The organism is Parashewanella sp. 2210YD4-3 (genome assembly GCF_056591735.1).
The window spans coordinates 345,802-403,472 of record NZ_JBWQOG010000003.1; the positions used below are offsets into that span (position 1 = coordinate 345,802).

Here is a 57,671-nt window from a genome sequence, read left to right on the forward strand (position 1 = left end):
GCTTTAGATGAACTCACCTCCAATCGAATTGTGTATGGCGAACACCACCTTACCTTGACTCTATTGGCTGATTCACCCAATCAGCTTGAAAACCATCTGGCGAGTATCAAATCTCAACTGGCAGATTTATCCATCATTCCTGTTCGTGAAGACACTGCATTGGCTGCCGCTTATTGGTCACAGCTACCAGCGAATCATAAATATCGACCTCGACCTGCTCCAATCTCTTCTCGAAACTTTGCCGGGTTTTGTAGTTTTCATAACTACCCTTTAGGTAAGATTGATGGCAACCAATGGGGCGCAGCGGTAACGGTTTTTCAAACCGCCGCTGGTTCGCCTTATTACTTCAACTTTCATGAACAGAATTCCACCGAGTATCGGCAACAAAGTGCTACGTCCCAACACTTAGACATTGACCAAGAGGAGGATAAGCACTCTGAACCTAACAGGGATGCCACTCTCAAGGATGAGCACCATGCTTTAGGTAATACGCTCATTATCGGTGCATCTGGCTCTGGTAAAACAGTACTGCAAGGCTTTTTGATTTCACAAAGTAAGAAGTACAAACCCACACAAATTATTTTTGATAAAGACAGAGGCTTAGAGGTTTACGTTCGAGCATGCCGTGGTTTGTACCTGCCATTGAAAATGGGTAAACCTACGGGTTTTAATCCATTTCAAATTGATGATACTGCTGAAAACCGCCTGTTCTTAACGGCTTTGGTTGCCAAACTAATTGGTGGCTCTCTTACTCACACAGAGCAACAGCAAGTTGCCGAAGCGGTCAATGGCGTAATGGCATTATTCAAACCACTTAGAAGATTAAGCCGTTGTTTAGAATTTCTAGATCCTGTTGATGGCGATGGTTGCCATGCTCGCCTTAAGCAATGGTGCCAAGGAGGTGAACTAGCTTGGGTACTTGATAATCCGGCAGATGAACTTAATGTCAGTAACCAAATGCTGATGGCATTTGATGTTTCAGAGTTTTTGGATCACCCACAAGTGCGCACACCGATTGTGATGTATTTATTTCATCGCATTGAACAACTGATTGATGGACGCCGCTTACAAATCATCATGGATGAGTTTTGGAAATTACTGCTTGATGAGTATTTTCAGGATTTAGCCAACAACAAACAAAAAGTCATTCGTAAGCAGAATGGATTAATGATGTACGCCACTCAATCAGTGAAAGACGTCCTCAACTCACCAATTGCTCATACCCTTGTCGAACAGTGCGCCACCCTCATATTAATGCCAAATCCCAAAGCACGACGAGAGGACTACATTGATGGCCTTCATCTTACCGAACGTGAATTTGAGCTAATCAAAACTCAGCTTTCACCAAGTTCTCGTAAGTTCCTCGTTAAAACCAATTCCATAAGCATAGTTACAGGGCTCAACTTACAAGGCTTTGATGAAGAACTGGCAGTAATCTCTGGCACCACTGATAAGGTCAAACTCCTTCGTAAACTGATCAGAGAAGTCGGCAGAGATCCAACAGATTGGCTTCCAGCTTATTACCAAGCATTAAAAGACAAGCGAGGTCAGCAATGAAACGGCTGTTTGTCTTATGCTTGTTATCGCAATCGGTTTTTGCTTTTCCTGTCATTGATATAGCGAACCTGCATCAAAACATCATTCAGGTGAAACATTTACTAGAAGAAATCGACACCCTGAAGCAGCAAGTCAAAACCGCTAAATCTCAACTCAGCAGCATTAACGGTATACGTCACATGGGTAATGCCATCGATAGCGTGTATGACGTGGCAGTGAAAGTTGACCCAAACCTAACCTTAAAAAACCAAGGGTTACACAACAGCCAGTGGCTGCAATTAGGCGGTGATGTTGCCGAACTTTATGACGATGTAAATCGTTATCGAGGTCAGTGGATGGGACAAACACAAATATCACTGCAACAAACCCAGGCACGTTACCAACAACTTATGAGGTTGATACAAAAAATTGATAACGCACCACAACAAAAAGACATCGAAGACTTACAAGCTCGAATCGATGCCGAAGGTGTGATGCTCACCAATGAGCAAGCCAAACTACAGTTGTTGCAAGCACAAGCCAAAGCGAGTGATGCGTTAACACAGCAACGTATTACCCAAATGGCAGTGGAATCTGCTGGCGAGCTTCACCCTATTCATTTGAACTATTAATTTGACCCAAGGATGGGATCTGGAGATCCCGATGAAACTACAACATTTACCTATTTTAGCCATTGGCTCACTAGCCCTGAGTGCCTGTTTTGATGGTAAACACAGCAACAATGACAGTCTACAAGCTCACCATAATGTCAGCTGGTTTCTGGCACATGACAAGTTGTTGGGTAGCATCTTAAAACAATGCGCTGATGATCCTGCTCGATATAAAAACAATCCTGAATGCATTAATGCACTTCAAGCTGCTAATCAAAGAAGTGCTGGCGAGTTACAACCAGTGCACATTGATGTTAGCAAATTGCCTAAACATCACGGTTGGAATTAGGAAAACGTCATGGCTGGGCAAAGTACCTTATACCAAAGCATTTTCCATATGGTGGATCACGCCTTAAACAACTACATCAATCAAGGTGCCGTTAGGATGATCCACTACCTGCTACCGTTATTCAGTAGTTTGATGATCATCTGGATTGCAGTTTGGGGCTACAGTTTGATGTCTGGTAGAAGTGAAGCACCATTACAAGATGGATTCTTTCGCATCTTGCGAGTCGGTTTCATTTTAGCCTTGGGGTTAACAGCCAGCCGTTACAATCAAACTGTGGTGACATTCCTTAGCGAAACACCGCAACTGTTAGCCTCAATTGTTACGGGTTCATCAAGCCAAAACGCCGCAGGACTGCTGGATAAATTGTTCAGTCAGGTTTTTGGCCTTGCCGATACCTCATGGCGACAAGGTGGTGTGATGAACGGTAATGTCGGAATGTACTTTTTAGCCATTGCCGTGGTGTTGATTGGAAGCTGTCTGACCTTGCTTGTAGCATTCTTTATTCTATTGAGTAAGGTCATGGTCAGTATTTTACTTGCTATCGGACCTGCTTTCTTTGTGCTGTTGTTGTTCCCTGCAACCCAACGTTTCTTTGAAAGTTGGCTGGGTATGGTACTCAATTTCGGTTTCATCTTGTTGCTGGGTGTTACTTCAGGGCAATTGATGACTTCGGTTGCGGCTGATTATCTCGCACAAATCGCTCAAAACCATTCTACCGTTTCTACGTTAAGCGACAGCTCCATGCTGTGTATTGTGCTTGGACTGTGCATATTGGTGATGAAGCAAATCCCTGCAATGGCAGCGGCTTTAGGTGGCGGTGTCGCAATTGCCGCAAACGGAGCCATTGCACACAGCCTACATGCTTTGCGCCCAACCAGCTTACGCCATCAATACCGAACCTTACGACGAGATTTGAATTACACAGGGCAAGCCATCGCTGCACCACTCAAACCAGTGGGCGCCAGTTATCACGCCTACCAACAACATTTTGGTGGCAACAGTATTTCGGGGAGATCAGAACAATGAAACGATTTATCTGTATCAGTTTGTGTTTGCTATTAACCCATTGCGCCAGTGCGCCAAAACCACCTCATTGCTCAGATAATGGCAAAGGACTGCAACCCGTCAACACCACACCCATTGTGATAAAGGAGGCGATGAATGCTGAGTGAAACACTAGCCGCCCCTTTATCTCACAAACAACTGGCAAAGCAATATTTCAAAGAAGCCAAAAGCTGGGATGCCGAAACCAACGTTGCTACCAAAAAGTCAGAGCAAAGAGCATGGCGTTGCTGTGCTTTATTAACTCTAATTGCCATTATGCAAGGCATTGGTTTGTTGTGTTTACTGCCGTTAAAAACCATCGAGCCATTTGTGATCCGAGTGGATAACAATACTGGTTTGGTTGATGTGGTATCAACCCTTGCTAGCCAAGGGCAAGTCAAACTCAAAGCACAAGAAGTAATGGACAAATATTGGTTGACTCAATATCTAGAGCATAGAGAAAGCTATCAGTGGGATACACGGCCTTATGATCGCAATGTGGTTGGGATCATGTCATCAGAGCCAGTCCAACAAGAATATGCTGCTGCGACCGACCCAAAGACGAACTCGCAAGCTCCAATCAAGTTATACCAACAATCTGCTCAAGTCAGGGTAAACATTCAAGCCATCAGTTTTATCGCCAGTAACAAGGTCAATGGTGAGCAACATAAAACCGCTTTAGTTAGATACAGCAAGCAAGAATTACAACAAGGCGAACAGCATCCAACCACCCATTGGATTGCCACCATCACTTTTACCTATCGCAATTCTCCGATGAAATTAGCAGATCGACGTTTGAATCCTTTGGGATTTCAGGTACTGAGTTACCGCAACGACCAAGCCATTGGAGGGAATTAATATGCTTCTATTACTTCCTTTATTCGGTCGCATTTTAAAATACTTTATACAGAAAAGTTTCTGGATGACTGTCTTCGCTGGCATGATGTTAGTTTTATTACCTTGTATGGCAAACGCCCTCGAAATTCCCCACTTCGGTCTACTAGATAAACGAGTTCGCCATATCAATTACCAAGCCGAACAAGTGATTAAATTGGTCGGTCATTACGGTTTTACCACTGACATTGCCTTTGATAATGATGAAACCGTTAAGCAAATTGCCATGGGAGACAGTGAAGCATGGTCAGTAACACCCGTTGCCAATCATTTGTTTATCAAGCCCAAAGCACAAAAAGCCATTACCAATATGACTATCCTCACCAATAAACGAGTGTATCACTTCGAACTGTCAGCGCACTGGTCACAACATGGCGCTCACCCTATTCCCAATGACATGATGTTCGCTATCGATTTTCTCTACCCCGATCAATTTAACACTCAAATTCATCAACAGCAGCAACATCTAGCTTTACGAAAAGCGCTCAATAGCGATCAAACACCGCAAATAGCAAACAGTAATTATGCTTATAAAGGTGATGCCAGCATAAAACCCGTTCATGCCTTCGATGACGGCCGTTTTACTTATCTAACTTTTAACCCCAAACAAGATTTTCCTGCGGTCTATATCGTGAATGCTGATAACTCGGAAAGTGTCGTCAACAGTAACGTTAACCCTCATTACCCACAAACCCTGATCATCCGAAAAGTGGTTAGGCAATTGGTGCTACGCCAAGGCAATAAAGTCGTGTGCCTGTTTAATCAAGGATTCAAACAAGAAGCGCCTGCCAGTTATCAAGCCAGCAACATCAACCATGTAAAACGAGTAATTAAGGGAGAACACCATGGCTGAATCACCAGCAAACGATCCTACTCTTGATACTCAAGCAGTGCCCGAACTTACAGGTAATCACCCTAACCGTTCAGCACTTTCTAAACCCGTGATGATCATTGGTTGTCTGTTGTTGATACTGCTATTAGTTTGGGTCAATGGCGGCTTCAGCCATGAACAAACAGACTCTGTACCTTTAAAGCATCAAGAAATTGGTAACCATTTAGGCAAACCGCCAGAATTACCAAAAGTGACTTCAACACAACCAAAACAACAAAACAGTGGTTCAGACAAACACGGACTGTTACATACTGGCTTAGTAGATTTAGCTGGCTCAGACTCCAACCCTCAGTTTCCAACCTCTACCCAGCAGCATCAATGGACACCAAAGCAGCGTAAGCAACTCGATGATATTTTGGTGGTAAACCAACAATCGCAAATAGCTGATAGGCAGTTAACCACAAGCCGAACAGATAGCAGCAACGTAATTCCCGAGCAACCAAAGGCATTAGCCGCACAACTTCAAGCTACAAGCATTAAAGGCAGTATCGCCAGTCGTATCCTTGATCCAAACTTGTTCATCACTAAGGGCGCATTTCTTGATTGCATATTAGAAACGGCGATCAGTTCAGATGTGCCGGGTATGACTCGCTGCCAGCTCAGCCGAGATATTTACTCAACCAATGGCAAAGTCTTACTACTCGAAAAAGGCAGTCATATTGTTGGTGAATATCAAAGCGGATTACAGCAAGGTGTCGCTCGTATCTTTGTGTTATGGGACAGGATTGAAACGCCCAACGGCATTATCATTGATTTAGATTCACCGGGAACCGATCCATTAGGTCGCAGCGGTCATTCTGGATTTGTTGATGGTCATTTCAAACAACGCTTTGGCAGTGCCATTTTACTCAGTTTGATTGGTGACGCTGGGCAATATGCGGCAAACAAAGCCAACAGTGGTAACAAAAATCAAATTCAATTTGGCAATACCATCAGCGGCACAAAAGATCTGGCTTCAATAGCGCTTCAAGATTCTATTCGTATCAAACCGACTCTACTCAAAAATCAGGGCGAGCATATTAACGTCATGGTCGCTCGGGATCTCAATTTCAGGAGCGTCTATGACTTACAACTTAGCAACTAACACCATTGATAACTGTCGAGCCATTGCCCTGTTAGAACATTTAAAGGTGCTTAAGCCACTGTTTGATATGGACAGCGTAACTGAAGTAGTTATCAATCAACCCAAACAAGCCTTTATTGAAAATTGCCACGGTTGGAGCGAAGTTATCGTTGAAGCCATCAGTGAAGATTACTGCCAACGACTCGCCAAGCTTATCGCTACTTATTCAGGGCAAAAACTGGATACTAGCCATCCTATGCTATCGGCAACATTGCCCTCTGGAGAACGGGTGCAAATCGCTATTCCACCCGTGACCTTAATCGGACGTATTAGCTTCACGATCCGTAAACTATCTTGTGTGTCTTTTACCCTCGATGATTATCAGCAACAAGGTTATTTTCGACTTCCAGAAATTCAACTAAAACAGCAGATTGAACACAAGCTTGATGTCTTATATCAACAAGGTCGCTATGTCGATTTTTTACAGTGGGCTATCGGTGAAAGAAAAAACATCATCGTTTCTGGTGCAACAGGATCTGGCAAAACCACTTTTTTTCGTTCATTGCTGCAGGAGATCCCACAAGATGAGCGATTGATAAGCATTGAGAATGTTGATGAATTACAGTTGTATCGGACTCACGATAACACTGTCAGTCTGTTCTATTCGGCTGGTAATCAAGGTATCGCCCCTGTTACTCAAAAACAGCTTTTAGAATCAAGCCTAAGAATGAAGCCCGATAGAGTCTTTCTTGCTGAACTCATACGAGGTGATGAAGCCTTTTACTTTCTTCGTAATATCAATTCAGGTCATCCCGGCAGTATCACTACCATGCATGCAGGTAGCCCTCAACTCGCTATCGAACAATTGGTGTTATTGCTAAAAGAAAGCCAAGCAGGTTCAACTCTGTCAAAAGAGGAAATCAAACAGCTGATCAATCTGTGTGTTGATGTCACCGTTCAACTCAAGCATGAAAATGGTCGACGATATGTGAGTGATTTGTATTGGAATCGCTACGGTATCACAAGCACAGAGGAAGCCGAGTTGTGATCAACAGAACTTCCTTATCTATTTGGCATTATTTAGCCTTATTACTCATAGCAGTGCTCATCAGCTTATGGCTCAGTGGTGCGCTATTCCTGTATTTCGGCCATCTTCCCGTTAGCCACGCTTCGCCATTAACCATTGCTCAATACGCTTACAGATTTGGGCATGATAAGCGCACCCAATTTTGGTTGATTCTCTCCTGTGTGATTGGTTTTCTGCCTTTAGGCTTTCCTATCGCATTAAAATTTAAACCTAAAAGACCATCCTTGTATGGCGATGCACAATTTGCCACTCATAAAGAGATCCAACAAGCTGGATTACTCGCAAGCCACGGCATCATAGTTGGTAAACTACAATCGCTGTTTAAGCATCAATATTTACAGTTTGCTGGACAACAACATGTACTAATGTCAGCACCAACTCGTAGTGGTAAAGGTGTTGGTGTCGTCATACCTAATTTGCTCAACTGGCGAGATTCAGTAGTCGTACTCGATATTAAACAAGAAAACTGGAACATCAGCGCAGGATTTCGAAAAGCGCATGGACAACAATGCTATCTTCTCAATCTTGCTCCACGAGATTATCTCAGCCACCGCTGGAACCCACTGTATTACATATCCAACGATCCAAGTTTTCGAATCAATGACATTCAAAAAATTGGTCAGATGTTGTTTCCCAATATCGACAGTGAATCACCAATCTGGCAAGCCTCAGCTCGTTCACTATGGCTTGGATTAGTTTTATATCTTTTGGAGACACCACCGCTACCTGTAACCTTGGGCGAAGTGCTGCGCTTACTCAATAAAGGTGACAGTCAATTGATTGAGAAAATCAATGAGCGAATGCAAAGCCAACAACCGCTATCAAACCAATGTCATGCTTCCCTCAGAGAATACCTTGAAACGCCAGAGCGCACACGAGGCTCAATTCGCAAAAGTTTTACCTCAGCCTTAGAGCTATTTTACAACCCGGTAATTGATGTCGTCACCGCAGGCAATGACTTTGACTTACGAACACTTCGACAACAAAGGATTTCTATTTATATTGGTGTCACGCCAGATGACTTACAAAGACTCGCACCTCTGATCAACTTATTTTTCCAACAGCTTATTGATCTTAATACCCGTGAACTGCCAGAGCATGATCCAAGTTTGAAGTATCAACTTTTATTATTGATGGATGAATTTGCCGCTATCGGCAAAATTGGTATTTTAAGCCGTGGGATCAGTTACATTGCAGGTTATGGCATTCGCTTACTAACCATCATTCAATCCCCTTCTCAGCTTCGGGAAATCTACGGGCACGATGGCGCAGAAACCTTAATCGACAACCACGCCTTACAAATCGTATTTGCACCTAAGAACATCAAAATTGCCAGAGAGCTATCCGACAGCCTAGGTAATCAAACCATCAAAAATAGAAGTTGCAGCAAGCAACTATCAGGCAGAGGTGGGCGTAGTGAAAACACCAGCGATCACAGCCGAGCGTTAATGCTTCCACAAGAATTGATGCGCTTAGGCATACAGCAATCCATCTTACTGTTAGAAAATTGCTCACCGATAAAGTGCTGCAAAATCCGCTGGTATCAAGACAAACTGCTACAGCCAAGAGGTAATGACCGCCAACACCAACATTGGGCAACTCCAAATATTAACAAGATTGTGGTGAAGCCTTTGATCAAAAAAAACATTCAATCAGCACCAATCAAACTCGCTACAGATGATACAGGTACTAATTCTCAAATCCCTACAAAACCTGAACAACCTGCCGCAAGCGAACCAGAAGAACCTATCAACTTAAATGAAGTTGAAGAAGCTGAAGTCAATGCCATAGTCGAAGACTACTTTAGCCAGCTGAATAAACCTACAAACGTAAGCCAAACAGAGGAGACAGCCAAATGAATGATGAACCCGTACTGGAACAGCAAACCTATTTAGCGGTTCCTTATGAGCAAAGAGATAAAGCTATACAGCAACTTGGTCAATTGGATAATGGTCGAAACGCCATCAGCTTTGATCCAGAAAACGGTTTATGGTTTGCAAGAAAAGGTACTCGATTGAGTAAGGCCGAACCTTGGCTACCTAATCCCAATCTCTTTAACACACCGACACATCAAGATCCGAACTTTGAGTTTGCACAGGTTTTGGAGTCATCAGGCTTTGTATTAAATGAACCACCACTGTTTGACGGGCAAAAGCATCGTGTCGCAACCATAGATGACAAACGAGGACAAAAAAGCGGTGTGTATTGTGCCTATGGGGATGGTCATCCTGCTGGTTGGTATCAAGATCATCGTAATCACAGCGAACCGCAAAAATGGCATGCCAGCTTTACTCAAACAGATCCTCTTGCCAAGCTGCATATCAAAGCGCATCAAGCAAACCAAAGAACACTGCGAGAAATCACCGCAGCCAAACGCTATCAACATTATGCCACTCGATGTAGCCAAGCTTTTCAGTTGATGCCACCAGCTAATCTAAATCATCCCTATTTATTGAAGAAAAACGTCCAGCCTTTTCCAGATGTGATGCAAGATAAAAAAGGTCGATTAGTGATCCCACTGATGGACGAACATCATAAGGTTCATTCGCTACAAAGGATCAGCCCTAACGGTTTTAAATGTTTAAAGAAAGGCGCACAAAAAACCGCACACTTCTTTGTAGTCGGCTACAAACCGTTAAAAAATGGCGAACCCATACTTTATGCTGAAGGTTACGCTACTGCCGCCAGTATAGCCGAAGCCACCAATCGCAGCGTGGTAATGACTGTTGACGCTGGCAACATGCCCAAAGTGGCTGAAAAGCTCAAAGCCCATTACCCAAACAGCCAACATCTATTTTTGGCTGATGATGATCGGAAAAACAAAACCAACAAAGGATTAGAGAAAGCCCGACAATCAGCAGAAATCACTCAAGGACATTGGCTTAGCCCCAACTTCATCAGTGATGAAATCGAATATGGCATGACAGACTTTAACGATCTTCATGTCAGTCGAGGTTTAGCAGTGCTAAAGCTACAAATTGAAAACCACATTCAACGCTGTTGGCCATATTTGGATAAACCAAGACCTGCCATATTGAATACAATTGAAGCTACCCTTGAACAAAGCGAGAAACAAGCTCAGATAAAGCCAGCTAACTCCATACTGAAACAGCAATTTGAGCCATTAACCAGACTCATAAAAACAGCGGCTAACGATGAACAACTACCACAAGAGCCAAAGCCTAAATCGGCACCAACAACCACTGCTTCAATTCAAAGTGTTATACCTGATAGGATCAATAAAACTTATCTGGCGGTTAACAATAAGTATTACTTCTCAAACCGCCCTTCTAGCCTCGCCTTTATCGATAAAGGCAATAAGCTGCAAACCAAATTGAGCCATGCTCAAATCGTTGGTGATTTACTTACAATTGCTCAGCAACGCAATTGGCAATCCATAAAACTATCAGGCACCAAAGCTTTTAAACGCCAAGCATGGTTACAAGCCTCACTGCAGAACATGACTGTTCGAGGCTACCGCCCTGATACTAACGACCTCAAACAGCTCAAAGCTTTGCAAACCACTAATGGTAAAAAGGAACAGCCTCACCAACCAAAATCTACCGTCAACGAAATTGCTAATACTCCTACTAACAATAATCCAAAAGACACTTTGCAATCTGCCCAAAGTTATAGCCAAAACCTCAAGCCAAAGATCCAACAGCGTTTTATGCAAAAGGTAAAACAAAAGCTAGATGGCCTACTAAATCAATCACATTCACAGCAAAACCACCACACCATCAAGGAGCCTCAACATGAACAATCACTCGAACACCAATTTGAATGATGACTTAGACAACAAACTAAATGACCTAAACATTCCCGGAATCGCCATCGAAGTGACGCAAGCAGAAGCTGAAGAACTAGGCGCATTTGAAGAAGATGCCATAGATGAGACCGATGCACTTGAGGCCAATAAAGAATCGGAGGATCACTAATGGGTACTGACAACAAAAAGCCACCTTATCATGTGCAAGTTGCCGCCAAACTCATCAAACAATTAGAGGAAGGCACCGCCCCGTGGCAAATTCCTTGGAAACCCGGAGTCCCCAAACTGCCACATAACCCAATCAGCGGCACAAGATACAAGGGCTGCAACGCCATTTGGCTTAGTATGCAAGCAAGAACCGACCCACGCTGGATGACTTACAAACAAGCCAACAGCATTGATGCTCAAGTTCGCAAAGGACAACATGGTACTCTGGTTCAGTATTGGAAGTTGTTCGACAAAATAGATAAAACTGATAGCAACGGCAAAAAAATCGTAGGCGCAGATGGTAAACCAATCAAAATAAACATCAAACTCGATCAGCCAAGAGTATTCAGCTCTGTAGTGTTCAACGCAGAACAAATCGACGGCTTACCCGAACTAGAAGCAAACCCATTACCCGAATGGCAACGACACGAAAGAGCAGAAAAGATCCTCAACAATTCAGGCGTACCTATTCACCATGATCAATACGAAAACGCATACTACTGTCCTGCCACCGACAGAATTCACCTACCTGCCAAAAACCAATTTGAAACCGCTGATAATTATTACGCCAGCGTACTCCATGAGCTTTGCCATAGCTCAGGTTCAAAAGACAGACTCAACCGAGATCTATCAGGTCGGTTCGGTGATGAATCTTACGCCAAAGAAGAACTCAGAGCCGAAATCGGCTCACTTATGTTAGGCGACGAACTCCAAATCGGTCACTCATTCTGGCAACACGCCGCCTACATCGATGCATGGATACAAGTTTTGAAAGATGATCCAAGGGAAATTATGAGGGCTTCAAGGGATGCTGAAAAAATACAGGATTTTGTTTTGGGGTTTGAGCAAAATAACCAAGCTTCAAGTGAACGAGTCACTCAGAAAACTATTCCTAATCCAGTTATCTCATTAGAGCATTACGATAAACAAGAGATGGCAGAATTAGAATAATTTTTTAACTACACCAAACAACCATCTTCAAATGATAGCTCTAGCAATCTAATATCTTCTTTCGAAGCAGGTTCAAAAACTTTTTCAGGTACTGGATGTTCCCATAAATCACCTGCAGGCTGAGAAATAATAATATCACCTGTGTAATCAAGTTTGTAATTATCAAAGACCAAGAAATAATCGACGTATTCGTTAACTTCAATAAACTCATCACCATCCCTAAAAGTATACATAGGCTCATACCGAATGCGTTTCTCATGCCTCAAGCCTTTAGGAATTTTTTGAACTTCGACATCACTAAGGCTTAGTTCAATCTTAAATAAGTAAAGCTCGTTATCTGAAACAAACAAATGGTTTCGAGTTCTGCTCCAATTGGACGTCGAAGATAAAGCTGGTTTAAGACCGAAAGCTACCATTTTAGGTACATAGAGGCACAAGTCATTGAAATTATCATCGACATCCCGTAGCTGGTTATCAAAAATAATGGTGTCTTTAATCTGCTCTGTCATATTTAACTAAACAAATTGTGCAATGCATTTAGTAAAGTTAGCAAAAACAGAAAAAAGAACAGGACATATAAATAAAATTTAATTATACCAATGATATAAAGTTCAGCTCTTTGAAATCATTCCCACAAACAAATTAGAAGAAATGATTAGCTAATCCGTTTTATACCAGAATTAAACTTCGATGTAGCGAACAATATTTTATGTATCAATATCGGGTGCTGTCACCTTCGTTTTTCTCAAGGTGATCTTTGGATTATGCGACCCATTGTGACTTTTTCCTAAGACATAAAATAAACCACAGAAAAATATTGTTACACACACTAAAATTAGCCTATAGATATCAAAATCAAGATTCGAAAATAGTGTTTTAAAAAACAAACTACACCAAATAAAAGCTACAAATGCACTAACAATCTGATTGATTTTAGAAACAGAGTAAGCCTTAGGAGTAACAATAAAATTATCTAATTTTGTTTTTGTACATTCATAAAACCCTTGTGGTACATCTGCCCTAGGTCTTTCTGTTAGGGTTTTATACAGAGGACCGAAAATCTCATCTTCCAATAACTCAACATGATTTTCCCAGTTCTCCTGCCAAAATTTACTACCTTTATTTACTAAGAACCAAGCAACTGAAAAGATTACCCCGATAGAGCATATAAGCAGGAGCATAAACTCATTATCAGGTGTTTGAACATTGCTAGACTTCGAATTGTAATAAGCTGCGTAGCCAACAAATGTAGCACCTATGAAAGTCCAAAAATAAGTGGCTCTTTTCCAGTAAAGCTCAATCTCGAATTTTCTGATTTCATAAGCCTGTTTCAGAGCTTGCTCATGAATATCCTTATTTTTCTTAAATAAATCTTCATATTCTTGATGTGAGATTGGATTATTGGGTTGAGTTTTTTTGGTCATTGGAGAGAATTTAAATTGTTTTTTTAAAAGTTTATAGAATAAGTAAGCGTTGACACAGACAAACACTGCCAGCGCATAAACCACCATTACATATAGGGTTAAGCTGACATCGAAGTTCCAAAGGTCAAGTTTACTTGTTGAAATTACCTTTATAGCAGTAGGAAGGTTTACATAAAATAAGACAAAGAACGCAATGAAAATAGGTAAGACTATCTTGTATAGAACCTTATTAACTTCATCACGACAACGCTTTCTTGCTTTATCTCCAGCAGTAGTCTCATCTTGATTAAAAGCACTACTTATCTGAGGCCAAGCCAGATTAAAAAGAAAGGTTATGATTGTTAGTAATAAACCCGATATTGCGACAATATCACTCAACTTCATTTAGTCCCAACTCCCGACAAAGTAGATCATGAGAATCTTCGCTGATTTCAAATTGCCCAGCACTACCTTTTCGTTTGGTAATAGGCTTATATGTTGGCTCATTTTGCGTAATCAGCATATTTAACTCATCTTTGACTACATCAGAATTGATAACGACTAAATACATTTCATTTGTGTATTCGGCTGTTTCGATTACGGATTTCATAGTATTGAGAAGAGCGTCATCCAATTTATGTCTAAAACGAGAAACGGTATTTTTCAGTAATGTCTTGCTTTGACTTTGAGTAAGCTGAAATATCGTTGAGATTTGCGACTCTGTTGGCAGGCTTTCACCAAAATAATTTTGTATCAGATAAAGTAGTCTATCTTGTTTTGCTTCATCAGCACGATTAGGCATTCCACCTTCAACTAACATAGTTAAATATTCAGTCAGTGCTGCTTTTGCGATCTTATTCAGAGCACTTGGAATATCTGCATCTTCTATTTTTAGGGTTTTCTTTATTAACTCTTTTTGTTCTTTCTCAAACTCTTGAGTATCAATATTAAAGGTGATTTCCATTTCAATTCCTTAACTACAACAAACTAATACAGCCAAGATAACCGTTTGCTAATACAACGAAAAGCAGCAGGTTCATCTTAGCTGTCAACTAGGTTTAAAGTGGGTTAAACTTCAACCTCACCCGGCAATACATCTAAACCTAACTCCCTTAAAAATGCATTATGTGTTTTAAGGGCTACCGTGGCTGATTCTTCAATGGCAATTAAGTCCTTGTTAACTTCTTCAAGACTAATCGGCTCTACTTCTTTTTCGATACTCACATAACGAGAAATATTGAGGTTAAAATCGTGCTTCTCGATTTCCTTCATAGAAACTCTACGAGAGTATCTTGGCTCTTCTCTACGATACTGATAAGTTTCGACGATTTTTTCTATATGACCGATTTCACCATCAGGCATCTCATCCGTATTTAACAAGAAATTCTGGCGCTTACCTTTTTTAAAATATTCACTGGCATTGATAAACAATACATCATCGTATTTTTTGCATTTTTTAAGAACAAGAATACAAACAGGAATACCTGTTGAAAAAAACAAATTAGCAGGCAAACCGATCACAGTATCAATATGACCGTCTTTTAGAAGCTTGGTACGAATGCGGTTTTCAGCTCCACCACGGAATAAAACACCATGAGGCAAAATAATTGCCATAGTGCCTTGCTCACTTAAAAAATGGAAACCATGTAATAAGAAAGCAAAATCAGCAGCAGACTTAGGTGCAAGTCCATGAGATTTGAAGCGGAAATCATCACTTAATGCTTCATTAGGTTCCCAACGATAACTAAAAGGAGGATTAGCAACTACAGCATCAAATTGCATTTTTTTAGCCGGGTTCATTTCATTTAGTATGTCCCAATCATTGACCAATGAATCACCATGATGAATTTCGAATTCGGAATCCTTGACACCATGCAGTAACATGTTCATACGTGCAAGGTTATAAGTTGTGATGTTCTTCTCTTGTCCGTAAATCTTGCCAACACCTTGCTTGCCAAGACGCTTTCTAACATTTAACAATAAGGAACCAGAGCCACAAGCAAAATCCATTATTGAATCTAGGTGTTCTCTATTGCCTGTTGCTGGTTCCTGACTGTCTAAAGAAACAATCGCTGATAAAATATCAGAGGTTCTTTGAGGTGTGTAGAATTCACCGGCTTTTTTCCCCGAACCAGCCGCAAACTCACCAATTAGGTACTCGTACGCATCGCCAAGAACATCGCTATCCGTCGAGATACCAGCAATACCTTCTGATATTTTCTGGATTATGGTACATAACTTGGCATTACGAAGCGTGTGGTCTTTCCCTAACTTATCTGAATTTAGATTAATTTCCGAAAATAAACCTTGAAATGTGCTGTCAAAACTTTGGTTTTCAATATATTCAAAACCGTTGGCTAAAGTTTTTAATAGCTCACCTTTCTGTAAACGAGCCAATTCAGCAACACTCTGCCAAAGATACTGAGGTTGAATGACATAATGGACTTTACGGCGCATATGCTTTTCAAATTCTTCAATATCGTCAGGATTATTTTCATACCACACGGTTAACGGTGTGCGTCTATCATGATCTTTAAGATTAGGGTAATCAATACCAAGCTCTTTTTTTGCAGCCTCTTCATAGTTACCTGATAAATAGCGTAAGAACAGAAATGACAACATATAGTCACGGAAATCATCGGCGTTCATAGCTCCACGAAGGCTATTTGCTATCCTCCAAAGAGTATCACCAAGTTCATTTAAAGTATTTTGTGTCATTTTTTACCCTACAATACAAATTGATACTTATTTTTTACGCCATCTAAAACTTCTAAAAATATTTCTTTATTATCTGGAACTAAAACATCTGACTGCAAATTATAAATTTTCTTATGTGAGAGTGCATTAACAATGCTCGCTATTCTTGCTTCATCTTGAATACCGATTTGCTCAAGTACATAAGAAAACCGTCCTACCCCTAAAAATGAAGCAATATTTTCAAGCAACTGTCTTAAAAGACCGAAATGATAGGTGTAAAGTTTTGAACCTTTTGCTTCTTCTAATATTTTTAACAACCTTAAGTGATATAAAAACACATCATTATTTACGTTTTCTAAAACAAGGTCTTCATCATCTCGGCTTAAAATATATTGCTTATATTTTTTCTTCCCTCTTTTAGTTTTGAACTTATCTTGATTTGCCCCTTTGCTAATCCAATCAGACAAAATTGAGAAAATACCAAAATGATGTGTTGTCAAAATTATTTTTTTCTTATCAACATTTTTTTCCAGTAAATCGTATATTGTTGTCGCTGTGATAAAAATATTATGCTCATCTAGGCTCGAAACAGGATCATCAATAAAAATATGCGCATTTTGGGCACCAGCCCAATCATCTACTTCGAACAGTGTTAAAAAGAAGCTCCAAACAAATATTCTTTCTTCACCTCGGGATATTTTGATCTTCGATTCTTGATCATCTCCAAGAAAAAACGAAATAGAATGTATACCCTTTTCAACATCATCATGCTGATTGAAAAAAAAATTATATTTTGGGTTGTATGGCGTTAATTTTTCTCTTATCGCTTCTTCATCTAATAAGCTGTGAAATTGATTTAACGTACTTTCTCTAATAAGCAGGTGAATGTTGTCACCATCATTTTCTTCGTCATTTTCCCAAATGAATAAATCTTCACTAAAAGCATTGTAGTAAACTCCCGTATGACTATTGTCTTCAGGGACTTTTGTTGCATTTTTATATTCAACTGACAGCCTTGTCTTACCTGTGCCATTAAATGCATATACCAATGCAATATTTTCTTCAAGGTCTTTTAATTCTTCTGCAATATTAACCGCATTCATATTGATTTTCCTTTAACTGCTATTCAAAAAGAAACAAATTTTGAATTAATCCATTTTTTTGCTTATTCAGTAGCGCAATTTTCTGAGATTGAGTTTCTATTCCTTCAGATAACGAACTTAAGCAATCGATAATTTTTTTCTGCTCTTCCAAAGTTGGAGGAATATAAGCTTGAATTTTTTTGATAATGACCTTTGATAAGCTAGGAACACCTCCAGCTTCGTTGTGATTAAGCCAATTAACATTCTCAAAAAGATGAAATACAAACTTTGGTAAACAATCTTTAAATGAATGCGTATAAAAAAGTGTATCCACTGTCCAAAACTTTCCTGTAAGAAAAATTGGTTTATTAATAGTCCCTTTCCTACCAATACACGCACTTTCTCCATCGTATAGATAGTCATTAATAGAAAGCATATACCCACCAGAACCATATACAGGTACCTTTCCACTACCAAGGTTTTTGTAATCTTTACCACTTCCTATTTCAAATAACTCAGCAAAATACTTTTGTTTCCAGTCACCATCTTTTTCAAATTTAGGGAAGCGTCGTTTTGGTATTGTTTCACCATCTTCGGGGAAAAGCTTTTGCATTAAACCGTCTTTATGCCTTTTTAAACTTTTAAGCTTTTTAGTTTCAGCATTAATAAGCTCATCTATTGACTTGATACAGTCTGCAATTTTTTTTTGTTCAACTGAACAAGGAAAAAAAACAGGGAATTTTTTTATTGAAGATATATCCCCTCTAGGCATTTTCACGCCTTTAGCTGTTGCCATTACATAGCTAATAAAATATTCATTTTTAAGAACACATGATAAAAATTCATTCGATATTTTATTAACTGCCCTAATAACAATTACATCATTTGATGCAGCTCCGCCATGCTCTGCTAGCCAAACTTTTTTCAGATAAGGTCTTATATTAGATACTAAAATATCTCCTTTTTTGTAACTGGTAAAACTGCCTGAAGGAGGCAGCTTTGTTGCATATCCTACACCAGCGAAATTTGGTAATAAATTTTCTGTACTTACATATGTATCAATATGGAGATCTTCTGCCGAAACTTTATCTTTTACAAATACAGCAATTTCTGAGTCACCTAATTTTTTTGAATCCCAATGTTTTTTATCGATAAACTCAGGAAATCTATAATCGGGGATTAACTTCGCTTGATTTTCTTTACTCATACGCAGCCAGCCCTGATATTTCACGATTATGTGCCAATTTTTTAAGATATGGTACTAACTCAATCATTAGTGCTTTTTCTGCTTTACCACGAGCTTTCCAACCAAGTTCAAGCGGAGCAAATAAATCACTCAGTTTTTCGCCATCAAAAATCATTCTTGCCATAATGGTATCTACAAAGTTTTGCAGTGCTTCTTTTGTTAATCCATGTTTAATTGCCATTGCTGTTAAATCTTCAGTATTTTTTGCATTTTTAAATTCTTGAAAACCTATATGTATATCGTTAACACTTAAGCTTGTACCTGCAGGTAGATCATTGATATATGATATAAAATCATCTCTTTCTTCCATGAAATTAGAATTAGAGCAAATTAAATCAATGACTTCTTGTCTTGTCATGTTCTGCTTAGTGTTTGCTTGAGTCGAATTAGAGAGCAGTTGAATGATATAGTCATAGTCAATGAGCGCTGAGTTAAAAAGTACAAACTCAAAATCAAGCTGCTCAACTTCATTGTTTTCTTCGTTAGTATTGCCTTGTTTACGCTTTAATTCTTGAGCAGTCTCTAGATAAGAGCCCTTAAAACCACGCAGTGTTTCTTTTGGTAAAAGCTCTTCGACTACTTCTTGATGGTGAACACTGAGATCTGTGTATTGATCTAGTTTAGTTTTAAGTTTTTGCACTTCTTTAAAATGATTAATAAATTCCGTTTTAGCTGAGTCACCTTTCAAATTAACCACTTCGGCAGGAGAGCATTCAAGCCCTTTGTTTTTCATAAAGCTCTGCAAGGTTTCTACAGCTTCTTTATATTTTTCTACCACTACTGGAGCTGGGTCGACTAACCAGATCTCTTTATCGGTTTCATCATCCTTACCAGAAAATAACGAAATGGCTTCATTAACAGCATCTTCTTGAGCTCTAAAATCCAGAATATTTCCCCATGGCTTTGTGTCATTAAGGACTCGATTTGTGCGGGAAAAAGCTTGTATTAAACCGTGAAACCTCATTTTTTTATCAACATATAAGGTGTTGAGATATTTAGAATCAAACCCTGTAAGCAACATATCGACCACAATGACAATATCAATCTTGTTTTTATGTGGGTAGTCTACATTATTGTACTGTTGATCCTTGATCCGCTGTTGTATGTCTTGATAATAAAGATCAAATTCATTAATGCTGTGATTAGTACCAAATTGTTGATTATAGTCATCAATAATAGTTATTAGCGCCGCTTTCTTCGCTTCTGGTTCAACTTTATTGTCTTCTTTCTCTTGCTCTAAATCATCTTGTAATTGCTTTATGTCTTTAACATTTTTATCGCTACCATTTTGTTGTGATAGTGCTTTTGCTGGCGGAGAGAATACGCAAACTATATTTAATGATTTATAGGACTTATCTTGACACTGAAGTTCTTCTTGTATTTCTTTGAACTTGCCTACATATTCAATAGCATCATTGATAGATGCTGTTGCCAAAATAGCGTTAAAACGTCTGTCATATGTTGCTTGATCATGTTTGTCAATAATTGCTCTAACTACGGCTTCTTTAGGTGGCTTAGTTTTTTTGACCGATTTTTGATTTTTGTCTTCTTCACCACTACTTTTGCCATAATAATCAATGTGAAAACTTAAGACATTACGGTCTTCAATTGCGTCAGCAATAGTGTATTGATGTAATTCTTGGTTAAAAACATGTTCAGTCGTTACATTAGTACCAATCGTTCCATCAATTTTTTTATAAGATGAATTTTTGTCAAAAATTGGTGTACCAGTAAAACCGAAGAGTTGAGCATTTGGGAAAAACTCTTTTATTGCTTCGTGGTTGTCGCCAAACTGTGAACGATGGCATTCATCGAAGATGATTACAATGCGTTTTTCCCTAAGTGAATCTAAACGTTCTTTATAGGTTTGCTTCCCCTTTTCTCGATGCTGCAGTGCTCTTTTGTTGTTCTCATCTAAAGCAAGTCCAAGCTTTTGAATGGTGGTTACAATGACTTTGTCCGCTTTATCTTCAGAAAGCAGTCTTCGAACCAATGTTTCTGTATTAGTGTTTTCCTCTACACAACCTTCTTGAAATTTATTGAACTCTTCTCTTGTCTGGCGATCCAAATCTTTACGGTCAACAACAAATAAACACTTTTCAATATCTGGATTATCTTTTAATAATGTTGATGCTTTAAAAGAAGTTAGAGTTTTCCCACTGCCCGTTGTATGCCAAATAAAACCGTTACCACGATTTTCATGGATACTATCTACAATCGCCTTAACTGCATAAATTTGATAAGGTCGCATGATTATCAGTTTCTGCTCGCATGCGACTAATACCATATATCGGCTAATCATTTGTCCTAATGTGCACTTCGCTAAAAACTTCTTTGCAAATTTATGCAAATCAGCAATTTTATTATTGCCTTCATCCGCTAGTTGATAAATAGGTAAAAAACGCTCGTCAGCATTGAAGCTGAAATGCTTAGCATGGTTGTTCGCAAAATAAAATGTATTGTATTCATTGCTTACGATGAATAACTGCATGAAACAAAGCAATGTATTGGTGTAGCCATTCCCTACATCGTTTTTATATTCAACAATCTGCTCCATTGCTCTACGTGTAACAATTTCATGATCTTTAAGCTCGATTTGTACAACCGGAACACCATTGATCAAAATAATTACATCGTAACGATGAAAGCTATTTTCTGTGTTGATACGAAGTTGATTGATCACTTCGAACTCATTTTTACACCAATCTCTAATATTTACTAAGGTGTAATATAAAGGCGTACCATCTTCACGTTGAAAGTAGTTTTCTTCACGAAGAGTTTTTGATGCTCTATATACATCTGCAGTGATGATGTCTTCTTTTAATCTTGAGAATTCAGAGTCAGTAAGTCTTACACGATTAAGCGCTTCAAATTTTTCTCGGAAGTTTTTTTCTAAAGAAGCTCTATCCTTAATATCTCTACGGTATATGTATTTCAGATCTTCAAGCTTACCGATGAAGTTTTTCTCAATATTTTTTTCTATCGCCATTCACTCATTCCAAAGTAGAAGAAAGATCGTTTCCTTTAGCTCGTTTTTTCATATCTAGAACAGAGCTCGGAAGTAGTGTGCCTAACTGTTTTTTCAGCTGCACACCTTTTGTTTTTCAATCCAATGATCTAGGTCAGACATTTTGAATCGCCAACTGCCACCGACTTTAAAACCGGGTAATTTTTTGTTCGCAGCTAATCGATAGGCTGTTTTTTCAGTCAATACTAGATATTCTGCTACTTCTTTAAGGGTCAGTATTCTTTCGTTCATCGTTTTTCTCTAACAATGCCTAATAGGAGAATATGGGAAAATTGAGGAATTAACAAGAAAGAAAAATCCCCTTCTTTTTGAGTGCTTAAAATGAATACGTTTTGTATTATTTTTGATTTTTAACCATAAAGCTATCAAGATGTTAACGAAATATCGGTTTATCGAAAGGGATTTTAGATATGAAGAGCAGTCTTCAATGTGTGGCATACGAAAAAATTAGAAATTTTGCTTCGAAAATTAACCTAGAAGAATATCTTATACAAGACTCTAAAAATGGCTCTGAATTTAAAAACTTTGACAGTCTCACTATTTTTTCGCTTTATCATAACAGGCTTGATAAAGAAAATGTAAACGGTGTAGAGCTTGCTTTAGGCTTTAGTAATATCTGTAATTACTATAAGCATACCAATCAAAATCTAACAACTTGGTATGACAGAATAAATGCATTGCTAAAAAACAGTGCAAAACAGAAATCACCAAATTTTTGGGATCGTCTAGCTATAGTTAGTGAATCGGAACTAGAAATAGCTATCGACAACCTTAGTCTCTTATTGAATGAAAAGGATGAAGCTGTTATCCCAATAGAAGATCCTAAAACAATGTCTTCCATTTTGGAAAGAAGAGGTCAAAAAGCTTTTCGAAATAACCTATTAGCCAGTTATGGTGAACATTGTGCTATTTCGCAATGTTCAGATGACGCTGTACTTGAGGCTGCACATATTATTCCATACTCAGAAAATCAAAACTATGATTTGTGGAACGGAGTAATTTTAAGGGCAGATATTCACACGCTTTTTGATCTATATCTGATTTCTATAGATCCTGAATCTGCACGTATTCATGTATCACCCACTCTTTCTGTGCAATATCAATATCTAAATGGTAAATCAATGAATTTCCCTAGTGATATTGATCCAATAAAGCTAGCACAAAGTCTCGCTCAACATTTTCGAATCTTTTCAAAACATAACTTGAAGTAATCTATATGGATTGGTTAACATTTTTAAATTTAGTCGTTGGGATTGCAGCAGGCATAGTTGCTATAAAACCAGCACTAGACAAATTATACAAAAAATACAAGAAAACGGATGAAGGTAGCGAAGAGCAATGCGTAGCTGGTCGATTTATCCAATTATTTGAATCACATGGAGTTCACCGTAACCAAATTCCATATTTTTTTGATCATGGACTTAAGCTAATTGATTGTTCTTCAAAAGAGAAGTTATTACCCAAGTTAACTAATGAAATCCTAAAAGATGCTGCAGAATTGTTTGCAATAAAGGTTGACTGGCTTCAAGGGGCTTCAGAACAGGTTTACAGCACTCATAATTTTTATAAACAACCTGAGGCATGCATTAAACTTATTAAAACCTTAAACCAAAAACAAACAACTAAACATGGTTACTTAGCTATACCTGACACAACCTCGAATAGAAATGCCCTCGATGCAGCAATTATCATTTGTGAAGAAATTGGAACAATTGGTGATAAGGCAATAGAAAGGCTGTATATTTTAGGTGGGTGGACTTTTGAATACTGGAGGTGCCGAGGCTATTTAACATCTTGCGCTTCACTATTTCTTGATTCTAATATATGGCTACATGGGCGTACATGTGAAAAAGAATGGCTGCAAGATTTTGCGCAAGGAAATTTACTTCCTCTATACAATTTTTCAAACAAGGGTTATAAGTTCAACTCCACTAAAAACTGGTATGTTGATGAATTTATTGAAACCCCATCCATATACCTCAAAGGTATTGACCCAGAGGAAAATAACTTCGGTTACAGAGCAGCTCTAGGTCTTTGGCTAGAATTAGAATCCAAAGGCTATATTCCATTGAGAAAATTCAGTAATCCTGCTCAAGCTAGACAAGCTTTTATAGAATATTCTGACTTTTAACCCGTTACTTCGGTAAATAGCTATAAATGTTCGAAGCCACCTTTATAATCACTCATGCTTTTAGCCAATGCTATCTTCTTTAAACTAGGCGTAGCTTCAGCTGCTACGCCTAGCCTTTCCAACTCTTCAGCAAATTGCTCTCGCCATATTTGTGGTAATCCTTTTCTGACATGCAAGCGTCTGCCATCAAATCCTAGGTTTTTGATGGTTAGGTGTACGTGTGGGCTGTCGGTATCAGTGTGTAGCGCAAAAACATATTGGTGGTTTTCTGAGAAGGTTTTTTTAGCAAAGGATCGTACCGCTTGTTTAACATATTTGGGTTCAGTGCCATTGGGCATAGATAACACAAGGTGTGTACTGTGCCGGGTACGCCGTTGCTGTTGAAAGTCAGAGTCGTTCCAATCTTTGGCTAGTTGATGAATTGCTTGTTGTTCTTGATAAACAAAGCTTGTTTCGTCTTCTAACTCCAGCTTTCCGTTACGGCTAATATAATCAAAATGGTTAGCCGTGTGGCAACTGCTATAACCAAAGCCGCTAACTTTAACCATCACTTCTGGCGGCTTTTTAGAATGACGATGGCCTGCTTTGACGCGATTGGACTTGGTTCTAACATCACCACTCAGTAATCCCGATATAGAATCATTACTCATTGTTCAGATCCCATCTTTTACTGTTTTGGTTAATAAGGGTATTGACCATCGCTTTATGTTCATTGATTTTGTTATCCAACACTTCAATCATTTCTCTGGTGATTTTGTCACTATGTCGAAAGTCGATATTAAGCACTCTTGCTATTTGGTTTAAGTTTCGGCCTACAGCGGCTAATTGTCGGTTTGATTCTCTAAGCGCTTTAATTTCTTCTTTGGTTAGCACTGGTGAGCGAGTCAGATTTGATTGAACACAAGCAGTTACCCAGCTGGTACGGTGAATATAACCTTCTTGCTGAGCCTGAGTAGTGAGTTTTTGCATATCGTGATCAGATAAACGAATGGTAACTTTATTGCTTTTGGCATGATTGAATTCATCATTACAAGCTATGTCAGGAAGGACTTGATTGATCATCATGCGAACCATTCCTGATTCAGTCATACCGTTTAGATGACAGAAGTGTTGCCACTTCTCTTTGTCTTCATGATCCAAGCTGGTTTTTACTGTGTGCTTTACCATAGTTAACTCCCCTGCTCTTTAGCTACTACAAATCTGTTATTTCATCTTTTTCCTATGATTACCAGTGCCTGAGTTGGAGTGAGAGTAATATAGTTTTGAATTGCGACTAAAGGTACAACTTGCTGGCAACAATAGGACTATTTGCCAGCAGATATGGGTTTGATTGCTGGCAAGTTGCGAATCCTGCATTAGTTAATTAAGCGTTGTTTTTACTTCAAAGTTTATTGAGCAATTTAAGTGTTCATCCGATAAAAGCAAACACCGATATAAACTTGTGAAGGTCGCCAATAGAGGTTATAAGACTAGAGTCATCATATCTGGAAAATTGACTATGCACCTCAAACTTAGTTCACTTTTTTTAGTTACATTTGCAATTACAGCTAATGCTAGCCCCAAAGATTACCAGCAAGTTATGATGGATGAACAAGCCTCTCTACTTGATTTAACGGTCGCTTTAGCTGAGCTGAGCTTTAATCAACAAATGAACTTAAGAAACAGCAATAAAACTCCCACTATTTATCTTGACGATTCTGATGTGATCCAATGGAAAAATAAAAAGGGGCATAAGTTAGATAAACAACTAAGGGTTATTAAGGACTATTATGCTACCCCTCAATATTCTGTAGATTTTCTATTCGATAAAGGACTCTTTAGCGTTGAAGAGCGACTATCAAATTATCAATTCGACTTCTATGCTGACCAATTTCCCAAGTTGTCACAACACAATCTCAATATTATGTGTAAGCACCATCTAAAGGATATCGAGTTTTTTACTCCTCAACTAGTTACACATCAGGGGTATGTGACTAGCACGAGTAAAAGGCTATTTAAAAAATATAATCAGCTACAGTTGTTCTTCCTACCATTAAGGGACACTATTCATAAAGTTACGATAGATATTGGTGAGCTATCGCTTGATCCTAATAAGCCTTCCGTTTCGTGCAGCACTGCAGGTAGAGAAAGACCTAATCAAAAAATCATGTATTCAAGTACTGGACAATTTGTTACTTAAATAGAAAACAAATTGCTGCTTATTCAAGCTTTAGAAAGCAAATAAAGGCTAGAATCTCCATTAAGTGCATCAAATCTAGACCGAATTTAGAGACTTGAATACAAAAATAGTCATTATTTCATTTTGAGGATTTAATTTGTCACAACACGACTTTCGAACTAAGGCATTGGCTATCGCAGAGCAGCGCCTACCTGACTTAATAAACAAAGAGGATAGTCTTGTTGAGATCAGTGGTGAGAAAAAAACAACCATTAAGAATTGGCTCTATTCTGACAAACGACCACCAAGAGGAAAGAGACTAACAATTGCAGATCGTTTTGGTGTCGACGTTTCTTACTTGTTTGATAATGCTCCCTACAGTTTGCCTCTTACCAAATTCGACGAATCGCTTAACTGCTACTTTGTACCTGAACTTAAGCTCTCACAGATTACAGCCTTATCTGAAAACGCCCCACTCCCAGTATCGGCTAGAGTCACCATAAGCCTACCTGACTTCATTTTGGAGAACATACAATCGGTTGAACATACCTATTGCGTTGTTTCAAGCGGTATTGATTACGAGCCATTTATCACTGCAACCGACACCATTTTCTTTAATACCACAGCAAAAAGGATTAAAGGTAACTTCTATATTTTGGTTGGTTCTGATACTGCGATTGTAAGAATGGAGAGTGATGGAACGTTGAAGTGCAACCAAGGTAAATCTGTCTCACTAACCACTAATGACAAAATCATACCGATTGTCATTACCTTGTCTTCAGGTTTTGCTAACCATGTTAGATAAGCTCTTTGGTAAAACTCAAGATGACCATTGGAAATTTATTTATCCAATCGCTTTCACTATTTTCTTAACTTCAACCACTTTCTTCTTTTTTGATTACCGAACCATAGATGTCTTTGGCTACCCATTACATTTATCAGTCGGGTTACTCTTTTTCCCTGTCACCTTCAGCTTGTCTAACCTAATGCAGTATCGTTACGGTGTATTGTTTGCCAACACAGCCGTTAGATACGGATTCTTAGGTGATCTATTGTTTGTAATGCTGGCGTGGCTACTAAGCCATATTGGAGAACGACAAGATTACTTGAGTGTTTATAATCAAATTCCAACCATTATGGCCATGACTTTCTTTTTCGTTTGGCTCAGTAACGGTATTAATTTCAAACTATTCTCAATTATGGACGGCAAAGTACCGCCCTTCTTCAGCTTCTTCGCAGCTTGCTTAGTCGCAGAATGCAGCGTCAGTTTTATCTCAATTCCAATGATGATGTATAAGAACCACCTCAACTCAAACGAAATGCTCTCCATCGGGTTTATTGTTGGATACAAGGTGCTGGCTACTTTGATTCTTTCTACGGTTATCTCTGTGAAAATCTCAGTAAATGATTTGGATCGTATTTCTCATGAAGAAGCCAAAACATAATAAATAACATTAAATAGTTATTGTTTATCGATAACTTTATTGTTAATTTATTGTGAACCTGTTGATTTCTTTTTAAGGATATTTTCCATGCTTTCACGGATGATTAAGCTGTTCCCTTTATGCTTCATGATGTTTATATCTGCTTGCCAAAGCGTTAAAGTAACTGAGCAACAATTTTTGTTTCCAGACAATCCAGTTACTCAAGAAGCATTAGATGACCGAGGCAAGCAGCAAATATTAGTTCCTTTGAGACTAATGTCTGATGGTACACAGCTAGGTGGAATTGCTGTTGTTCAGCCAAATGCTCAATTCACAACACTGTATTTTGGTGGTAATCAAAGTCGAATAAATCAGCAAGGAAAATCAGTGGTCGAACACTTAACTGGTTTCGAGAACAATCTTGTCGTTTTTGATCATCGAGGCTATGGCCTCAGTTCGGGAAAGCCGAAAATTAGTAATCTGAAGACTGATGCTGTTGCTATTTTCGATTACATAAAGACACATCCAGAATTCGGTAATAAGCCAATAATTGTACATGGATTATCTTTGGGCAGCATGATTGCAGCAGAACTCGCTAACAATCGAAATATTGATGGATTAATTTTAGAAGGTTCAGCAACAACAGTTTCAGATATGTTTGATGAAAACATACCTTGGATCATCAAACCTTTTTTATCTATAGAATTAGATGAAAAATTGTCTGCAATTGATAATGCTAAAATTCTTGCAAGCCGCAGTATGCCCTTGATGGTAATTGTTGGCGAAAAAGATTATCAAACACCAGTAGCCTTATCTGAAAAACTCTTTGAAGCTTCTAGCTCTCAAAATAAAGAATTAGTAATTGTAGGAGGTAAAGGCCACGGAAATGCAACGGACTCAGAACAGTTTAAAGATTCCTTTGCTAAGTTCGTGAAAACCGTTGTTCAGCGCAAGGAGTAAGCTTTGAAAAGAATAAAATCGTTAAGTGCAGGAATTTTACTTCTATTAGTCTTTTGCTTATTAGCACAGATTATTACTGTCGCATCTGTTTTTAATACAGAAAATGAAATTTCACTCAATTTAGATAACGGCATGAGTGCTTGGGTTGGTGTTTTACTAACTGAACATTTTCAAGAGGTAGGCAAGCAGATCGAACAAGTTGGACTATCGGCAATCAAATGGTTGTCTCTGCCCAATTTGGCTTTAACGCTATTAATAAACTTTTTTCTTATTCGGCTATTTTGGCTTTACTATAACGGAGTGATTTTTGCTCGAAGCAATACAAATTACATTCGTTGGATTGGGTGGACTGTAATCGCCAAAGTGTTCGTAACTGTATTTTATCCTTTTACACTTCTTATTGTGCTATCGCAATTATATCCAGATGCAGAAATCACCAAAATAATCAGAATCAACGATGAGAATATAACGGCTTTCCTTATTGGATGTATTATCACAGTCATAGGTCATGTAATGAGTATTGGGCAATCTCTGAAAGAAGAACAAGAGTTAACAATTTAATGGCAATTAGAATTGATCTTGATGTTCAGTTGGCAATAAAAAAAATGAAATCTGCTGAACTGGCAAAATTAGTCGGAATAACTCCACAGAACTTATCTGTTCTTAGAGCTGGAAGAGCGAAAGCCATTCGCTTTTCTACTCTTAACGAGATTTGTAAGCACTTAGGTTGCCAGCCCGGTGATATTCTTGTTTACGAAGAAAGTACTCAAGACGATGACTAGCTAGGTTTTCAGAGAGAATTCCGAGGAATATCCACCATCAACCACAATATTCTGTCCTGTTATAAAGTCGTTTTTCATCAGCATTTCAATAACTGAGAACACATCAGCATCTTGCCCACAATCTCCCGTGAGATAGGTTTGGCTGTAATCAGGTAATGTGCCTTTGTGTTTAGCTCTAATCATTGGTGTATCAATACTGGCTGGTGATATAGCATTTACAAGAAGTTGTGGTGCGTTTTCAACTGCTGCAACCTTGGTTAGATTTATTACCGCCGCCTTTGCTGCACTGTAAGCTGCCATATTTTTTGCACCAAAGTTGGCGGTAACGCTGGCAATATTGATGATCCGTCTTCGTTTGTTTTCACTAGCTTGAACGATCTTGATTTGATTGGTTAATGAGTTGAATAATGGGCTAAACACATCATTAAAAGACTCTTGATATTCTTTCAATGTAAACTCTGCTAACGGCTTACGAACAGCAGCTACGCCAGCGCAGTTTATTCCTATATCAAAGTCCCCTATTTCTGAATATGCGCTTTCAGTAACAGGTGCTAGCCTGAGATCACACCTTTTCTGTTTGATTTCATTGGCTAAAATGTTATTTACTCTAATATCAAGCCCATAAACCTCGTGACCTAAAAGATGAAGTTGTTGAGCCGTATAAAAGCCTATGCCGCTAGCATGTCCCGTAACAATTACTTTCATTTTAATGATGCACTCCGAATAACGGATATATATCAACAAGGTAGCACACTGCACATAAAAGCATCAAAAATATGGCAGCAACGGTTACACAATTATTCAGCTTACGACTCTTTAGACTTTTTAATTACCGAAGCAGATCCACAAAGGTTTTCAGGTACAGACGCAGAATTGATCAAGCTATTACAGATACTTTATAGAAATCTGCAGCAGAAACCTCAAAAGATGATGGTTGGGGATAAGTTCTTATTACACTACCCAAACGGTGAGCAAACCTTGGTGGATTTTCATGAGCTGTTTGAGCATATTCAGCGATGTAAGAACACCGCTGAAGCACTGGAGATACTGAAGCAGGTTATTTAACACTATTCGACATTTTATCAATATGTTTAAGGACAACCCAAGGGTCAGTTTGGTCAAACAAGTGAGATGCGTATTTCATTGTCTCAGAAGAAACATTCTTGCTAATCTTTTTCAATTTCTCCTGTCCTCGATTCCATGAATCGGTATAAATATCGATATCCTTGTAAGCCATTCCTGTGGTTCTTAAAGATACGTGTGGGATCCCTCTCGATAAAACAATAACAGGAGTATTTGGATCAATTCGATAAATATCAGACTGACTCGAAGCCTCTGCAAAGTCCTCAAATGAATTGGTTGTTTTCTCCCAATCCATAATCCACTCCATTGTCATCCAAGCACTTTTGGACATTTTTGATTTCATGTCTGAATACCAAGATTCATGTACTGCATCAACAAAAATGATTCCATTAACTTTTTCAGGATTTCGTTTCGTATAAGCTCTCGCAATTAGACCGCCAAAGGAATGTGGAACTAAAATGAGTTTTTTAAAACCAACTTTATTTACAAAACCTTCCATTTCAACCACAAGTTCGGATAATTTCCTTACTCTTTTATTGTGGAATGTACTTTGTCCGCTACCAGCTCTATCAAAGATGCACAGTTTGTAATTTTTAGGTTTTGAGTTGTGAAATGTATTTTTATAAGTTCCGTGAGCATCTAAGCCCATACCAGCAATCATCAAAACTGTCAGTTCACCTTGTCCTTTACATAGATACGCTATTTTACTGCCGTCGACTTCGACAAAACTGTATTTGTGTTCATCTGCAACAGAGTAAAAGCTAAAGCTCAATAGAAAAATTAATAACTTTCTCATTTAGTTACACATCCATTTGCGTTTAAGAGACAACAAAATATCATCAATTTATTTTCATTAACTCAAAGCATTTAAACTAGTTAAAAGAGCAACGTAGAAATATTTTTACATATCAAATCTCGCATCTTCATTTACCGTAAATTAATTCTATTGAAATTGAATGAGCCCTGACAGAAAACCAATTATCTTTTCCATACAATTCAATAACTAATCCTAAATATCACCTATTTTTAACCAGAACACTACAAACCCGAGATGCAAGCAAGATTCTTTCGTGATACTTCTATTGTAAATTTAGAAGGATTATTAAACATTCTTAGTCCAATTCGGAGATGTCTAAAATGCGTACTGCCTACACTCAAGATATTATCGATGCTCTAGAGCAACTTAAAATTCAGCGTCAACTGCAACAAGAAGTACTACAAGTTTGGTATACCAAAGCTGATTTATGTAAGCACTTTGGGATAACCTACAACACGCTCAAACGCTGGGAAAAGCACAAAAACTTCCCTTTGTTGGAGCTAAAAGACCTATGTACTGGTCGCTACGATATTCGGAAAATCGAACGATTTCTTCATAAAATGCAAATCAAGCAATAGCACTTACTTCCTCTAATCAGAAATGTGAAGGAGTAAGCCATGCAGCCAGAGTTTCATGCCGAAGTGATGCGTCGATTTGAACGAGATTTCGATTTCAAAAATCAAAACGACAGCTTCCTACAACAAGGCATTTGCCCAAGGTGTAATCATCGAGAGCTCTATACCTACAAACATAAACCTTGGGTTCTTCGATGTGGACGGTTAAACAACTGTGGCAACGAACTTCATCTAAAAGAGGTTTACCCTGACTTATTTGATTCTTGGAGTGACCGATTTCCTAGTAAGCAAGATCCATCAACGGGTTTACTCACCAATCCCAATTCTGCGGCAGACGCTTACTTACAACTTGGTCGAGGTTTAAAAACTTCTCTGATTAAAGGCTGGTATCAACAAGGCTCTTACTATTGCGGCAAACGTCAAATTGGTACGGCAACCATCAAATTCACATTAAGCAACGGCACAACTTGGGAGCGATTTATCGATAAGCCTGATCGCTTTGGGCAAATGAAAGCTTATTTCTCTGGTAAGTATCAAGGCCATTGGTGGCAACCACCTAATTTTGATATTAACTCGCTTGCTGAAACCAATGAACTGTGGCTAACGGAAGGTATTTTTGATGCGCTATCACTGCTTCAAATCGGTATACCTGCCGTGAGTTTGATGAGCTGTAATAACTTTCCTGAGCACGATCTTAGAGAACTTAGAAAGAAGCTATCAGACCGACAAGCACCAACATTGGTATTTGCTTTTGACAGAGGTAAAGCTGGTGAATCTTTTGCTTTGAAATTTATTAAACGAGCTAAACAACTCGGTTGGCAAGCTACAGCTGCCCTCCCTCCTGAAAGTAAAGCCAAGCTGGATTGGAATGATTTACTGCAACGGGAACGCTTGAGCTTAGATGATTTACAAGACTATCGATATAACGGGCAACTGCTAACGGCTCCTGACGCAAAGACCAAAGGCATCTTGATGTACCAAAAAACAGGACAACATGAATTTCCGTTCGAATTTAGGCTTTCAATGTATTGGTTTAAGTTTCACTCTGACAAATTCAATAAAATTGAAAATACACAAGATGATCCAACGCAAGCATTACAAGAAGCTTCAAGCGTCCAATTACTTTGCCTTTGCTATCCTCATGCGTTGTATTTTCAGGACAGCCCTAATGCCGATGAATGCTGGTACTACTTTCAAATAGATTTCCCACATGGACTTATGGTAAAAAAAACATTTACTGGTGCTCAGATCAGCTCTAGCAATGAATTTAAAAAACGTTTATCCAGTATTGGTGGTGGTGCCATTTTTGAAGGCTCGACGCTGCAACTTAATCGTTGGTTTAGGGAGCATCTTTACAGCATCAAACAAGTTAAAGTTATCGATTTTGTAGGCTACAGCAAAGAGCACAAATCCTATGTATTCAATAATATTGCTGTGCAAAACGGTGTGCTTTATCAAATCAATGAAGAAGACTATTTTGAGGTTAAACAGCATTGCATCAAAAGCCTTAATCCAGCACAAATCAAACCCAATTATGATCTCACCAAATTTAAACCTGATTTCTTTCAATACTTCTATGAGGCGTTCTCAGCCAAAGGAGTTGTGATCCTTGCCTACTGGCTGGGCAGTTACTTTGCAGAGCAATGTCGTGATATTTTTGATTCATACCCTTTTCTTGAATTAATCGGTGAACCCGGTTCAGGTAAATCAACATTACTGGAGTTCTTGTGGAAATTGTCAGGTCGAACTAATTATGAAGGTTTTGACCCAGTTAAATCCACACCAGCTGGGATCAGCCGCAATCTTGCTCAAGTGGCTAACTTACCTGTTGTATTTATTGAAGCCGATCATGGTGATAATGCTGCCCGTAGTAGCTTTGATTGGGATCAATTCAAGACGGCTTACAATGGTAGACCTATCCGTTCAATAGGCATCAAAAACAACCAAAACGATACCAAAGAACCTTTGTTTAGAGGCGCTTTGGTCATTAGTCAAAACAAAAGCATTGCAGCTGAAGAAGCCACATTAGAGCGGATCATTCATATCTTCAATAGCCGTAGTAATCACACTTCGCACTCTCGCGCAGCGGTTGATAAATTGAAGCAATACTCAATAGATGAGCTTTCTGGCTTTATGATTAAAGCGGTCGGCAAAGAACAAGAGATACTGTCTCTGCTTAAAAGTCGACAATTACAACACGAGCAATGGTTAAAGAAAGAACCTCAAATTAGAAAAGAGCGAATAATTCTAAATCATGCTCAGATCTGTTCACTGGTTGAGGCATTGGCTTTTGTCGTCGACATAACTCCTAGTCAAATTGCTCATGCTCACGAACTCATTAAATCTATGGCGATTGAACGTGAGCATACCTGTGGCACTGACAACCCGATTGTTCAAGAGTTTTGGGAAGTCTATGAATTTTTAGAAGGCGATAACGAGAAGATAGTAAATCACTCCAGAGATCCAAACTTCATTGCCATCAATCTCAACCAATTTGCTGAAGAAGCTACAGTCAGAAAGCAGAAACTTCCTCTATTAAGTGAACTTAAAGCCTTATTGAAGGATTGCAGAACTCATAAGTTCGTAGGTCGAAAGTCAGTAAACAGTGCTGTTAATGACAGGTTGAATAAGTCTCACCCTTCCCTTAGTAAACCCTCTACCGTTAAATGTTGGGTTTTCCAGTCAACTTCAAGATAATAGGAGCTAACCATGAATAAGTTAATGCGAGCAAGCAATTGGGCAAAGCGTGAATTTTGTAAAGACTCTATTCCTGATGGTATGACATTAAAGCGTTGGGTTGAACGTGGCGTCATTAAAGGTCGGATTGTTGATGGTAAAACTTATGTTTTTGATAGTGAGCATGCCGGGTTGGATACCGACGTTTCGGAAGTTGTTAAGAATTTATTGAGTGCATAATGGCTGCAAGACCTAGAAAAAAGAAAAACATCAATTTGCCTGAACATGTCTATTATGACCCTCGTCGGGGCTTTTACCGAATAAGGCTAATTGATGGTCGATTTCGTTCTCTTGGCAATGAGCGAGAAGTGGCTATATCTATCGCAAAAGAATATAACCGTATCGCTCGTCCCAAAGTCGCTATTGCCGTGGAAAGCTTACTTGAATCTGGTTATATGCCAGATGAAAAACCATTTAGCATTTATGTAGATTCACTGCTAACTCGAATTTTGCACGAAGAGCAACCATCTGCTCGTGTAGCTCAAGCAATGAGAAACGACGCAAAGAGAACAAAAGAGTTTTTCAAAAATATTCCGGGAGGTGATATCACGCTGCATCATGTGAATGACTATTTGAATGAACTTCATCCCGATGCCACAGCAGAGGTCACAAATCGTAAAGTAGGCTGGTTGAAGAAGATATTTTCCTACGCAATTGATGAAAGTCTTATGGAGTCAAACCCTGCGGCCTTAAAGAAAACCAAACGGCTAGACGCTAAGAAGAGGCAACGTCTAAAACAAGAATGGTATCAAGAGATCCACGCAGCTGCCCCACTTTGGCTGCAAACGGCAATGGACTTATCATTACAAACCACGCATGCAAGATTAGAGATCTCTAGAATTCGTTACAGCATCAAAGACTCAAGCAACAAAATCTGTGGCTGCTTATGGTTCAAAGAACCCGAATTTACACCCCTAGGAAAAATCTACGGTACTTTGTATATTCACCGTCAAAAAGTGGCAAAGAAAGAAGCCGCTAATGTAGCCATTCCTATTGGTGAAAGCCTCAAAGCAATCATTGAACGAAGCAGAGATAACCTCGTCAGTAACTATGTTGTCCACCGCCTACCAGATAAATGTCCAAGCGTTCTTGGCAAAGACGTATCTCATTTAACCCAACTCGCACCAAACTACATCAGTCGTACATTCTCGAAAGTACGTGACGAAGTCGGCTGCTGTAATCATTTACCTAAAGAACAACGCCCAACCTTCCACGAAATACGTGCCCTCGCCGCTCACCTTTTGGGAAGGCAAGGCATCGATCCGCAATCACGTATGGCGCACACAGATGCCAAGAGCACCAAGATTTATATGAAGAACCACATCGAATGGGTTGAAGTGCCGTATGCTGAGGTGAAGATTAGCTAAAATAGGCATCAATAATTTATCTTGTTAAAAGCAAAACGGCACTGCTTTATTGTATCGAGCCACGGAATTCCCTCCTTTTCACAAAATAAGGGACTTTTCCTTATATCACGAAATAATTAGCAGGTTAATTATTAGGCTAGCAAACCAAAACCTATTGATTTTATTTATTTAAGCAGATACCTTGCTACAAAATTAAATTTTAATTAGCTAGCGGTAGCGTGTCCGATAATATAAGGGCTTTCCGCATGATAAGCTGTTACTATTTTCTAGGGTCATACAGCATATGGCAAGCTCTAATAATCAATGAGCTACATTCTCGTTTATCTCTATTACATCAGAAATAAATATATACAAACTGTTCAACTGGGACAAATACTGTTTGGCTTTTGTCGCTACGCTCCAAAAATTTAGCCAAACACCACTTGCCCATTAACAGGGCGATATACATACAAAAAAGGAATTGGTGTGAACAGAATCATATATGATTTTTCATATGGCATAGGTTTAACTCATCTAGCGCAATTAGATGGACTCTCTTATGACACAGAGAGGATAATTTCTAGCGAAAGTTGGAATAATTGGATTGAGTACACCAAGCATAAGATTCTTTCCGATATGGTTTTATACGATGAAATTATCATTCCTTATCATGACGATAATCTTGTAGAGTTTTATAACCAATTAGATCCTGATATTCATGAAGTAGTAAAGTTACAAAAAATAAATGAAGACCCAAACGTATTAGGGGCATTTGACTCAAGCCGATTGTTTAAAGAAGGAGTTCTAAAGCATGCGATTGAGCTTAAGCCTTTGCTTTTACAGGGTTTAATTAGGGAATCTTTTGACTCTGAAGAAGATGATTTTGGGCTTATAGGACTAGCTGAACAAGTTGATGATATACCGGATCTTGAGTCATTCAATAACATCGTTCTAGATTTATTTGATTTCTTATTGGTTTCAGCAACGAAATCACCTACAGCTGCACTTAGCTGTATTAATAATCATGAACTAAGAATGTTTCTACAAGACTTCTTTGTTTCGCCTCTTTATTACGAAGGAAAAAGTTACTATAGCTTCGGAGAGGGGGAAAACCTGTTAATTGATACCATATCATGTGGTGCAAGCCCTATAATTACCGATGCATTTACTCATGCAATAAATAAGCTTTGGCTCCCATGTGCAGAAATAGACATCGCATTAAAATATTCGTCACCGATTAGATCAAACAGTATTACTGATCCCAAAAAATTGATTAACGGAGCGTATTCAAGCCATATAAACACCACAAACTTAAATAAAACCAACATAAATAACCACTTTAGAGAAGATGCAAATTCTTTGGTTTCAGCACAGTTATCAAAGCACCTAAATATATCACCCAATATTGTAAGCATTAAAGAAGCTTTAAAAGTAAGAAATCATTCTTCATGGAATAGCTATAAAAAACAGCTAAATTTGTATGAAGAAATGCTCAGAGGAGGTATTAACGAAAAAAGTATTGCTCTAGAAATCATAAACGATATAAATAAATCCAAAAAGCTGTTTAAAAAATCCAGCCAATATAAAAGCGCTGGAAATACAACCAGTTATATAAGTTTATCTGCTGGCACTATCGAATTTTTAATGGGGCTGCCACCATTAGTAAGTATTCCATTGTCTCTAATATCTATCGGATATAGTAAAGAAGCTGAAAAATTAAAAGAAAAAAACAATTGGATATTCTATGGGCTTGGAGAGTATTGAATGCAACAAGCGCGTTAATAATTACAACTAAATCTTGGCTTTTGTCACTTCGTGACTCTATTTAGCCAAGCTAAATTAGCCCGTTATCCGATGGGAGCCACTCATAATTTCGTTCTCTCATAGAAATTTGTAAATTTTGCGTATTAGTATAATGCCCAAACTCACCTAGTCTTTGAAAGAATAATGAGTTATGTGGGGATCTTTAGAAATTTTCGTTTCCTGGGCTTGTAATCATTGTGATGGAGTAAAAGTTTGAGAGTAAATCAAAATAATTTTTTAAGTATTGCGTACATCGTAATGATAAATAAAAGTGATGATAGCTTTACTTACTTTAATCATTATTCGTCAAGCTTGTTAAAGAAAATTGATATTTTTAGAAAAATTGCCGAATTACCTAAAGATCTATGTGAGCTTTTTTGCAAAAAAGAAGTATTGATACAGCATAGAATGACAGGTTTTTTTGATGGTTACAGAGTAATATTTTGTGGAGACCTTTCTGAGATAGAAGAGGTAGAAGCTGCAATAAAAGTTGTATTTTGGGATGGTCGAGATTTTCAAGACATAGATTTTCCTGAAGCAATTTACGTCTCTGGCTCTTTGAATGCGCTAGATGATATAGATTGCGTATGCTTGAATGATCTTAAGAAAGGTGTTTTTCTTTCCTATTTAAATAAGCTTTCTCCTAGATTTAATTTAGAGGAAAAGAATATTGTAACAGAATTAAAGGAAAACTACTTTAACGATAAGTCTAATGAATATATTGAAACTGATTACGAGCTGAATAGGTCAATATCTACTGAAGCTAATATTTTAGTTCTAAAGTCTACAAAACTAGATGTGAGTTATGAGGTGTTCAGATATGAGTGTAATGACGAAGATATTTTCCAGACAATAAACCTAATTAATTATATTAGAAACGAAATTGCTGACAATTTAAAACTAAATTTAGCACTACCAGCAATTCAGATAGTCTTATCGGACTTCTCTGCTAACCTTGACTTTCAAATAAATAAAAAAAATTATTCACAGAATGCCATAAAGAACACAGGAGTTGAAGATCCTAGGTCGCTAGAAAAGGCGATTAAGTTGGTTTTAAGAAATGGATTTGACGAAAGGACTGAAAAAAACAAATATTTTAATGAAGCATACAGCGAAAGGTTGCTTGTGGAAACATTAATTGGTTTGTATTCATGCTCCAGCGTAATTCCAAGTGCCAAGATTAATTTATCTAATAGCGACTTGTATGGTTTTCTTAAAGATATTGGCATTAATGATAGAAGAGATAATCAAAAAAGTTTAAAAAATAAATTCAAAAAATTTAGAGATTATATTAATAAAAAGACATCAGAATCATTCGAGTACTTGAATCAATGTCGACCTTCAGAAGTTAAAATAGTATCGAACTTACCAATTGAATGGTCTTCTCATAATGGACTTCCTCTTATGCTAGCGCATAATATCAGTCGTTTACCTGTTTCGCCAGGCTGGATAACAACCAAGTTATTGATAGATACTAAAAATATATTTATTGATATGGAAGCGTTTAGTGATATTTTAGTAATTAGCTCTTTTAAAGATGACGATTTAATAAAAGATCATCTTTATTCCAAACTTGAGGATTTTAATAATAACAAGCAGGCAACTCTTGGGACTCAAAGTGGTTTTGATGTACGAGCGAAATTGACTAGGCCTTCTACTTACAGAGAATTGGTTTCAGTTTTAAACGATTCCCATAGTCCAATGGTTGTATTTGATCTTCACGGTGGTCATCAAGAAAGCGACGAGGGTCTTATTTATTTAAAAAATGAAGCAGTATCTATCTATGAGCTAGTTCAAGATGCCAAAATTCCACCTATTGTGGTGCTTAGTTCTTGTGACACAAGTCCTATCGATAGAAATCATTTCTCTGTAGCCAACGGTTTTTTGTCAGGAGGGGCAAAAACAGTCCTTGCAAGCGCTTTGCCTATTTTGAGTAAGGAGGCTTCTACTTTTATTGCTCGCTTGATGATAAGGGTGAAAGAATTCTTACCAATTGTTATCAATAAAGAACAAAATAGCCTTCGATGGTCTACGTTTATGTCAGGTATGATAAGAAGGACATTCTATACTGAATTGATTGATTTTTTTGTATCGAAAGAAGTAATAGAATCAGAAAGAAAATATTATCTTATTAATAGATGCGGAATGATGGTAGACCCAATAAGCGAAAATTTTCATTCTGAAATTGTTTCGTTAATATCTAATGAAATTAGTGTTAGCCCAGAAGAAGTACAAAGGATTATTGATGATGAGTTGGTCCTTCCAGAATGTTTAAAATATCTTCAGTTAGGTAATCCGGAGCAAGTTGTTATAAGATCTCCACATGAAATCAAAAGGTCTTTATAGATCTACTATATCACTCACAATTGCAAAGCTTTTATCAGCACAACACAGTTTAAAATTTGCTGTTGTAGATCAACCATGAATCTTCCCTATTCATTGCTGTTTCTAGTTGTTTTAAAAGTTCCAGCAAAATTGCTAAATTTATTGGCTATTTTACACAATATAATCAGGCGCATTCTTAATCATCTGGTAAATCTGGTATAGCCTGATGCGCCTAATAAAACATCTAAGTCGGGCAATACAGTTGCTCAATTTAATTGACACTTCCTTATCATTATAAGGAGGTGTCTATGCCTAGATATAGTTATACACAGTTGATAAACTCCTGCTCTACTTCTTTTCATTTGCATTTGCCTTTGTGCATATCTTAACAAAGCATAATCCCCTTCAGAAAACTCCAAAATTAACTTGCTCAAAGCTTATAAATCCTCGAAAATCACTCGCAAAACTATAGTGTAACTTATTGATTAATATACACTGCAAATTCAGTAAATTCAGTGTTTTCAGTAAATTTTTCAGCGCAAAAAACTAGTATTTTCATCTGAAATACAATAGGTTAACTAGCGATAGAGCATTATCTTGACATGGTGGGGGTCGGTGGTTCGAATCCACTCGGTTGTACCATTATCTTCATGATTTTATTAAATTATTTCTGTTAAATTTCTTAACAAACATTAACGGTCGCAAAATACTCGCAAAACTCCCGCAAAACCTTTTGATTGCCTCCTAACTTTTAGACCTTCTTTTTTATCCGTAAGCATCAATCATTTTTTAGATATATCGACTCAGAAAAAACCGATTTAAAAAAAGGAAAATTGCTTTCAGTTTGATAATTACCTAAATATGTCTAAAATGTGAGCGCCCCTATCACCAAACTCGGCATAATATTTTATTAATAAAATGAACAGGAAGGTGCTTGGATTGAGGCTCTATTATACCAACGTAAATCTTGGCTTCCTTGTATTAAAACAAGCCTATCTTTAACTTCGACCACTAAGCCGATTCGGGTGTAATCACCCTCTTGAACATTTCTAATTAAATTATCAGTGTCTTCACGGCACTGTTTAATACGTTTTTCTTTTAGCTCTTGCTTACGCTTTCTCTCCATCAAATAATCTTGTCTTTCTTTTTCAATCCCAATTTTGTAGCTTGCCATAAACTTATTTACTTCTGAGCAAGAGGCACTGTCGCCATTAGCCTTTAGCAGAACACACTTTTCTTTTGACCAACTCAAACTTGAATCATTAAGCGTAAGGTGTGATAGATCTAACGAACCGACAGTTTGAACTGAGGATCGACATTTATGATCTTGTTCCCAGGTTAAAGTTTCACAACGAATTCTAATGTTTGTATGGTGCTTATTGATCCTGATATATCCATTTTTTTTGGAAAGACCTCTTCTGTAACATTCATTAAAATCTGAACCTTTTACACACAGTTGACCATATCTCATATACAACTGATAATTTAATTTTGAAGCATTCTCTGAAACAGTTTTTTTACTCATTGAGCTATTACTACACCCGAAAGTTACAACTATTATCGACATTATGAGTAACTTTTTGATAATAGAAGTACATCTATACTGAGATAAGCCTTTACATTCCATGTAACGTTTCCTTTTGAATAATTTTAGTAATTAAGACTAACCTATTACTAAAAACACAATTATGTCAAATACATACCAACACAATCATTTTTTATAGCGTTTTCTCTAGTATATGTTCTATTGAGTTGATACCTTCTGAATGCCTAAACTGGGTAACCACAGTAACTGGGTTAAGTAAAAGAGCTTAACCTACTGTTTTATTCATCTAAATAACTTCAAGATATAGAGCATAGAAAAGGCAATCTTAGGGTAATATAGGGGTATCCAGATTACCCTATAAAAATTAATATTCTCAAAATATAAATTGTTTATTAATCAATAACATTACCTTAGTGGTCACTTTTGATCACCGTTTTGGGGTAACGGCTTTTATGTTGCTCAATCAATAAGTTATCTAGGTTTCAAGTGAGAGATCACCAAAGTTACCCCAATAAAGCCATAGGAGGGGCTTCACTTATTCTGGACTAACAAAGTCATGCAATTAATTTAAATCCAAGCTCATATACATGCTATTAGGATCTATTTGATAATCCCCAAAAGGCTCACATAGAGTAAAACCATTCCGTTGATATAACTTATGAGCAGCAATAAATGCCTTTGCAGTACCAGTTTCTAAGCTCACTCTCTCATAAGATCGGCTTTGGGCTACTTCCAACATGCATCTTAAAATTGTTTCTGCAACTCCTTTGCGGAGATGTTTAGAGGACGTCCTCATGGATTTTATTTCGCCATGGTGGTCATCGAGATGCTTTAATGCTCCAACGCCAGCAAGTTCATCATCAATCCATAGGCTATAAAACGTAATATTGGGTTGTTCTAAAGCGGATATATCTAATGCATGTATACTCTCGGGTGGTGAATGTTTCTGCATATCTTCATGATGTTCTTGGATTAGTGAAAAAATAGCATCATCCCTAACATCTCCGATTCTAATTTCCACAGTTATTTAATCCCAATTTGAATAATTAAGAGTTCAAGATCTTCCATAGAATCGTTTATCAACCCATGCTCTCCATAAGGCTTGTTTTTAATAATATCACCCTTAACAACTTGTTTAGAAAAACCATCAACAGTCATCATCCCTGTACCGTTCAAGATGATATATAGTTCTTCATTATTTCCATGCTTGTGGTAACCAACTGTTGAGTTTGGTGGAATAATTTGACGGTCGATAAACTCACAGTTACTTGTAAAATCATCTCTACCAAAGATTTCAAAAAGGTTAACTGTTCCAAGACCACCATGGGCGGAGCTTTGGGTTTGTTTTTCTACATCGAGAAAATTTCGAATCATTAGTGACTCCTTCACTATTTATTATTTAATTCGCTAATGAATCTATGAATTCAATTTCATTTCTAACAGTGATGGTTTGAACCCTGCTTTTTCATAAGCTTTGATTGCTGAATCGTTTACCGAGTAGACATCAAGATAAAAATCAGAGACACCACGCTCTTTACTCCAAGAGATGATTTTATCCAGCATCAATTTATTAATACCCTGCCCTCGATATTCAGGTAAAACATACATAAAACCAAGGTAACAATGCTTACTATGGATGAGGGACAGCTTTGAATCTCGTAGTTGACCATAACCTGTTGCAATAATTTGCCCTGCTTCTTCGGCAATGAGTAAGAATGAATCATGATCAATAATCAAGTGCTCAATGTCATAATAAACGGCACCTTTACTTTTAATTGAATCATTATAAGGCCGCTCAACTTCTACAACAGCTTGTTCTAGTGAACGCAGTACACCTAAGTCTAGTAATCTTGCTTCTCTGAAAATCATTTGTCTTTTCGAATCTCTAATACTGAATCAAGCACTTCAAAAGTGAAATTTTGAAATTCATCTTCGCAATGGTCGTTCACTCCACAATTTGCAAATGCTGTGATACTAACGTCTTTTTCTGGAATATAAATATTCTGAGTAAAGTAACCGAACTCGGTTCCACCATGATGATAAAAAGTTTTACCATCCACAACTTCCTTCCAAATACCTAGACCATAATAAAAATCTGACGTTCTATAAAACCTTGCACCCCAAGACTTGACCAGATTCTTATCGCCGATCATTTGCTTACGAACATTAGTATCAACTACGTCATTATCCATAATTATGGCTTTTAGTAACTTCGCCATATCTTCGACATTTGCGGCTAATGGGCCATCCATAGTACCTGTTGTGCCAATAATGTTTTTTGTATCTATCCATACATTCATTGGTGAAGGAAAGCTTGGTTCATAGGTATTGATAAAATAGCCTGATATCAACTCAGAGGAATGTTTTTCAACCCCCTTAATGAAGCTTGAGTTCATGTTAAGTGGCTTCAAAATTCGTTTTCTTATTTCTTTCGCTGGATGTTCACCTAATACTTTCTCTAAAATTACTCCAGTAAGTGCATAACCAGTATTGGTGTAACCAAAACGATAGCCGGGTGCAAATTCAGCGGGTTGGTTTAAAGCAAACTTTAATGGAAAGATATCTGTCGTGACTTTTTGTTGTTGTGAAAATTGCGCTTTGTAAAAATCGTATTCACCAACGTCATTGTATTCAAAAATACCACTAGTATGATTGAGTAACATTCTTAACGTCATTTTCTCTGAGTATTCAATCTGTTTAAGCAAAGCTTCATCAAGATAGTGTTTAATTGGAGCGTCTAAATTTACCTTTCCTTCATTGTGCAACATTGCTACGAACAGAGCTGTTAACTTTTTGCCTGCACTACCATTAGGCATAACGGCAGTCGTTGGCATTTTGATTTTTTTATCAGTATTCGAATACCCTGCACTGCCTAAAAAACGCTTATCAGGTGCATCTACTAATAACACAGCTCCGGGAATGTGCTCTGAGCTTACCAGTTCATTCAATATCAATTGGTAGTCCACTTGAGTGCTGTCTTTTGTCTCTAAACTTTCCTTTGCATACCCCAAAGGTAAATATGACAGGTAACTAAATATGGCAATGGAAAATGAAGCCTTAGTTTTTTTGAGCATTAATCACATTCCTTGTTATTTCTTTCATTATTAAAAGTCCCTGAAAATATTCTGCTTATTTTTCGATAGCCGCAGTTACAACACCTGCACTACACAGCATCCCGCCGCTGATTTTATTGAATCTGCTTTTTACGTCTTCAGAAGTAAATTTATCTCTAATCGCATCTGCGAAGCAGGTATAGAAAGTTGCGCTCATCACTGAGATACCCAAAAATGTCACAGAAAGGATACCCATTTGTGAGAATAACGGCTGTTCAGGATTTATGAATAATGGAAAGAATGCCATGAAAAAGACTATCCCTTTCGGGTTTAACGCTGTAACAAGCATTGAATCCGTAAATACCTTATGGCTATTCATTGAACCTGTATTATCAGTATTTTGGGTACTCTTTGGCGTATTAGCCATCAAAGTTTTTAGCCCTAGATATACTATAAATAACCAGCCCCAAGCCATTTGACTATAGAAAATAGCTCTGATGATGCAGACAACAAAGTACCAACACCCAGCAGAGATAAGCTAAGCGCTATCAGGTCACCTGTAAGTACTCCGGTGATTAATGGTAACGTTGATTTTTTTCCATGATTAAGCGCCTGCCCCATAATTAAGAAAACGGTTGGACCTGGGGTAAAACACAAGATAATAGAAGCAGCGATAAATGACAGCCATGTCTCTAAATACATGATTATTTCCTTTTAAAAATAGAGATACTATCAAGTAACCTTTTGTCTACTCGGCTCATGCGCTTCATATCTAGGCAAATGAGCATCAAGGTCTTCCCAACTTGCTTTCGAAGTCACGAAGTTATGTGAAATGGGTCTTTCGTTAACATCGCTATCAATAGCACCAAGCCTGATTCTAATTCTTGATAAATCTGAGTCGTTAGAGCTATAGATTGGAGAAGCACAAATGGAACAAAAATGTCGCTTTTTACCGGGTTTCATTTCAAAGTAAGTTAGACTGTCACTCCCTACTAAAACCTTAAAGGCTTTACTATCCACAAAGCCGTTTGTTGCATAAGCAGTTCCGCTAGATTTGCGGCAAAGTGAGCAATGACAATGAATAATATCTGTTATGGGTGATTTGATTTCGAACTTAACTTTGCCGCAGAGACAACTTCCTTTGTACATCTACTTCCAACCTTGAAATGAAACTTAAAGACTTAGGTATCTTTTGAATAAAAAGTACCGACAAGACTAAACTGAGCTTAACTATTTGTAAATTGGTTATTTTCTACAGTTAAACTCATAGCTTCAATTAAGTTATTTACGAGGGGGATTATATGCAAACTCTAGACGATTACCGCTCGGCTCTCTGATCATCATGTGGATTGTTTTGCTATTGCCATTTGGTTGCGGAGCAAACTCAATCACCACATCTTTGATGGACTTAAGAGTTTCGTGTAGTTGATTCAAATCTTCAAGGCTTGCAACAGATAAAGCTAAATGGTGAAGGCCAACATTGTTCTTTCGATCAAACTCAACAATTTTAGCTTCATTTTGAGTTTTCCATAATGTAAGAAAGATAGAACCATCTGTTACAAAAATTGAAGGATAATCAGGATAACCCCCAGCCTTTCTCCAGCCCAAAGTTTCAATGAAGAACTCGGATGAACGCTTAAGGTTCTTTACCGTTAAACCTAAATGATTTAGCCCTTGTGTCATCACTTTGTTAGTCGCTTGCTGTTCTGTAGCAAAAACTTGAGTCGAAGCAACTACTGAGAATGCTGCAATTGATAGTGCCAGTACCTTAAAATTCATTGTTTATAAACCCTTTAAAATTACTTCCTTTTACTGACCAGAAAAACCAACAAAAATGTTCAATCTATTTAACTTCTGAACATTGGCTAACTTGGATCGGCTCCGGAATGTGTTACAAATCATGTATAACCATTTTTATTTATAGATAAATACAGTTTAATAAAAGCCAAGAATAAAAATTAAAACACCTAAAATGGAGCTTGGTGATGGAGCATAGGATTGATGCAGGTAGGAGATATGATTTAGATTGGTTGAGGGTTATCGTATTTGGCATACTTATTTTTTATCACATTGGAATGTTTTATGTCTCTTGGAGTTTTCATGTAAAAAGTATATATGCTAGTGATGCCATCGAACCCTTAATGAAATTAGTAAACCCTTGGTGATCTGCTCCGTCGATAGTGGACACAAAATTAAGCACTGTTTCTAAGTTCATAATTTTCTGGGCTAAGATAACCCAACGCACTGTGCCTTCTTGTCTTGTTATAGTCAACTTCTATGTATTCAAAAACAGCTTGTCTCATTTCTTTACGAGTCATAATTGGCTCATAGTGAACGGCTTCAACTTTCAGTGAGTGAAAGAAGCTTTCGACACAAGCATTATCCCAACAATTGCCTTTACGGCTCATGCTTTGCTGAAGCTGATGTTTTTCAATCAAGCTCCGGTATTGTTTGGAGCAATACTGACTTCCACGATCACTGTGCCGATAACGCCTTTTGGACGACCACGCCTAAACAATGCCATTGTTAGCGCATCTGAAACCAAATCCGCAGTCATTGTTTTTTGCATTGACCAGCCAATCACTGAGCGTGAGTACAAATCAATTATCACCACTAAGTAGAGCCAGCCTTCACTCGTCCACAAATATGTGATGTCTCCAGCCCATTTTTGGTTAGGTGCTGTCTCCGTAAAGTCTTGCTTTAATAAGTTAGGTGCTATTGGCATAGAGTGCTTGCTGTCTGTTGTGACTTTAAACTTCTTGGCTGCTTTAGCAATTAACCCTTGCCGTTTCATGCTGGCTTATACTGTTTTTACGTTAACCCGCTCACCATTATCTTCAAGTTCTTTCTGTATTTGCCTTGCTCCATCTCGTTGTTTACTTTTAATAAAAGCTTCTTTGACGTGTTTATCGATAACCAAGCGCCGTTGCTTGCGAGAGCTAGGCTCTTTATCTGTTTTGCGCCATATGTAATACCCACTTCGTGACACATTTAAAGTGATAGCCATACGCTGGAGCTTAAACTGATGTTGATGCTCCAGCATAAATTCGAAACGGGCTATTTTTGATTTTTGGCGAAGTAGGTAGCCGCCTTTTTTAAGATGGCTAAATCCTCTGTTTGTTCAGCGAGTTGACGTTTTAACTTGGCAACTTCGGCTTCTAACTCGACTTTTCGTTGAGTCATTTTTGCTTTATTTTGTGATGCGCTACGCCAGCCATAAAGCTGTGATTCATAAACACCAAGTTGTTTGGCAGCTGTGGAAACACCGAATCTTTCAGCAAGAGCTAAAGCTTCTGTTTTAAATTCGATTGAATAAGTTTTTCGGTTCTTTTTTGTTGTTGTCATTGGTCACCTCGATTAGTGTTTATACTCACTTAATCTGGTGTCCACTATTTCTGGGGCGCATCACCTATTAAGTCACCTGCTAGTACTGATTTAACAATATTCGAATCATTTATTACGTGAGCACTTAACTCTGCACTGTGTTCTTTTTCTAGATTCTCAGTATGACCATGCAGCAATCGGCCGATCAAACTATATCTGAGATTAAAATTGATACGGTGACCAACTTTGCCACCAAACCAACTGAGAATTGCTTCAAATATTGCGCTAATTAATACAATAACGATTAAGCCTACTATCAAAAGCTTGTCTATCCCCTCTTGGCTAATAGAGTCCACTAAGTGACTAGAGTATAGGGGTAAAACCAATTCAAGAGCTGTAGCGATAATAGTGAGTATAGCGAGAGAAACGAAAGTTAAGTTTTTAGGTTTGTGAGGAGCGAGTAATTTCCAGAGTGCCTTAGTGTCACCAGATTTTTGTTCCATATTTACTTCTCTAATTCCATGTATTGTTTTGATGCTACTTTCATATAGCAAAACGCATTTTCATTATAAAGATCAATTTATTCAACTGAATTTTGTTACAAAAAGTTAACATGGATAATTTGACGTGAGCATTATCAACTTTGAGACAATTTGGCTTCTTAGAAGGATAGAAAAGAAGAAAAACTTGATAGCAGTACAAAAAACTAGCAATCAGTTTATTGGATATATCAGAGAATTATATTTGTTGATAGCATGGAAGTGTTATGGGTTTGTTATAATGATTTAATATGAAAAAGGAACTTAAAGATGGCGATCTCGCTGTCTCTGGATTAATGCTAACTGGTATGCTCACTAACTTCGCTCTTCTTCAATCCATGAGGGAGTCAAAAACACTCACTGCAATGGTGTTCATTGGGTTAATTGCAATGGGCGGTTTCTTTTGGTTGTTATCTTCACTTACTGGCTGAAAATAAATGAACAAAAAAATTAATTATATTGGCTTAGCCCTTTGTGTTTTGGGAATTGCTTTCAATGTTGCCACTCAAGACTTCATCGGAGTATCTGTTTTCACCCTTATCGGTTTAGCTTTGGTTTTGAAGTTATTTAAAAGTAATAAATAAGCCTGATTCTATGGAAAATTTTAAAAAAGGATTTAAATAATGGAATTACTACTACCAGATCTATTTTGGTTTGGCTTATTTGGCCTTTTTCTGATCATTTACTCTGAAGTGTCTGCAAATAGGAAAAAGCTCCAACTGGTTGAAAGAAAGCTTGATGTGCTTCTCGAAAAGCAAGGCATCGCTGCCAATGGCGAAGAGTTTATTCCAGTTGAAGTACATGAAGCTCTGAAAAATCGACAAAAAATAAAAGCGATACGATTGTACCGAAGTCATACCGGAGCTAGCTTGTTCGATGCTCAAAAAGCGGTGAATGATTTCATTGAGAACAAAGCTTAACAGAGGTTCAAATGGAATTTGATAAAGACAAATACACAATATGGAAGTTGCCGAATTTACTATTGATACACTGGATCATTAACCCAGCCCTTGCTATTAATGAACTCATTCTAGGGCAACGCTTACCAAAAATTACCTTAATCGATAAAACTAGTGATGCTCCATTACTAGAGCGACAGTACATTCCATGCCCTCACTGCGAATCAATGAATGACGCTAGGCTATGGGCTAAATCGAATGCTTTTGGTCATTGGTTTGGCTATGTTTGTCCCAAATGTGACGGAATAATTCCGTGTTTATGGAATTTTACCAGCCTTGTAATTTTAGCTTTAACCTTCCCAATTTGGATGCCTATAAAACATTTTGGTCAAGCTAAATGGCTCAAATATGAAAAGCAACGTCTACTACACGCAGACCAACAACCTAAAGTAAAGGCTGAGCCTAAGTTATGGATTAAGACAGGTGTTCTTTTTGGTTTTTTGATGTTTTTGTTTACCTTAATGATGAAGGGCTCAACTGGTGAGTTAAATCCGCAAAACATACCGTATTATGCTTTGGTCAATTTTGTAGGCGGTGCTGTTTTTGGCTTATTCATGAAAATATTCTTAGGCTGGAAAAAGAAGTCCTAGTTCATGGCATTCAAGATAATAGAATCTGAATCGCACGACATAGATGGCAATAAGCTAACGCTCAACTATCATCGTTTTTCGACAAAACTAGAAATCAACTTTAACGATGAACTAATACAAATACGCTATTTGTATTTTGCGCCGTATAGAAAGATCAGGTTTCAAGTTGATGGTCACGAATTTTATATAAAAATTGTTTGGATAATCTTTTGGCGCTCTCGCTTATATCAAGCAGAGGAGTTAAAGGTTTCTGAGCTGCTTCCTCAACGGCGGAGGAAGTCAGTAATCTTGATGAGTTACACCTTATTTATCGCCTCGCTGAAGCTAATTTTGCTTTGAATGAATCATTTAATGGAGTAAAAGGATGATTGAATTTTTGGATAGGGAACTTCTTTTTTATTTAATAATGATCGCTATTTTATTGATATTTTTCAGTCAAAAAATGCGAGAGCGATTGATAAGTATTACAGATCGAAGTGGAAAATCACTTGTATTTAGTATGCTGCCTACGACCTTTCTGCTGAATAATCATTCTTTTGGTGATCACTGGTTCCAAATAGCTATAAAGTCAATTTTTTATCTTGGTTTTTTGTTCATTTTTGCTGCAGGGATGGCGTTATTATTTGAACAAGTCAAACCTTCAAAGAGGCAATGACAATGGATTGGTACATAATTTTAGCCATTATATTATCCGTCGTTTTATAACTATACATGCATCGAAAGGAACACTATTTACCAAAAGAAGTTCTCCGAGAAGATGGTGATTACTTGTTTATCATGGATTTTCCACGATCTAGGTTTAGTAAAGCTACTAGAAGAAAAGTGCCGAAAACTTTTGTTCATAAAATCCAAGTTGCAGATCAGATCGTTACTTTCTTCAATGAAAGTGAAAATGCCATAGATGTCATGCTACCAAGTAATGAAATAGCCTTACCTATATTCGAAAGAGCAAAACAACTATTCCCAAATGCTCAAGTAATTGAGATTAAATTGTAAAAAGACTATTTAAAATATTCGCGTTCAACGCTCAACTGACGGCAAAGTATTTTCATGCAAACTCCCTGAAACCTTTTCTTCAACGTTTAAGAGTTTCTTCAAACTAGGCGTAGCCTCAGCTGCTACGCCTAGCTTTTCCAACTCTTCAGCGAACTTCTCTCGCCAGACTTGTGGCAAGCCTTTTCTTACATGCAATCTTCTGCCATCAAATCCTAGGTTTTTGATGGTTAAGTGAACGTGTGGACTGTCGGTATCAGTGTGCAAAGCAAAAACATATTGGTGGTTTTCTGAGAATGTCTTTTTAGCAAAGGAACGTACAGCTTGTTTAACGTTCTTGGGTTCGGTGCCATTGGGCATGGATAACACAAGGTGTGTACTGTGCCGGGTACGCCGTTGCTGTTGAAAGTCAGAGTCGTTCCAATCTTTGGCTAGTTAACGTTAGTATCAAATAGTCCCAGAATTAACCAAGCTTTCATAAACAAAAGCAATGACAAAAACCAAATCAAAAATAGAGTTACATCTAATTCCCGGCACCATGTGCAACGAAAAGCTATGGTCAAAAATACTCCCCTACATAGAGAATGATTTTGAACTTGTCTATCTAGATATTCCTTTAGATAAACCCACTTTCGGATAATAGTTGCGACACTCATAAATAAGGAAGAAGCCAGCTGTTATTCCAGTGATTTAGCAGCCTCCGGAACTTAGTAGCCTTGTTCCAAGACAAGGGCAAAGACTTATTCTTTAAACTCTATAGGGTGAGTTTTGTAATTTCTTCTTGCTGTCATTGAAACACCTTAATGTTTGACTGTTAATTGTTTCTCATTGAAGTGTCCTATTCCATTAGACCAGAACAAAAGGTATCCAACCGAGCAAACAGTACTCTTCTGTTTTAGTTGTATCAAAAAGCAAACCTCAGAGGAAATGAGCAGGTTAATTTTAAAAAGTTTAAAATCTCAGAAACCCAAATGTAATCCAATCATGCTATCTTCAACTTCGCTTTACACCCTGCAGTATTAAGTTCAAACGAATTTAAAGGTGATAACACCTTAAGATCAATCAAAACAAGGAAATATCATGCACGGTAAGTTAATCGGCCTGACGCTAGCGACTGGGGTTTGTCTGTCTTCGGCTTATGCCAATGATGGGCTGCTAATTTCAGAATATATTGAGGGAAGCAGTAACAATAAAGCCATAGAGCTATACAACTCTGGAGCAACCACTATTGATTTGAGCCAGTACAAACTGAATTTTTATTTCAATGGAAGAACGAATGCTAGTACTAGAATTTCACTAGAAGGCACCATAGCACCACAAGGAGTTTATGTAATTGCTGACGATAATGCCAGCAGTGACATTACATCAAAAGCCCAGTTATTGAGTAATAAAAGTTTTTTTAATGGTGATGATGCCATAACTCTGACACAAAACGATGTTGTAGTAGATAGCATTGGACAAATTGGTGTTGACCCCGGTTCTGAATGGGGCTCTGGTGATCTATCAACCAAAGACAATACTATCAGGCGTGCCAGTGATCAGCTTACTCCTGATCTGGATGCAAATGATGAAGTGGAGTTATCCCCAACTTGGCAAGGCTTTCCAAAAGATGATTTTAGCGATTTAGGCCGATTCAATTCTGATGGTACTCCGCCAGATCCTGATCCGGACCCAAACCCCGTTCCTGATGAATTAGTATGTAATGCACCCGCCACATCAATCAGCACTATTCAGGGAACAGCGGAAACGTCACCTTTAGCGGGACAAACGGTATCTGTTGAAGCCATTGTAACGGCGAACTTCCAAGGCTTAAAAGGCATGAACTTACAAATGCCACAAGCTTTGTACGACGAAAATTCTTTAACCTCTGAAGGTATTTTTGTGTATACCGCGAATACACCTTTAGATTACCAAATCGGTGACGTCATCCGTTTACAAGCCAAGGTGGTAGAGTTTAGAGGCCAAACTCAACTAAGCCAAATTGTTGCCCATAAAAAATGTGGTCAATCTGATTTACCAGCCGCAACAAGCATCAGTTTGCCATTTACGTCTACCGACCAGCTTGAAGCTTTTGAAGGTATGAGCGTTATCTTCCCTCAATCACTTGTGGTTAACGGGGTATCAAATTTAGGCCAGTATGGTGAAGTAGTATTAGGTAGTCAGCGTCATTATGTTGGAACTCAAGTAGCTGCTCCCGGTGAGGCTGCTAAAGCAATTTCTGATGCTAACAAACTCGACAGCATTTTGTTAGATGACGCCACGACACAGCGTAACCCTGAAATCATTCGCTACCCTGCACCAGAGTTAACCGCAGAAAACACGCTTCGTGCAGGCAACACCGTTACCAATTTAACAGGTGTGATGTCATTCGCTTTCGGTCAATATCGCGTCATGCCAACAGCTGAACCTAGCTTTGTTCAATCTAATCAACGTACCGATGAGCCTATACTACCTGAAACAGCAAACGTCACTGTAGCCAGCTTTAATGTATTGAATTACTTCAATGGTGATGGACAAGGTAACGGCTTCCCAACACCTCGTGGTGCTGACACAGTAGCTGAGTTTGACAACCAATCAGCTAAAATTGTGGCTGCGATCACAGCAATGAATGCAAGTGTTGTCGGCGTTATGGAGATAGAGAATGATGGATTTGATAGTAATTCAGCCATTGCTCAATTGGCAAATTCACTGAATACTGATACTCAAACCTATGCCTATGTTCAGCCTCAGCAGAATTTAGGCGATGATCAAATTAGCGTTGGTTTGTTGTATCAATCATCTCAAGTTCAGCCAATTGGTGAAGCAAAAGTCTTGCGCAGCGCAAATTCGCCGTTGGATGAAGATGGTAACGCCTTATTCAATGATGGTAAAAACCGCCCTATGCTAACTCAATTATTCAAACACATTGAGACAGAACAAGAGTTCGTTGTGGCTGTAAACCATTTAAAATCGAAAGGCGCAAATTGTAATTCATTGGGCGATCCTGATACGGGAGATGGCCAAGGCAACTGTAATATCACTCGTACTCGCGCCGCCAAAGCTATTGCTTTATGGCTTCAGGCTGAATATCCAGAACAAGATCAACTTGTTATTGGTGATTTAAATGCTTACGCCAAAGAAAATCCGATTACTGAATTAACAAGCAACGGCTATGTTGAGCTATTCCATCACCTTGATAAACCCACGTCTTACTCGTACATTTTCCGTGGAGAAAGCGGTAGCTTAGACCATGCTATAGCGAATGAAACAATGGCTTCTAAGGTTGTGGATGTAACAGATTGGCACATTAACGCAGATGAGCCAAAGGTTCTGGATTATAACGAGGAAAACAAAACGCCATCTCAACTTGAGCAGCTTTACGCTAATGACGCTTACCGCTCTTCGGATCATGATCCTGTAATTGTTTCATTGTTGCTCGAAGTTGAAAACATCGCTCCAGTTGCGAATTTTAATGTGAGCGTGAATGGAAATGAAGTCGTACTCACTTCACAATCAATGGATGAAGATGGTGAAATTGTCTCACACCAATGGGAGTTAGGTGACGGAACTACCGCTACAGGTGAAACAGTCAGCCATGAGTATGAGCAGTTTGGTGAATACCCAGTAACCCTCACAGTTACCGATGACCAAGGTGCTTCACATCAAATCACCCAAACGGTGACCATTGAAGACAAACGAAAAAAGCCACATGCTCGATTCTATCATCTAGGAGGTTGGCTGTTTGATGTATTTATTTCAGCCAGTTACGATGAAGATGGATGGATCAGCAGTCATCAATGGCAGTTCGATGATGGTCGCCAATACAATGGTTGGGGAGTATTCCGCTTTAGAGGTTTTGCTACTGAGGTTGAGTTAACCGTCACAGATAACGATGGTTTAACTACAAGTAAGACTAAACAGTATCGTTAATATTGAATAGAACGCCACGGTAGATTCTGTGGCTGACGATTATATCGATGAAGCAATTCGATTCATTGTTTATAAGCACTGCTCATGTTAACTAAACAGCTCGTTATACATTGTCTCTATAACGAGCTGTTATCTAGCTCCTCTGTAGTCATCCCTACACTTCTATTAGGCGATTTTAAGACAACAATATAGTGTCCATTCGTTGAATTTGGAGTTTTGTCCTGACTTAAATTATTGCGTGGGCAAAAAAAGAGCCAATCCGATGGCTAAGAAAGTTTTTGAGAAAGCGCTGTACTGCATGCTACTCCTGTAACCATAGTAAAAAGGAATTGATACGCGCCATAGGATCCGTACTAAACCGTATCGGTGCAAAAATAGTTGGTTATATTATATAGATGAATAAAGGTAATTCTTGTTGAACAAAGAACGCAGATTTATTATAAAGCCGATGAGCTAAATATTCTTTTAAATTCAGCATGATACTTACCACATGCAATTAAATTTCAGTTTTGGTTCTAATTGGGTGAGAATGCTACCGCCTCACTGAGCAATGTTTCTTTTACTTAGCTATCAATTCAGAATTGATAAAAGATGAATTAATATTCATAAACCCCATTAATATGATTTCTTATAGTAGCATCAAGCAATCGCCCATGGTTGTTTGAAGTATATGAATAATATCAGTATTAACAATAAATCCAATTTAGTTTCAATTGGAATCATCGCGGGTTTATTTTTTATTTTCGGTTTTGTGACTTGGTTAAATGGCGCTTTAATCCCTTTATTACAAACTGTATGTCAGTTAACCGCTCCTCAAGCTTATTTGGTAACTGTCACGTTTTATATTGCATATACTATTACCGCTATACCAGTTTCTTCCGTTTTAAATAAGACCGGCTATAAACGTGGCATGTCACTTGGTCTTTTCATTATGGCCGTTGGTTCTGCTCTATTTATCCCTGCGGCACATACCCGTACTTACCCTCTTTTCTTATTTGCATTATTTGTGATGGGTACTGGGCTTACACTGCTGCAAACTGCGGCAAACCCCTACATAGTGTTAAATGGTTCCGAAAAATCTGCTGCCGTTAGAATCAGTTTAATGGGATTATTAAACAAAGGTGCAGGCATACTTGCCCCGATTCTTTTTACAACCATTGTATTCAGTGGAATCAACTCTACTAACACGGAGCACCTAAACTCTATCCCGTTAGCAGAAAAGCTTTCTGAATTGAGCGTTCTCTCTTCAAAACTAATCGATTTATATTCTGTAATGGCAGCCATTTTATTTGCGCTGGCACTATCCATTTCAATTTCACCACTGCCTGAAATTGAATCACATAGTCAAAATTCAAATATAAGGGTCGATTGGAAAAAAGCGCTCAAACACCCTCAACTAACTCTAGGCATTATTACCTTATTTTTCTATGTCGGTGCTGAAGTGATTGCTGGAGATACTATTGGGCTTTTTGGTAAACAGCTTGGCCTTGCTAATTATACAGAGTTTACCGCTTTTACCATGTTTTTTATGGTCACTGGTTATATTTTGGGTATGGTTTTTATACCCAGAGTGCTAAGCCAAGAAAAAGCATTAATGGGTTCCGGTATACTAGGGTTGATAGTCACCTTTATCATTCTTTGTATGTCAAATCACTCCCATATTTTTTCACCTTTTCTAAAACATATAGGATTCGCAAACCCTGTTCCCGACGTCATTTTGATGGTTGGCTTACTAGGATTAGCTAATGCTTTAGTCTGGCCATCCATTTGGCCACTGGCACTACGAGGGCTGGGGAAGTACGTTAATACCGGTTCAGCTATGTTGATAATGGCAATATCTGGCGGGGCAATATTGCCGTATTTTTATGGTCTGGTAGGTAATCTGATCTCACCTCAATATGCTTACGCTATTTTATTCCCTGGTTATCTATTAATTGCTTACTATGCGCTCCTAAACATTCGAAATAACCATGCAGAATCTAGAATCTAGAATCTAGAATCTAGAATCTAGAATCTAATGATTGAATTGAGCGTTTTTGTGGTAATCCAGTGGAACATAAAAGAAACGACGTCTGATTTTTTCTGTTTCTTGCACTTTGTGCCCAAGACCAACTTTTATGAACAAAAGAGCAAGCTCGCAAGCCCCAATTTCATCTAAATCGAGAGATGCTTTAACCGCCTCTTCATCGAACTCCTCACCATTTTGAATCGCTTGCCATTTTAGTAGAGTCACCCAGTTACTTTTGCTATCGAAATAATCGATATATTTTAATAATTGGTTTCGAAGATAGATAGAATTATCGCTATAGATATGGCCATCAGATGAGAAATTCCGTCGATTCGGGCTTGTTTGTTTCAGTTTGTTTCGTTTTGCGTAAGAGATAAAGTTATAGCCAACTTTAGTGCGTACAATAATGGCTGAATACTCACTATCATTAAAACTTAATAATAAAGAATCACTAGCAGTATCACATTGATTCAATAACTTTGTTGCGATTTCTAATGCCATTTCCTCAGGAATTCGACGATAAAAGTATTTTGTAGAACTTCTAATCCAAATAGCCAGACGCCTTAATATTGTTCGAGAGTTATCAAACGGTTCCATGTATTTGCCAATGCCTGATTCAGGGTTTATTTCTTCTACTTTGTAATCAAAGTTGCTGAATTTTGCTTTGCCTCTTTTTGCCGTTTTTACCGGCTTGTAAGCTGACAAATTAACATTTCTAACAGGTGTCGGTCGACTAAAGACTATCACTATG

The 57,671-nt window shown here is 38.1% G+C and carries 59 protein-coding genes and 2 pseudogenes (1 of these 61 running past the window's edge); 36 read left to right on the forward strand and 25 right to left on the reverse strand.

Annotation, left to right across the window (positions count from 1 at the left end; translation table 11 throughout):
* The 13 genes in view from AC1EU0_RS06795 to AC1EU0_RS06855 are tightly spaced (at most 31 nt apart) and all read left to right on the forward strand, a layout consistent with a single transcriptional unit that may run on beyond the window.
* Nucleotides 1–1,557, forward strand: the 3' portion of a protein-coding gene (locus tag AC1EU0_RS06795; RefSeq protein ID WP_480301428.1) for a VirB4 family type IV secretion/conjugal transfer ATPase. 921 nt of this gene lie to the left of the window's left edge; the window shows 1,557 of its 2,478 coding nt (coding positions 922–2,478); its start codon lies off the left edge, out of view; its stop codon occupies nucleotides 1,555–1,557.
* Nucleotides 1,554–2,168 carry a type IV secretion system protein gene (locus tag AC1EU0_RS06800; RefSeq protein WP_480301429.1) on the forward strand — a complete coding sequence of 205 codons (615 nt, stop codon included), beginning with the start codon at nucleotides 1,554–1,556 and terminating at the stop codon, nucleotides 2,166–2,168. The genes AC1EU0_RS06795 and AC1EU0_RS06800 overlap by 4 nt, the downstream gene beginning before the upstream one ends.
* A gap of 31 nt (nucleotides 2,169–2,199) precedes the next feature.
* A complete protein-coding gene (locus AC1EU0_RS06805) occupies nucleotides 2,200–2,496 on the forward strand; it encodes an EexN family lipoprotein (protein WP_480301430.1) in 297 nt (98 codons plus the stop codon).
* A gap of 9 nt (nucleotides 2,497–2,505) precedes the next feature.
* The gene (locus AC1EU0_RS06810) at nucleotides 2,506–3,522 is read left to right on the forward strand and encodes a TrbL/VirB6 family protein (protein WP_480301432.1); all 1,017 of its coding nucleotides are present in this window, start codon (nucleotides 2,506–2,508) and stop codon (nucleotides 3,520–3,522) included.
* Nucleotides 3,519–3,668, forward strand: a complete 150-nt coding sequence (locus AC1EU0_RS06815) for a hypothetical protein (protein ID WP_480301433.1) — start codon at nucleotides 3,519–3,521, stop codon at nucleotides 3,666–3,668. Before AC1EU0_RS06810 ends, AC1EU0_RS06815 begins: the two co-directional genes overlap by 4 nt.
* A complete protein-coding gene (locus tag AC1EU0_RS06820) occupies nucleotides 3,658–4,398 on the forward strand; it encodes a VirB8 family type IV secretion system protein (protein ID WP_480301434.1) in 741 nt (246 codons plus the stop codon). The genes AC1EU0_RS06815 and AC1EU0_RS06820 overlap by 11 nt, the downstream gene beginning before the upstream one ends.
* Nucleotide 4,399: 1 nt before the next feature.
* Complete coding sequence (virB9, locus tag AC1EU0_RS06825) at nucleotides 4,400–5,287, forward strand: P-type conjugative transfer protein VirB9 (RefSeq protein ID WP_480301436.1); 888 nt, start codon at nucleotides 4,400–4,402, stop codon at nucleotides 5,285–5,287.
* Nucleotides 5,280–6,410 (forward strand): type IV secretion system protein VirB10, encoded by a 1,131-nt coding sequence (virB10, locus tag AC1EU0_RS06830; protein ID WP_480301438.1) that lies wholly within the window; start codon nucleotides 5,280–5,282, stop codon nucleotides 6,408–6,410. Before virB9 ends, virB10 begins: the two co-directional genes overlap by 8 nt.
* Nucleotides 6,388–7,437 (forward strand): P-type DNA transfer ATPase VirB11, encoded by a 1,050-nt coding sequence (gene virB11 / locus AC1EU0_RS06835; RefSeq protein WP_480301439.1) that lies wholly within the window; start codon nucleotides 6,388–6,390, stop codon nucleotides 7,435–7,437. Before virB10 ends, virB11 begins: the two co-directional genes overlap by 23 nt.
* Entirely contained in the window at nucleotides 7,434–9,335 is a 1,902-nt protein-coding gene (locus AC1EU0_RS06840) for a type IV secretory system conjugative DNA transfer family protein (protein WP_480301440.1), read from the forward strand. The genes virB11 and AC1EU0_RS06840 overlap by 4 nt, the downstream gene beginning before the upstream one ends.
* The gene (locus AC1EU0_RS06845) at nucleotides 9,332–11,263 is read left to right on the forward strand and encodes an LPD7 domain-containing protein (RefSeq protein ID WP_480301442.1); all 1,932 of its coding nucleotides are present in this window, start codon (nucleotides 9,332–9,334) and stop codon (nucleotides 11,261–11,263) included. Before AC1EU0_RS06840 ends, AC1EU0_RS06845 begins: the two co-directional genes overlap by 4 nt.
* Nucleotides 11,232–11,414 carry a hypothetical protein gene (locus AC1EU0_RS06850; protein WP_480301444.1) on the forward strand — a complete coding sequence of 61 codons (183 nt, stop codon included), beginning with the start codon at nucleotides 11,232–11,234 and terminating at the stop codon, nucleotides 11,412–11,414. Before AC1EU0_RS06845 ends, AC1EU0_RS06850 begins: the two co-directional genes overlap by 32 nt.
* Nucleotides 11,414–12,403, forward strand: a complete 990-nt coding sequence (locus AC1EU0_RS06855; protein WP_480301446.1) for an ArdC family protein — start codon at nucleotides 11,414–11,416, stop codon at nucleotides 12,401–12,403. Before AC1EU0_RS06850 ends, AC1EU0_RS06855 begins: the two co-directional genes overlap by 1 nt.
* A gap of 8 nt (nucleotides 12,404–12,411) precedes the next feature.
* Here AC1EU0_RS06855 and AC1EU0_RS06860 read toward each other — a convergent pair whose 3' ends face one another.
* The 8 genes from AC1EU0_RS06860 to mads1 form a co-directional block, all read right to left on the reverse strand.
* Nucleotides 12,412–12,912 carry a hypothetical protein gene (locus tag AC1EU0_RS06860; RefSeq protein ID WP_480301448.1) on the reverse strand — a complete coding sequence of 167 codons (501 nt, stop codon included), beginning with the start codon at nucleotides 12,910–12,912 and terminating at the stop codon, nucleotides 12,412–12,414.
* Between the two features lie 198 nt (nucleotides 12,913–13,110).
* Nucleotides 13,111–14,211 carry a RipA family octameric membrane protein gene (locus AC1EU0_RS06865; RefSeq protein WP_480301449.1) on the reverse strand — a complete coding sequence of 367 codons (1,101 nt, stop codon included), beginning with the start codon at nucleotides 14,209–14,211 and terminating at the stop codon, nucleotides 13,111–13,113.
* Nucleotides 14,198–14,770 (reverse strand): hypothetical protein, encoded by a 573-nt coding sequence (locus AC1EU0_RS06870; RefSeq protein ID WP_480301451.1) that lies wholly within the window; start codon nucleotides 14,768–14,770, stop codon nucleotides 14,198–14,200. Before AC1EU0_RS06870 ends, AC1EU0_RS06865 begins: the two co-directional genes overlap by 14 nt.
* Before the next feature lie 104 nt (nucleotides 14,771–14,874).
* The gene (locus AC1EU0_RS06875) at nucleotides 14,875–16,524 is read right to left on the reverse strand and encodes a type I restriction-modification system subunit M (protein ID WP_480301453.1); all 1,650 of its coding nucleotides are present in this window, start codon (nucleotides 16,522–16,524) and stop codon (nucleotides 14,875–14,877) included.
* A gap of 8 nt (nucleotides 16,525–16,532) precedes the next feature.
* A complete protein-coding gene (locus AC1EU0_RS06880; protein WP_480301454.1) occupies nucleotides 16,533–17,606 on the reverse strand; it encodes an AAA family ATPase in 1,074 nt (357 codons plus the stop codon).
* A gap of 19 nt (nucleotides 17,607–17,625) precedes the next feature.
* A complete protein-coding gene (locus AC1EU0_RS06885; protein WP_480301456.1) occupies nucleotides 17,626–18,792 on the reverse strand; it encodes a restriction endonuclease subunit S in 1,167 nt (388 codons plus the stop codon).
* Nucleotides 18,785–21,820, reverse strand: a complete 3,036-nt coding sequence (locus AC1EU0_RS06890; RefSeq protein WP_480301458.1) for a type I restriction endonuclease subunit R — start codon at nucleotides 21,818–21,820, stop codon at nucleotides 18,785–18,787. The genes AC1EU0_RS06885 and AC1EU0_RS06890 overlap by 8 nt, the downstream gene beginning before the upstream one ends.
* 93 nt (nucleotides 21,821–21,913) lie before the next feature.
* The gene (gene mads1 / locus AC1EU0_RS06895) at nucleotides 21,914–22,090 is read right to left on the reverse strand and encodes a methylation-associated defense system helix-turn-helix domain-containing protein MAD1 (protein ID WP_480301460.1); all 177 of its coding nucleotides are present in this window, start codon (nucleotides 22,088–22,090) and stop codon (nucleotides 21,914–21,916) included.
* A gap of 179 nt (nucleotides 22,091–22,269) precedes the next feature.
* Here mads1 and AC1EU0_RS06900 point away from each other — a divergent pair, with 179 nt between their 5' ends.
* A complete protein-coding gene (locus tag AC1EU0_RS06900; protein ID WP_480301462.1) occupies nucleotides 22,270–23,070 on the forward strand; it encodes an HNH endonuclease in 801 nt (266 codons plus the stop codon).
* Nucleotides 23,071–23,075: 5 nt separating this feature from the next.
* Nucleotides 23,076–23,990, forward strand: coding sequence for a hypothetical protein (locus AC1EU0_RS06905; protein ID WP_480301464.1), 915 nt, complete (start codon nucleotides 23,076–23,078; stop codon nucleotides 23,988–23,990).
* Nucleotides 23,991–24,010: 20 nt separating this feature from the next.
* Here the strand turns inward: AC1EU0_RS06905 and AC1EU0_RS06910 are convergent, their stop codons facing one another.
* Nucleotides 24,011–24,640: a relaxase/mobilization nuclease domain-containing protein gene (locus tag AC1EU0_RS06910; protein ID WP_480301466.1), complete on the reverse strand. Its 630-nt coding sequence runs from the start codon at nucleotides 24,638–24,640 to the stop codon at nucleotides 24,011–24,013.
* Entirely contained in the window at nucleotides 24,633–25,157 is a 525-nt protein-coding gene (gene mobC, locus AC1EU0_RS06915) for a plasmid mobilization relaxosome protein MobC (RefSeq protein ID WP_480301468.1), read from the reverse strand. Before mobC ends, AC1EU0_RS06910 begins: the two co-directional genes overlap by 8 nt.
* 331 nt (nucleotides 25,158–25,488) lie before the next feature.
* Between mobC and AC1EU0_RS06920 the strand changes: the two genes are divergently transcribed.
* The 6 genes from AC1EU0_RS06920 to AC1EU0_RS06945 all read left to right on the forward strand — a co-directional run bounded on the left by AC1EU0_RS06920 (nucleotide 25,489) and on the right by AC1EU0_RS06945 (nucleotide 29,314).
* Nucleotides 25,489–26,169 (forward strand): hypothetical protein, encoded by a 681-nt coding sequence (locus AC1EU0_RS06920; RefSeq protein ID WP_480301470.1) that lies wholly within the window; start codon nucleotides 25,489–25,491, stop codon nucleotides 26,167–26,169.
* Between the two features lie 136 nt (nucleotides 26,170–26,305).
* Nucleotides 26,306–26,953 (forward strand): hypothetical protein, encoded by a 648-nt coding sequence (locus AC1EU0_RS06925; protein WP_480301472.1) that lies wholly within the window; start codon nucleotides 26,306–26,308, stop codon nucleotides 26,951–26,953.
* A complete protein-coding gene (locus AC1EU0_RS06930) occupies nucleotides 26,943–27,593 on the forward strand; it encodes a VUT family protein (RefSeq protein ID WP_480301474.1) in 651 nt (216 codons plus the stop codon). The genes AC1EU0_RS06925 and AC1EU0_RS06930 overlap by 11 nt, the downstream gene beginning before the upstream one ends.
* An 87-nt stretch (nucleotides 27,594–27,680) precedes the next feature.
* Complete coding sequence (locus tag AC1EU0_RS06935; protein WP_480301476.1) at nucleotides 27,681–28,532, forward strand: alpha/beta hydrolase; 852 nt, start codon at nucleotides 27,681–27,683, stop codon at nucleotides 28,530–28,532.
* Between the two features lie 3 nt (nucleotides 28,533–28,535).
* Nucleotides 28,536–29,093 (forward strand): DUF2975 domain-containing protein, encoded by a 558-nt coding sequence (locus AC1EU0_RS06940; RefSeq protein WP_480301478.1) that lies wholly within the window; start codon nucleotides 28,536–28,538, stop codon nucleotides 29,091–29,093.
* Nucleotides 29,093–29,314 (forward strand): helix-turn-helix domain-containing protein, encoded by a 222-nt coding sequence (locus tag AC1EU0_RS06945; protein WP_480301480.1) that lies wholly within the window; start codon nucleotides 29,093–29,095, stop codon nucleotides 29,312–29,314. The genes AC1EU0_RS06940 and AC1EU0_RS06945 overlap by 1 nt, the downstream gene beginning before the upstream one ends.
* Here AC1EU0_RS06945 and AC1EU0_RS06950 read toward each other — a convergent pair whose 3' ends face one another.
* Nucleotides 29,315–30,019: an SDR family NAD(P)-dependent oxidoreductase gene (locus AC1EU0_RS06950; RefSeq protein ID WP_480301482.1), complete on the reverse strand. Its 705-nt coding sequence runs from the start codon at nucleotides 30,017–30,019 to the stop codon at nucleotides 29,315–29,317.
* Here AC1EU0_RS06950 and AC1EU0_RS06955 point away from each other — a divergent pair.
* A complete protein-coding gene (locus tag AC1EU0_RS06955; protein WP_480301484.1) occupies nucleotides 29,996–30,379 on the forward strand; it encodes a hypothetical protein in 384 nt (127 codons plus the stop codon). The two genes, AC1EU0_RS06950 and AC1EU0_RS06955, sit on opposite strands and share 24 nt — an antisense overlap.
* On the opposite strand, the gene AC1EU0_RS06960 is transcribed toward AC1EU0_RS06955, so the two are convergent.
* Complete coding sequence (locus tag AC1EU0_RS06960; protein WP_480301486.1) at nucleotides 30,372–31,193, reverse strand: alpha/beta fold hydrolase; 822 nt, start codon at nucleotides 31,191–31,193, stop codon at nucleotides 30,372–30,374. The two genes, AC1EU0_RS06955 and AC1EU0_RS06960, sit on opposite strands and share 8 nt — an antisense overlap.
* A 341-nt stretch (nucleotides 31,194–31,534) precedes the next feature.
* Between AC1EU0_RS06960 and AC1EU0_RS06965 the strand changes: the two genes are divergently transcribed.
* The 6 genes from AC1EU0_RS06965 to AC1EU0_RS06990 all read left to right on the forward strand — a co-directional run bounded on the left by AC1EU0_RS06965 (nucleotide 31,535) and on the right by AC1EU0_RS06990 (nucleotide 40,020).
* On the forward strand, nucleotides 31,535–31,792 hold the full coding sequence (locus tag AC1EU0_RS06965) for a hypothetical protein (protein WP_480301488.1): 258 nt from the start codon (nucleotides 31,535–31,537) through the stop codon (nucleotides 31,790–31,792).
* 39 nt (nucleotides 31,793–31,831) lie between these two features.
* Complete coding sequence (locus tag AC1EU0_RS06970; protein ID WP_480301490.1) at nucleotides 31,832–34,486, forward strand: toprim domain-containing protein; 2,655 nt, start codon at nucleotides 31,832–31,834, stop codon at nucleotides 34,484–34,486.
* 12 nt (nucleotides 34,487–34,498) lie between these two features.
* Nucleotides 34,499–34,705, forward strand: a complete 207-nt coding sequence (locus AC1EU0_RS06975; RefSeq protein ID WP_480301492.1) for a hypothetical protein — start codon at nucleotides 34,499–34,501, stop codon at nucleotides 34,703–34,705.
* Nucleotides 34,705–35,892: a recombinase gene (locus tag AC1EU0_RS06980; RefSeq protein WP_480301493.1), complete on the forward strand. Its 1,188-nt coding sequence runs from the start codon at nucleotides 34,705–34,707 to the stop codon at nucleotides 35,890–35,892. Before AC1EU0_RS06975 ends, AC1EU0_RS06980 begins: the two co-directional genes overlap by 1 nt.
* A gap of 465 nt (nucleotides 35,893–36,357) precedes the next feature.
* Entirely contained in the window at nucleotides 36,358–37,635 is a 1,278-nt protein-coding gene (locus AC1EU0_RS06985; RefSeq protein ID WP_480301494.1) for a hypothetical protein, read from the forward strand.
* Nucleotides 37,636–37,887: 252 nt separating this feature from the next.
* Nucleotides 37,888–40,020 (forward strand): CHAT domain-containing protein, encoded by a 2,133-nt coding sequence (locus AC1EU0_RS06990; RefSeq protein WP_480301496.1) that lies wholly within the window; start codon nucleotides 37,888–37,890, stop codon nucleotides 40,018–40,020.
* Nucleotides 40,021–40,909: 889 nt separating this feature from the next.
* Here the strand turns inward: AC1EU0_RS06990 and AC1EU0_RS06995 are convergent.
* The 11 genes and pseudogenes from AC1EU0_RS06995 to AC1EU0_RS07045 all read right to left on the reverse strand — a co-directional run bounded on the left by AC1EU0_RS06995 (nucleotide 40,910) and on the right by AC1EU0_RS07045 (nucleotide 48,425).
* On the reverse strand, nucleotides 40,910–41,626 hold the full coding sequence (locus AC1EU0_RS06995; protein WP_480301497.1) for a hypothetical protein: 717 nt from the start codon (nucleotides 41,624–41,626) through the stop codon (nucleotides 40,910–40,912).
* A gap of 481 nt (nucleotides 41,627–42,107) precedes the next feature.
* Entirely contained in the window at nucleotides 42,108–42,566 is a 459-nt protein-coding gene (locus AC1EU0_RS07000; protein WP_480301499.1) for a GNAT family N-acetyltransferase, read from the reverse strand.
* Between the two features lie 2 nt (nucleotides 42,567–42,568).
* On the reverse strand, nucleotides 42,569–42,919 hold the full coding sequence (locus AC1EU0_RS07005; RefSeq protein ID WP_480301501.1) for a cupin domain-containing protein: 351 nt from the start codon (nucleotides 42,917–42,919) through the stop codon (nucleotides 42,569–42,571).
* A gap of 42 nt (nucleotides 42,920–42,961) precedes the next feature.
* The gene (locus tag AC1EU0_RS07010) at nucleotides 42,962–43,414 is read right to left on the reverse strand and encodes a GNAT family N-acetyltransferase (RefSeq protein WP_480301502.1); all 453 of its coding nucleotides are present in this window, start codon (nucleotides 43,412–43,414) and stop codon (nucleotides 42,962–42,964) included.
* On the reverse strand, nucleotides 43,411–44,619 hold the full coding sequence (locus tag AC1EU0_RS07015) for a serine hydrolase domain-containing protein (RefSeq protein ID WP_480301504.1): 1,209 nt from the start codon (nucleotides 44,617–44,619) through the stop codon (nucleotides 43,411–43,413). The genes AC1EU0_RS07010 and AC1EU0_RS07015 overlap by 4 nt, the downstream gene beginning before the upstream one ends.
* Nucleotides 44,620–44,674: 55 nt before the next feature.
* Nucleotides 44,675–45,025 (reverse strand): LysE family translocator, encoded by a 351-nt coding sequence (locus tag AC1EU0_RS07020; RefSeq protein ID WP_480301506.1) that lies wholly within the window; start codon nucleotides 45,023–45,025, stop codon nucleotides 44,675–44,677.
* A gap of 23 nt (nucleotides 45,026–45,048) precedes the next feature.
* Nucleotides 45,049–45,300: a LysE family translocator gene (locus tag AC1EU0_RS07025; RefSeq protein WP_480301508.1), complete on the reverse strand. Its 252-nt coding sequence runs from the start codon at nucleotides 45,298–45,300 to the stop codon at nucleotides 45,049–45,051.
* Between the two features lie 30 nt (nucleotides 45,301–45,330).
* Nucleotides 45,331–45,747, reverse strand: a complete 417-nt coding sequence (locus AC1EU0_RS07030; protein ID WP_480301509.1) for a GFA family protein — start codon at nucleotides 45,745–45,747, stop codon at nucleotides 45,331–45,333.
* 132 nt (nucleotides 45,748–45,879) lie between these two features.
* Entirely contained in the window at nucleotides 45,880–46,377 is a 498-nt protein-coding gene (locus AC1EU0_RS07035; protein WP_480301511.1) for a VOC family protein, read from the reverse strand.
* Between the two features lie 413 nt (nucleotides 46,378–46,790).
* Nucleotides 46,791–47,943 (reverse strand): annotated as a pseudogene (locus tag AC1EU0_RS07040) (IS3 family transposase).
* A gap of 44 nt (nucleotides 47,944–47,987) precedes the next feature.
* Nucleotides 47,988–48,425 carry an ABC transporter transmembrane domain-containing protein gene (locus AC1EU0_RS07045; RefSeq protein ID WP_480301513.1) on the reverse strand — a complete coding sequence of 146 codons (438 nt, stop codon included), beginning with the start codon at nucleotides 48,423–48,425 and terminating at the stop codon, nucleotides 47,988–47,990.
* Nucleotides 48,426–48,712: 287 nt separating this feature from the next.
* Here AC1EU0_RS07045 and AC1EU0_RS07050 point away from each other — a divergent pair, with 287 nt between their 5' ends.
* From AC1EU0_RS07050 to AC1EU0_RS07070, 5 genes are all read left to right on the forward strand, one after another.
* On the forward strand, nucleotides 48,713–48,892 hold the full coding sequence (locus AC1EU0_RS07050; protein WP_480301514.1) for a hypothetical protein: 180 nt from the start codon (nucleotides 48,713–48,715) through the stop codon (nucleotides 48,890–48,892).
* 192 nt (nucleotides 48,893–49,084) lie between these two features.
* On the forward strand, nucleotides 49,085–49,381 hold the full coding sequence (locus tag AC1EU0_RS07055; protein ID WP_480301515.1) for a hypothetical protein: 297 nt from the start codon (nucleotides 49,085–49,087) through the stop codon (nucleotides 49,379–49,381).
* An 11-nt stretch (nucleotides 49,382–49,392) separates the two neighbouring features.
* Complete coding sequence (locus tag AC1EU0_RS07060) at nucleotides 49,393–50,010, forward strand: hypothetical protein (protein ID WP_480301517.1); 618 nt, start codon at nucleotides 49,393–49,395, stop codon at nucleotides 50,008–50,010.
* A gap of 364 nt (nucleotides 50,011–50,374) precedes the next feature.
* Nucleotides 50,375–50,665, forward strand: coding sequence for a hypothetical protein (locus AC1EU0_RS07065; RefSeq protein ID WP_480301518.1), 291 nt, complete (start codon nucleotides 50,375–50,377; stop codon nucleotides 50,663–50,665).
* A 56-nt stretch (nucleotides 50,666–50,721) separates the two neighbouring features.
* The gene (locus AC1EU0_RS07070) at nucleotides 50,722–51,006 is read left to right on the forward strand and encodes a hypothetical protein (RefSeq protein ID WP_480301520.1); all 285 of its coding nucleotides are present in this window, start codon (nucleotides 50,722–50,724) and stop codon (nucleotides 51,004–51,006) included.
* Nucleotides 51,007–51,030: 24 nt separating this feature from the next.
* On the opposite strand, the pseudogene AC1EU0_RS07075 reads toward AC1EU0_RS07070, so the two are convergent.
* Nucleotides 51,031–51,420 (reverse strand): annotated as a pseudogene (locus AC1EU0_RS07075) (relaxase/mobilization nuclease domain-containing protein); the annotation flags it as partial.
* Between the two features lie 73 nt (nucleotides 51,421–51,493).
* On the opposite strand from AC1EU0_RS07075, the gene AC1EU0_RS07080 reads away from it, so the two are divergent.
* The 3 genes from AC1EU0_RS07080 (at nucleotide 51,494) to AC1EU0_RS07090 (ending at nucleotide 56,902) form a co-directional block, all read left to right on the forward strand.
* Entirely contained in the window at nucleotides 51,494–51,643 is a 150-nt protein-coding gene (locus AC1EU0_RS07080; protein ID WP_480301522.1) for a hypothetical protein, read from the forward strand.
* Between the two features lie 440 nt (nucleotides 51,644–52,083).
* A complete protein-coding gene (locus tag AC1EU0_RS07085) occupies nucleotides 52,084–54,912 on the forward strand; it encodes an ExeM/NucH family extracellular endonuclease (RefSeq protein WP_480301523.1) in 2,829 nt (942 codons plus the stop codon).
* A 670-nt stretch (nucleotides 54,913–55,582) separates the two neighbouring features.
* Complete coding sequence (locus AC1EU0_RS07090; RefSeq protein WP_480301525.1) at nucleotides 55,583–56,902, forward strand: sugar MFS transporter; 1,320 nt, start codon at nucleotides 55,583–55,585, stop codon at nucleotides 56,900–56,902.
* Between the two features lie 24 nt (nucleotides 56,903–56,926).
* Here the strand turns inward: AC1EU0_RS07090 and AC1EU0_RS07095 are convergent, their stop codons facing one another.
* Complete coding sequence (locus tag AC1EU0_RS07095) at nucleotides 56,927–57,667, reverse strand: hypothetical protein (protein WP_480301527.1); 741 nt, start codon at nucleotides 57,665–57,667, stop codon at nucleotides 56,927–56,929.
* Nucleotides 57,668–57,671 lie beyond the last annotated feature (4 nt).

Coding starts and splice junctions, on each gene's coding strand:
- AC1EU0_RS06885 (WP_480301456.1), bottom strand. CDS start 18,792: ATGAGTAAAGAAAATCAAGCGAAGTTAATCCCCGATTATAGATTTCCT.
- AC1EU0_RS07010 (WP_480301502.1), bottom strand. CDS start 43,414: ATGATTTTCAGAGAAGCAAGATTACTAGACTTAGGTGTACTGCGTTCA.
- AC1EU0_RS06905 (WP_480301464.1), top strand. CDS start 23,076: ATGGATTGGTTAACATTTTTAAATTTAGTCGTTGGGATTGCAGCAGGC.
- AC1EU0_RS07080 (WP_480301522.1), top strand. CDS start 51,494: ATGACAAAAACCAAATCAAAAATAGAGTTACATCTAATTCCCGGCACC.
- AC1EU0_RS07070 (WP_480301520.1), top strand. CDS start 50,722: ATGCATCGAAAGGAACACTATTTACCAAAAGAAGTTCTCCGAGAAGAT.
- AC1EU0_RS07060 (WP_480301517.1), top strand. CDS start 49,393: ATGGAATTTGATAAAGACAAATACACAATATGGAAGTTGCCGAATTTA.
- AC1EU0_RS07005 (WP_480301501.1), bottom strand. CDS start 42,919: ATGATTCGAAATTTTCTCGATGTAGAAAAACAAACCCAAAGCTCCGCC.
- AC1EU0_RS06955 (WP_480301484.1), top strand. CDS start 29,996: ATGTCCCGTAACAATTACTTTCATTTTAATGATGCACTCCGAATAACG.
- virB11 (WP_480301439.1), top strand. CDS start 6,388: ATGACTTACAACTTAGCAACTAACACCATTGATAACTGTCGAGCCATT.
- AC1EU0_RS07090 (WP_480301525.1), top strand. CDS start 55,583: ATGAATAATATCAGTATTAACAATAAATCCAATTTAGTTTCAATTGGA.
- AC1EU0_RS06910 (WP_480301466.1), bottom strand. CDS start 24,640: ATGAGTAATGATTCTATATCGGGATTACTGAGTGGTGATGTTAGAACC.
- AC1EU0_RS07035 (WP_480301511.1), bottom strand. CDS start 46,377: ATGAATTTTAAGGTACTGGCACTATCAATTGCAGCATTCTCAGTAGTT.
- AC1EU0_RS06810 (WP_480301432.1), top strand. CDS start 2,506: ATGGCTGGGCAAAGTACCTTATACCAAAGCATTTTCCATATGGTGGAT.
- AC1EU0_RS06860 (WP_480301448.1), bottom strand. CDS start 12,912: ATGACAGAGCAGATTAAAGACACCATTATTTTTGATAACCAGCTACGG.
- AC1EU0_RS07045 (WP_480301513.1), bottom strand. CDS start 48,425: ATGGAACAAAAATCTGGTGACACTAAGGCACTCTGGAAATTACTCGCT.
- AC1EU0_RS06900 (WP_480301462.1), top strand. CDS start 22,270: ATGAAGAGCAGTCTTCAATGTGTGGCATACGAAAAAATTAGAAATTTT.
- AC1EU0_RS06805 (WP_480301430.1), top strand. CDS start 2,200: ATGAAACTACAACATTTACCTATTTTAGCCATTGGCTCACTAGCCCTG.
- AC1EU0_RS06960 (WP_480301486.1), bottom strand. CDS start 31,193: ATGAGAAAGTTATTAATTTTTCTATTGAGCTTTAGCTTTTACTCTGTT.
- AC1EU0_RS06995 (WP_480301497.1), bottom strand. CDS start 41,626: ATGGAATGTAAAGGCTTATCTCAGTATAGATGTACTTCTATTATCAAA.
- AC1EU0_RS06820 (WP_480301434.1), top strand. CDS start 3,658: ATGCTGAGTGAAACACTAGCCGCCCCTTTATCTCACAAACAACTGGCA.
- AC1EU0_RS07020 (WP_480301506.1), bottom strand. CDS start 45,025: ATGGCTAATACGCCAAAGAGTACCCAAAATACTGATAATACAGGTTCA.
- AC1EU0_RS07015 (WP_480301504.1), bottom strand. CDS start 44,619: ATGCTCAAAAAAACTAAGGCTTCATTTTCCATTGCCATATTTAGTTAC.
- AC1EU0_RS06980 (WP_480301493.1), top strand. CDS start 34,705: ATGGCTGCAAGACCTAGAAAAAAGAAAAACATCAATTTGCCTGAACAT.
- AC1EU0_RS06845 (WP_480301442.1), top strand. CDS start 9,332: ATGAATGATGAACCCGTACTGGAACAGCAAACCTATTTAGCGGTTCCT.
- AC1EU0_RS06890 (WP_480301458.1), bottom strand. CDS start 21,820: ATGGCGATAGAAAAAAATATTGAGAAAAACTTCATCGGTAAGCTTGAA.
- AC1EU0_RS06975 (WP_480301492.1), top strand. CDS start 34,499: ATGAATAAGTTAATGCGAGCAAGCAATTGGGCAAAGCGTGAATTTTGT.
- mobC (WP_480301468.1), bottom strand. CDS start 25,157: ATGGTAAAGCACACAGTAAAAACCAGCTTGGATCATGAAGACAAAGAG.
- AC1EU0_RS06850 (WP_480301444.1), top strand. CDS start 11,232: ATGAACAATCACTCGAACACCAATTTGAATGATGACTTAGACAACAAA.
- AC1EU0_RS06920 (WP_480301470.1), top strand. CDS start 25,489: ATGCACCTCAAACTTAGTTCACTTTTTTTAGTTACATTTGCAATTACA.
- AC1EU0_RS06875 (WP_480301453.1), bottom strand. CDS start 16,524: ATGACACAAAATACTTTAAATGAACTTGGTGATACTCTTTGGAGGATA.
- AC1EU0_RS06865 (WP_480301449.1), bottom strand. CDS start 14,211: ATGAAGTTGAGTGATATTGTCGCAATATCGGGTTTATTACTAACAATC.
- AC1EU0_RS06855 (WP_480301446.1), top strand. CDS start 11,414: ATGGGTACTGACAACAAAAAGCCACCTTATCATGTGCAAGTTGCCGCC.
- virB9 (WP_480301436.1), top strand. CDS start 4,400: ATGCTTCTATTACTTCCTTTATTCGGTCGCATTTTAAAATACTTTATA.
- AC1EU0_RS06965 (WP_480301488.1), top strand. CDS start 31,535: ATGCGTACTGCCTACACTCAAGATATTATCGATGCTCTAGAGCAACTT.
- AC1EU0_RS06815 (WP_480301433.1), top strand. CDS start 3,519: ATGAAACGATTTATCTGTATCAGTTTGTGTTTGCTATTAACCCATTGC.
- AC1EU0_RS07055 (WP_480301515.1), top strand. CDS start 49,085: ATGGAATTACTACTACCAGATCTATTTTGGTTTGGCTTATTTGGCCTT.
- AC1EU0_RS06880 (WP_480301454.1), bottom strand. CDS start 17,606: ATGAATGCGGTTAATATTGCAGAAGAATTAAAAGACCTTGAAGAAAAT.
- AC1EU0_RS06800 (WP_480301429.1), top strand. CDS start 1,554: ATGAAACGGCTGTTTGTCTTATGCTTGTTATCGCAATCGGTTTTTGCT.
- virB10 (WP_480301438.1), top strand. CDS start 5,280: ATGGCTGAATCACCAGCAAACGATCCTACTCTTGATACTCAAGCAGTG.
- mads1 (WP_480301460.1), bottom strand. CDS start 22,090: ATGAACGAAAGAATACTGACCCTTAAAGAAGTAGCAGAATATCTAGTA.
- AC1EU0_RS07050 (WP_480301514.1), top strand. CDS start 48,713: ATGAAAAAGGAACTTAAAGATGGCGATCTCGCTGTCTCTGGATTAATG.
- AC1EU0_RS06950 (WP_480301482.1), bottom strand. CDS start 30,019: ATGAAAGTAATTGTTACGGGACATGCTAGCGGCATAGGCTTTTATACG.
- AC1EU0_RS07085 (WP_480301523.1), top strand. CDS start 52,084: ATGCACGGTAAGTTAATCGGCCTGACGCTAGCGACTGGGGTTTGTCTG.
- AC1EU0_RS07065 (WP_480301518.1), top strand. CDS start 50,375: ATGATTGAATTTTTGGATAGGGAACTTCTTTTTTATTTAATAATGATC.
- AC1EU0_RS06935 (WP_480301476.1), top strand. CDS start 27,681: ATGCTTTCACGGATGATTAAGCTGTTCCCTTTATGCTTCATGATGTTT.
- AC1EU0_RS06945 (WP_480301480.1), top strand. CDS start 29,093: ATGGCAATTAGAATTGATCTTGATGTTCAGTTGGCAATAAAAAAAATG.
- AC1EU0_RS06970 (WP_480301490.1), top strand. CDS start 31,832: ATGCAGCCAGAGTTTCATGCCGAAGTGATGCGTCGATTTGAACGAGAT.
- AC1EU0_RS06930 (WP_480301474.1), top strand. CDS start 26,943: ATGTTAGATAAGCTCTTTGGTAAAACTCAAGATGACCATTGGAAATTT.
- AC1EU0_RS07030 (WP_480301509.1), bottom strand. CDS start 45,747: ATGTACAAAGGAAGTTGTCTCTGCGGCAAAGTTAAGTTCGAAATCAAA.
- AC1EU0_RS07025 (WP_480301508.1), bottom strand. CDS start 45,300: ATGTATTTAGAGACATGGCTGTCATTTATCGCTGCTTCTATTATCTTG.
- AC1EU0_RS06870 (WP_480301451.1), bottom strand. CDS start 14,770: ATGGAAATCACCTTTAATATTGATACTCAAGAGTTTGAGAAAGAACAA.